At 44.8% G+C, this 57,671-nt stretch carries 42 protein-coding genes, 1 riboswitch and 1 other annotated feature (2 of these 44 cut by a window edge); of the genes, 35 read left to right on the top strand and 7 right to left on the bottom strand.

From position 1 onward, the window contains the following. From PQG66_RS05000 to PQG66_RS05070, 15 genes are all read left to right on the top strand, one after another. Positions 1–192, top strand: partial view of a TerB N-terminal domain-containing protein gene (locus PQG66_RS05000; RefSeq protein ID WP_272035741.1) — the end only. 1,389 nt of this gene lie to the left of the window's left edge; only the last 192 of its 1,581 coding nucleotides appear in the window; the start codon falls outside the window, past its left edge; it ends in the stop codon at positions 190–192. 51 nt (positions 193–243) lie between these two features. Continuing rightward, positions 244–1,590, top strand: coding sequence for an ATP-binding protein (locus tag PQG66_RS05005; protein WP_272036497.1), 1,347 nt, complete (start codon positions 244–246; stop codon positions 1,588–1,590). Beyond that, positions 1,587–3,824 carry a DEAD/DEAH box helicase gene (locus tag PQG66_RS05010; protein ID WP_272035743.1) on the top strand — a complete coding sequence of 746 codons (2,238 nt, stop codon included), beginning with the start codon at positions 1,587–1,589 and terminating at the stop codon, positions 3,822–3,824. The genes PQG66_RS05005 and PQG66_RS05010 overlap by 4 nt, the downstream gene beginning before the upstream one ends. Before the next feature lie 61 nt (positions 3,825–3,885). Further along, a riboswitch (purine riboswitch) is annotated at positions 3,886–3,994 on the top strand. Between the two features lie 107 nt (positions 3,995–4,101). Further along, positions 4,102–5,058, top strand: a complete 957-nt coding sequence (locus tag PQG66_RS05015; protein WP_272035745.1) for an EamA family transporter — start codon at positions 4,102–4,104, stop codon at positions 5,056–5,058. Between the two features lie 255 nt (positions 5,059–5,313). Then, entirely contained in the window at positions 5,314–5,739 is a 426-nt protein-coding gene (locus PQG66_RS05020) for a cupredoxin domain-containing protein (protein ID WP_272035747.1), read from the top strand. Between the two features lie 122 nt (positions 5,740–5,861). Next, positions 5,862–6,884, top strand: coding sequence for an SDR family oxidoreductase (locus PQG66_RS05025; protein ID WP_272035749.1), 1,023 nt, complete (start codon positions 5,862–5,864; stop codon positions 6,882–6,884). 389 nt (positions 6,885–7,273) lie between these two features. After that, the gene (gene treR / locus PQG66_RS05030; protein WP_272035752.1) at positions 7,274–7,984 is read left to right on the top strand and encodes a trehalose operon repressor; all 711 of its coding nucleotides are present in this window, start codon (positions 7,274–7,276) and stop codon (positions 7,982–7,984) included. Between the two features lie 247 nt (positions 7,985–8,231). Beyond that, a complete protein-coding gene (locus tag PQG66_RS05035; RefSeq protein WP_272035754.1) occupies positions 8,232–11,582 on the top strand; it encodes a DUF5107 domain-containing protein in 3,351 nt (1,116 codons plus the stop codon). Positions 11,583–11,651: 69 nt separating this feature from the next. Next, on the top strand, positions 11,652–13,967 hold the full coding sequence (locus PQG66_RS05040) for a beta-galactosidase (protein WP_272035755.1): 2,316 nt from the start codon (positions 11,652–11,654) through the stop codon (positions 13,965–13,967). A 97-nt stretch (positions 13,968–14,064) separates the two neighbouring features. After that, positions 14,065–16,134, top strand: a complete 2,070-nt coding sequence (locus PQG66_RS05045; RefSeq protein ID WP_272035757.1) for a bifunctional aldolase/short-chain dehydrogenase — start codon at positions 14,065–14,067, stop codon at positions 16,132–16,134. A 16-nt stretch (positions 16,135–16,150) separates the two neighbouring features. Beyond that, positions 16,151–17,431 (top strand): L-rhamnose isomerase, encoded by a 1,281-nt coding sequence (gene rhaA / locus PQG66_RS05050; RefSeq protein WP_272035759.1) that lies wholly within the window; start codon positions 16,151–16,153, stop codon positions 17,429–17,431. 164 nt (positions 17,432–17,595) lie between these two features. Then, positions 17,596–19,269: a ribonuclease J gene (locus tag PQG66_RS05055; RefSeq protein ID WP_272035761.1), complete on the top strand. Its 1,674-nt coding sequence runs from the start codon at positions 17,596–17,598 to the stop codon at positions 19,267–19,269. 377 nt (positions 19,270–19,646) lie between these two features. Continuing rightward, complete coding sequence (locus PQG66_RS05060) at positions 19,647–20,630, top strand: LacI family DNA-binding transcriptional regulator (RefSeq protein ID WP_272036499.1); 984 nt, start codon at positions 19,647–19,649, stop codon at positions 20,628–20,630. A gap of 174 nt (positions 20,631–20,804) precedes the next feature. Then, positions 20,805–22,280, top strand: coding sequence for a glycoside hydrolase family 32 protein (locus PQG66_RS05065; protein ID WP_272035764.1), 1,476 nt, complete (start codon positions 20,805–20,807; stop codon positions 22,278–22,280). 23 nt (positions 22,281–22,303) lie between these two features. After that, on the top strand, positions 22,304–24,316 hold the full coding sequence (locus PQG66_RS05070) for a sucrose-specific PTS transporter subunit IIBC (protein WP_272035766.1): 2,013 nt from the start codon (positions 22,304–22,306) through the stop codon (positions 24,314–24,316). A gap of 120 nt (positions 24,317–24,436) precedes the next feature. On the opposite strand, the gene PQG66_RS05075 is transcribed toward PQG66_RS05070, so the two are convergent. Further along, on the bottom strand, positions 24,437–25,336 hold the full coding sequence (locus tag PQG66_RS05075) for a manganese catalase family protein (protein ID WP_272035767.1): 900 nt from the start codon (positions 25,334–25,336) through the stop codon (positions 24,437–24,439). A gap of 211 nt (positions 25,337–25,547) precedes the next feature. Between PQG66_RS05075 and PQG66_RS05080 the strand changes: the two genes are divergently transcribed. From PQG66_RS05080 to PQG66_RS05095, 4 genes are all read left to right on the top strand, one after another. Beyond that, complete coding sequence (locus PQG66_RS05080) at positions 25,548–26,375, top strand: amidohydrolase family protein (RefSeq protein WP_272035769.1); 828 nt, start codon at positions 25,548–25,550, stop codon at positions 26,373–26,375. A 213-nt stretch (positions 26,376–26,588) separates the two neighbouring features. Beyond that, positions 26,589–28,031: a 6-phospho-beta-glucosidase gene (locus PQG66_RS05085; protein WP_272035771.1), complete on the top strand. Its 1,443-nt coding sequence runs from the start codon at positions 26,589–26,591 to the stop codon at positions 28,029–28,031. A 291-nt stretch (positions 28,032–28,322) separates the two neighbouring features. Continuing rightward, complete coding sequence (licT, locus tag PQG66_RS05090; protein WP_272035774.1) at positions 28,323–29,153, top strand: BglG family transcription antiterminator LicT; 831 nt, start codon at positions 28,323–28,325, stop codon at positions 29,151–29,153. Between the two features lie 276 nt (positions 29,154–29,429). Next, the gene (locus PQG66_RS05095; protein WP_272035776.1) at positions 29,430–31,352 is read left to right on the top strand and encodes a beta-glucoside-specific PTS transporter subunit IIABC; all 1,923 of its coding nucleotides are present in this window, start codon (positions 29,430–29,432) and stop codon (positions 31,350–31,352) included. 213 nt (positions 31,353–31,565) lie between these two features. On the opposite strand, the gene PQG66_RS05100 is transcribed toward PQG66_RS05095, so the two are convergent. Continuing rightward, complete coding sequence (locus tag PQG66_RS05100) at positions 31,566–32,507, bottom strand: AraC family transcriptional regulator (protein WP_272035778.1); 942 nt, start codon at positions 32,505–32,507, stop codon at positions 31,566–31,568. Positions 32,508–32,679: 172 nt separating this feature from the next. Here PQG66_RS05100 and PQG66_RS05105 point away from each other — a divergent pair, with 172 nt between their 5' ends. Further along, positions 32,680–33,438, top strand: coding sequence for an SDR family oxidoreductase (locus PQG66_RS05105; protein WP_272035780.1), 759 nt, complete (start codon positions 32,680–32,682; stop codon positions 33,436–33,438). A gap of 185 nt (positions 33,439–33,623) precedes the next feature. Here the strand turns inward: PQG66_RS05105 and PQG66_RS05110 are convergent, their stop codons facing one another. Next, a complete protein-coding gene (locus PQG66_RS05110) occupies positions 33,624–34,211 on the bottom strand; it encodes a biotin transporter BioY (RefSeq protein WP_272035782.1) in 588 nt (195 codons plus the stop codon). A gap of 114 nt (positions 34,212–34,325) precedes the next feature. On the opposite strand from PQG66_RS05110, the gene PQG66_RS05115 reads away from it, so the two are divergent. The 5 genes from PQG66_RS05115 to asd all read left to right on the top strand — a co-directional run bounded on the left by PQG66_RS05115 (position 34,326) and on the right by asd (position 39,735). Beyond that, complete coding sequence (locus PQG66_RS05115; RefSeq protein WP_272035783.1) at positions 34,326–35,201, top strand: energy-coupling factor ABC transporter ATP-binding protein; 876 nt, start codon at positions 34,326–34,328, stop codon at positions 35,199–35,201. Then, entirely contained in the window at positions 35,198–36,985 is a 1,788-nt protein-coding gene (locus PQG66_RS05120) for an ATP-binding cassette domain-containing protein (protein ID WP_272035785.1), read from the top strand. Before PQG66_RS05115 ends, PQG66_RS05120 begins: the two co-directional genes overlap by 4 nt. A 140-nt stretch (positions 36,986–37,125) precedes the next feature. After that, positions 37,126–37,425 carry a hypothetical protein gene (locus PQG66_RS05125; RefSeq protein ID WP_272035787.1) on the top strand — a complete coding sequence of 100 codons (300 nt, stop codon included), beginning with the start codon at positions 37,126–37,128 and terminating at the stop codon, positions 37,423–37,425. 255 nt (positions 37,426–37,680) lie between these two features. After that, the gene (locus PQG66_RS05130) at positions 37,681–38,031 is read left to right on the top strand and encodes a VOC family protein (RefSeq protein WP_272035789.1); all 351 of its coding nucleotides are present in this window, start codon (positions 37,681–37,683) and stop codon (positions 38,029–38,031) included. Positions 38,032–38,181: 150 nt separating this feature from the next. Continuing rightward, positions 38,182–38,487 (top strand) — a binding site (T-box leader). A gap of 162 nt (positions 38,488–38,649) precedes the next feature. Next, positions 38,650–39,735, top strand: a complete 1,086-nt coding sequence (gene asd / locus PQG66_RS05135; RefSeq protein WP_272035791.1) for an aspartate-semialdehyde dehydrogenase — start codon at positions 38,650–38,652, stop codon at positions 39,733–39,735. 145 nt (positions 39,736–39,880) lie between these two features. Here the strand turns inward: asd and PQG66_RS05140 are convergent, their stop codons facing one another. Then, positions 39,881–40,285: a MerR family transcriptional regulator gene (locus PQG66_RS05140; protein ID WP_272035793.1), complete on the bottom strand. Its 405-nt coding sequence runs from the start codon at positions 40,283–40,285 to the stop codon at positions 39,881–39,883. Positions 40,286–40,457: 172 nt separating this feature from the next. Between PQG66_RS05140 and PQG66_RS05145 the strand changes: the two genes are divergently transcribed. Next, positions 40,458–41,309, top strand: a complete 852-nt coding sequence (locus PQG66_RS05145; protein WP_272036501.1) for an aldo/keto reductase — start codon at positions 40,458–40,460, stop codon at positions 41,307–41,309. 153 nt (positions 41,310–41,462) lie between these two features. Here the strand turns inward: PQG66_RS05145 and PQG66_RS05150 are convergent, their stop codons facing one another. Then, the gene (locus tag PQG66_RS05150) at positions 41,463–42,431 is read right to left on the bottom strand and encodes a bile acid:sodium symporter family protein (RefSeq protein WP_272035795.1); all 969 of its coding nucleotides are present in this window, start codon (positions 42,429–42,431) and stop codon (positions 41,463–41,465) included. A gap of 168 nt (positions 42,432–42,599) precedes the next feature. Between PQG66_RS05150 and PQG66_RS05155 the strand changes: the two genes are divergently transcribed. The 3 genes from PQG66_RS05155 (at position 42,600) to PQG66_RS05165 (ending at position 46,889) form a co-directional block, all read left to right on the top strand. After that, entirely contained in the window at positions 42,600–43,043 is a 444-nt protein-coding gene (locus PQG66_RS05155; RefSeq protein WP_272035797.1) for a DUF6376 family protein, read from the top strand. A gap of 532 nt (positions 43,044–43,575) precedes the next feature. Continuing rightward, positions 43,576–44,373 carry a sulfite exporter TauE/SafE family protein gene (locus tag PQG66_RS05160; protein ID WP_272035799.1) on the top strand — a complete coding sequence of 266 codons (798 nt, stop codon included), beginning with the start codon at positions 43,576–43,578 and terminating at the stop codon, positions 44,371–44,373. Positions 44,374–44,492: 119 nt separating this feature from the next. Further along, positions 44,493–46,889 carry a polyprenyl synthetase family protein gene (locus PQG66_RS05165; protein WP_272035801.1) on the top strand — a complete coding sequence of 799 codons (2,397 nt, stop codon included), beginning with the start codon at positions 44,493–44,495 and terminating at the stop codon, positions 46,887–46,889. Positions 46,890–46,977: 88 nt separating this feature from the next. Here PQG66_RS05165 and PQG66_RS05170 read toward each other — a convergent pair whose 3' ends face one another. After that, a complete protein-coding gene (locus tag PQG66_RS05170) occupies positions 46,978–48,747 on the bottom strand; it encodes an ABC transporter substrate-binding protein (protein WP_272035803.1) in 1,770 nt (589 codons plus the stop codon). 157 nt (positions 48,748–48,904) lie between these two features. On the opposite strand from PQG66_RS05170, the gene PQG66_RS05175 reads away from it, so the two are divergent. The 3 genes from PQG66_RS05175 (at position 48,905) to PQG66_RS05185 (ending at position 54,224) form a co-directional block, all read left to right on the top strand. After that, positions 48,905–50,143: an MDR family MFS transporter gene (locus PQG66_RS05175; protein ID WP_272035805.1), complete on the top strand. Its 1,239-nt coding sequence runs from the start codon at positions 48,905–48,907 to the stop codon at positions 50,141–50,143. Positions 50,144–50,706: 563 nt separating this feature from the next. Continuing rightward, entirely contained in the window at positions 50,707–52,452 is a 1,746-nt protein-coding gene (locus PQG66_RS05180) for an ABC transporter ATP-binding protein (protein ID WP_272035806.1), read from the top strand. After that, positions 52,449–54,224 carry an ABC transporter ATP-binding protein gene (locus PQG66_RS05185; protein WP_272035808.1) on the top strand — a complete coding sequence of 592 codons (1,776 nt, stop codon included), beginning with the start codon at positions 52,449–52,451 and terminating at the stop codon, positions 54,222–54,224. The genes PQG66_RS05180 and PQG66_RS05185 overlap by 4 nt, the downstream gene beginning before the upstream one ends. 140 nt (positions 54,225–54,364) lie before the next feature. Here PQG66_RS05185 and cyoE read toward each other — a convergent pair whose 3' ends face one another. Further along, complete coding sequence (gene cyoE / locus PQG66_RS05190; protein ID WP_272035810.1) at positions 54,365–55,294, bottom strand: heme o synthase; 930 nt, start codon at positions 55,292–55,294, stop codon at positions 54,365–54,367. A 450-nt stretch (positions 55,295–55,744) separates the two neighbouring features. Here cyoE and PQG66_RS05195 point away from each other — a divergent pair, with 450 nt between their 5' ends. The 3 genes from PQG66_RS05195 to PQG66_RS05205 form a co-directional block, all read left to right on the top strand. After that, positions 55,745–56,665: an NAD(P)/FAD-dependent oxidoreductase gene (locus PQG66_RS05195; RefSeq protein ID WP_272035812.1), complete on the top strand. Its 921-nt coding sequence runs from the start codon at positions 55,745–55,747 to the stop codon at positions 56,663–56,665. 190 nt (positions 56,666–56,855) lie between these two features. After that, a complete protein-coding gene (locus tag PQG66_RS05200) occupies positions 56,856–57,452 on the top strand; it encodes a TetR/AcrR family transcriptional regulator (RefSeq protein WP_442955036.1) in 597 nt (198 codons plus the stop codon). 139 nt (positions 57,453–57,591) lie between these two features. Continuing rightward, positions 57,592–57,671, top strand: partial view of a DHA2 family efflux MFS transporter permease subunit gene (locus PQG66_RS05205; RefSeq protein ID WP_272036503.1) — the start only. The gene runs 1,333 nt beyond the window's last position; 80 of the gene's 1,413 nt are visible here — the first part of the coding sequence; its start codon is at positions 57,592–57,594; the stop codon falls past the right edge of the window.

Consider the following 57,671-nt stretch of genomic DNA (forward strand, 5'->3'; position numbering starts at 1 on the left):
GCTATTCACGCTCTGCTGGGTGACCAACCAGATGAAGATTTGAACCGAATAGCGAATGAAACAGGAACAATGCCTGCACTTTTGCTGGACGAAATTAATGATGTAGCCATGGAAACTGTTGGAGATCTGTTGATTGATGGTGATCGGATCGTTCCTGAATATATAGACATATTTGAACATGTGAAGAGGTGATGTGTTATGACAGAGCATAAAGTGACTGAAGCACATACAAGAGAAGTTACAATGAATGAACTTAAAATCCCTAAGCGATTGACCACTGCGATTGTGAATTCATTAACAGCAGGGGTCGTTCCGCGAATCGGTCTGGAGCAGATTGCTGTAGGGCGAAAGCCAGAGGTGGAGGCGATTCTCCGGGATTTGGATAACATCGCTGAAGGCGGTGCTGCTTTTAAGTTGATTACAGGTAGATATGGTAGTGGTAAAAGCTTTCTTTTACAAATGATTCGTAACTATGCGATGGATCGTGAATTTGTTGTTGCGGATGCAGACCTTTCCCCAGAGCGCAGACTGGTGGGAACGAAAGGACAAGGCCAAGCCACGTATCGTGAACTGATGACACGATTATCCACAAGAACACGGCCGGATGGCGGGGCACTGGAGCCTATTTTGCAAAAATGGATCGCAGGAATACAGCAAACGATCATCAAGAACTCCAATATGCGTCCGGATGACCCCGCTATATCGCTAGAAGTAGAGAAGGAGATTTACAAAGTGACAGGTGAGATGCAGAATCTGGTACACGGTTTTGATTTTGCTAAAGTGCTCGCGTCTTACTGGAATGGTTACAAACTTGCGGATGATAATCTGAAGCAGTCAGCACTTCGCTGGCTTCGGGGGGAGTATGCAACCAAAACGGAGGCGAAAAAAGAACTGTCCGTCGGCGTCATTATTAATGATGATAACTGGTATGACTATTTCAAATTGTGGTCTGAGTTTACAGCACGCATCGGGTACAAAGGACTTCTGCTCTTTATCGACGAAGCGGTGAATCTGTACAAAATTACAAATAGCGTCTCACGCCAAAGCAACTATGAGAAGTTGCTGACCATGTTTAACGACACCATGCAGGGGAAGGCGGAACATCTGGGTGTTTTTGTCGGAGGAACTCCTCAGTTTGTGGAGGATGAACGTCGGGGACTATACAGCTATGAAGCGCTTCGCTCCAGACTTATTGACGGTCGTTATGCAGCGAGTGGATATGCGAATTATACCGGGCCAATTTTGAAGCTGGCGATGCTGTCGCATGAAGAGATTTTGATTTTGCTGCAAAAACTGCGTCAGATCCATGCGCTTCATTTTGGATATACGCCAAGCTTGAGCGATGAACAATTAGTTGATTTTATGCAAATGGCTGTCAATCGTTTGGGAGCCGATGAGCTTCTGACAACACGAGAAGTGGTGCGTGACTTCATGGATGTGCTGCATACCTTGCATCAAAATACCGAGGTTACTTACGAGCAGCTGCTCGGTGAGCGTGGAGCGCAGGGGGCTGGATCTGCTGATCGTGCAGCTGGTTCCAACCAGGACTCCGATGAGCTGGATGATTTCCTGGCGGAGTTTGAATTATGAGTGACAATCCATTTTATAGGCTGGCCCCATTTGTACAAGAATTTATTTATAAAAAGAGATGGGAATCGCTGAGGCCTGCCCAGATCGAAGCATGTAACATTTGCTTTCACACCCCACACCATATGCTAATTGCAGCGGGGACGGCCTCAGGCAAGACGGAGGCTGCGTTTTTTCCTGCGTTGACCGAACTGTATGATCAGCCAGCCAAGTCGGTAGGTATTCTCTATATTGGACCGCTGAAAGCACTAATTAATGATCAATTTGAACGTCTTAAAGACTTGTTGTCCGAAGGCAATATTCCGGTCTGGCATTGGCATGGCGATGTGCCGCAGGCTGAGAAAACCAAGCTGATGAAACATCCGTCAGGTGTGCTGCAGATTACGCCCGAATCGCTGGAAGGGTTGTTGATGAACAGGCCCAATGCAATCCCTGCACTTTTTCATGATTTACGTTATGTCATTATTGATGAGGTTCATGCGTTTATGGGAGCAGATCGGGGCATTCAAGTTCTGAGCCAGCTTGCACGGATCGAACGTATGGCTGGCTGTGTTCCTCGAAGAGTCGGACTATCGGCGACGCTCAGCGATTATGATGCAGCAACAGCATGGCTTGCAGCGGGAACAAGTCAAGGTGTGGATGTGGTTTCTTCACCGGGCGGGCGCAAGCTGCGACTGCGGGTGGAGCATTTTTCATTCCCGGATGCACAGAACGAGGAACAAGCGGAGCAACTTCATCATGCACGTAAAGCCTATTACGACTTTATTTATGAGAGCACTCATCGTAAAAAAGCACTTATTTTCACGAACAGCCGCACCGATGCCGAAGTTACGATTCTGGAGATGCGCCGAGTTGCGGCGCGCAGACAGGAGCGTGATGTGTTTCATGTGCACCATGGAAGCATTTCGGCCATGCTGAGAGAAGAGACGGAAGCAGCTCTGCGAACGGGTTCAGGTCCTGCCGTCGCTGCGGCAACGGTTACTCTTGAGCTCGGCATTGATCTTGGAGAATTGGAGCGGGTTGTGCAGCTCGGCGCACCTTACAGTGCTTCAAGTTTCGTTCAACGTCTTGGGCGTTCGGGCAGACGTGATGATATGGCATCGGAGATGCTTTTTGTATGCCCTGAGGAAGAGGATGAGGAAGCACAGTTACCTGCCCGTATGCCATGGACGTTAATGCGTGCGATAGCAGTCATCGAGTTGTATGTTAAAACCAAATGGGTAGAGCCGCTGGAGGCCCGCAAAATGCCTATCGGCGTACTCTATCATCAGACCATGAGCATGCTGAAAAGCATGGGTGAAGCGGAGCCAAGAGAACTTGCAGATGCCATTCTTACATTGGCGCCTTTTTCAGAGATTACACCTGACCAGTATCGAGTTTTCCTGAATTATCTGATTGAAACGGACCATCTGCAATGGACGGAAGAACGGACGCTCATTATTGGACTGACGGGTGAGAAGATTGTAAACAACTACCGCTTCTATGCGGTGTTTAAGGATGATGAAGAACATAAAGTGTTGAATGGCTCAGAAGAGATCGGCTCTATAACCACCGTCCCGCCACCAGGTTATTGTTTCTCCCTGGCAGGTAAGTTGTGGAAGGTTGAAGAAGTGGATCACAAGCATAAGGCTGTGTACGTGAAGTCTGCAAAAGGCAAAGTCGATACGCTGTGGCTTGGGGCAGGAGGAGATATTCATACAGCCGTTGTGCAGAAAATGCGTGAAGTGCTTTCCGAATCGGTGATCTACCCGTACCTGTCACCACAAGCTGTTAATCGGTTGGAGCGTGCACGTCGTCTGGCCCGAGAGAGCGGATTGCTCAAGCAGATTGTGATTCCTGCCGGTGGAGATTCCATGTATGTATTACCTTGGGTGGGAAGCAAAGCCTTCCGAACCTTGGAGCGATTGATGAAACATAATTTGTCAGACAAGCTGGCATTACGTTCGGTTGTACCCATGGAGCCTTATTACTTCGTGGTGTCTGGTAAAGCTGACGAACGAACCTTGTTAGCTGAGATGATGAGTGAGTGTCGGATGGCTCAGCATGCATCTGCGCTCCTTGCCGAGGATGAGGCGCCTTATCTTGGTAAATATGACGAGTTTGTGGCACCGACATTGGTTCGGGAAGCTTTTTCGATGGATGGACTGGACTTGGAAGGGTTGAAATCAGGGCTTCAGCAAACATTGGAGTGGGAGACAGGCAAGGATAATACTCTGTATTCGAATGGAAAAGAATAGAGGGTTGACACTATCTCACCCCCCATGTAATATATGAAAAGTCGCCACACATAAACGATATTTAAATTGCATACTTTTAATTCGTATAACCTCGCAAGCCAAAAGTACACAGGGCGAGGGTCTCTACGAGAAGCCTATACTTCTCAACTACGATGCCAAGGAATTCGGTTATTCCTGGTTCGGAGTTGGGATTTTTTGCATTTTAGATACGTGGTTGTGACCTAGAATGGACCCAGATCGGGACATAATTATTAATCATCAGGAGGTTTTTTACATCATGAAGTATTATTTGTCTGTCCTTGCAGGAGCGATGAGTTACGGCATTCTATCGACAATTGTTGTACTAGCTTATGGTCAAGGATACCAACTTGGTGAGGTTGTGGGTACACAGCTCATCATTGGTTTTATTTTATCTTGGATGCTGGCACTATATACTAAATTCAGAGCTAAACGGAGATCAGGGAATCATAATCATGGCAAATCTGAATCCGTTTCCAAAATGTTTACACGTTTGACCTGGAAGCAACGTTTGATACTGATGGCGGCTGGAACGCCAACCGTTATTACAGGTCTGGTTTATTATCAATCCTTACGTTACATTCCGGCATCACTTGCGATTATTCTGCTCTTTCAATTCACATGGATTAGCGTATTGATTCAGGCAATAGGTAAAAGGCAGCGTCCGAATAAGATTATGTTCCTGACCTTGATTATTTTGTTTGGCGGAACATTGCTCGCAGCCGGTTTCTTAGAACAGGGACTTAATGAATTCAGCGGATTAGGTATCGCTCTAGGTTTAATGGCTGCGGTTAGTTATTCTTTGTTTGTACTATTTAGCGGTAAAGCCGTACCTAATGCACATCCAGCTTTTCGAAGTGCCTGGATGGTAACGGGCGGATTGATCCTTCTATGTATTTTGTTCCCGCCAACATTCTTGTTTACCGGTCTACTATGGAGTCAGCTTCTTGTCTTTGGTGCCTTGCTTGGATTCTTCGGCGCATTTATCCCACCAGTTCTATTTGCCATCGGCGTGCCTCATATCGGTGGAGATATGGCAGGTATTTTAGGTGCGATCGAGCTTCCGATCGCCGTGTTGTTATCCTCTATTGTGCTGCATGAGCATGTCAGCGGTTTACAATGGATGGGGGTAGTGATCGTATTGATTGGTGTTGCTCTGCCTGAGCTATACAAATTGCGGCAAAGACGAAGTCAGAGCACACCCTCATATTCCTGATCGCATGACGCGAGGATGGATGAATGCGTTCCATGTTTTTTCGACAGTTAGACTTATGTAGTTTTCTATAGCTATAACTTATATGTTATGAAGCCTGAGAGATCAGGCTTTTCTCATTGTGTTCACAGTTTAGTCAGGAATAGCTAAGGAATAGCCCAGAGGGGTCATTTTCATTAAGCTGAGAATCAGGTATGCTTGTATTATAGAGCCATCCATTCAAAGACGAAGATGGACATCGGAATGAGGAGTGTTTATATGAACAGCTGGTTTAAAAAAATGTGGCCTTTCTTAACTTTGGGCGTGGCTGTAGTTGCTCTGCTTGGAGGATTTTTTGTTTATTTTATGGGTAAAGATGTATCCCCGGGATCAGGCAACGCAGTAACTGCACAAGTTGAAACACCGGAGGATTTGCAAGGATATGAGGTCATTAATGTTAATGTGAGCAACGATGGGTTCGAGCCTAATGTCATTGAGGTGAAATCTGGAGTGCCTACGAAAATTAATTTCAATTTGACCCGAAGCGTGACACACGTCAAATCAGTCGCTGCAGAGAAGATGGGCATGGATCTGTATATGCAAAAGGGAGATAACTACTACACCGTTGATCCGAACATTGCACCAGGTGAATACGAAATTCACTGCGGAATGTACATGATCTACGGTACCATTAAAGTTGTCTAGGATTGTCTATAGATAAGAATACAATATCCTGAAGGAGCTGAGTTCAATCTTTCGAACTTTGCTCCTTTTTCTATGGCATGATATCATGAACGGGGAAGCAAAAATGATCTGGAGGTGCAAACATGAAAGCGCTTTTTATTGGAGGGACAGGCACCATAAGCACGGCGATTACGGAGATGCTCGCGAAGCAGGATTGTGAACTTTATTTGATTAATCGTGGTAACCATAACGAAGAGTTGCCTGCACAAGTCAGGGTCCTTCAAGCAGACATTAATGACGAGAACCGGGTATCCGAGCTGATCGCCGATCTGGAATTTGATGTTGTTGCAGACTTTATTGCTTTTGTACCGTCACAGTTGGAGAGAGATTATCGTTTGTTCAAAGGTAAGACGAAACAGTTCATTTTTATAAGCTCGGCATCCGCATATCAGACACCGCTGTCCGATTACAGAATCACGGAAGGAACTCCATTATCTAATCCATATTGGGAATACTCTCGTAACAAAATTGCATGTGAAGATTATTTAATGAAACTATATAGGGAAGAGGGATTCCCCGTAACCATTGTTCGTCCAAGCCATACCTATGGTAATCGTTCCGTACCGCTTGGGGTACATGGCGAGAAAGGAAGCTGGCAGGTACTTAAGCGCATGCTTGAAAATAAACCGGTCATCATTCACGGTGACGGTACCTCGTTATGGACAATCACACACAATACCGATTTTGCCAAGGGCTTTATCGGGCTCATGGGCAACCTTCATGCCATCGGTGAAGCTGTACATATCACATCGGATGAATCTGTTACATGGAATCAGATTCATGAGATTATTGCAGATGTGCTTGGGGTCAAGTTGCAAGCGGTACATGTACCGTCAGAATTTTTGGCAGCCAGCAGTAGTCTGGATTTCAGAGGTGGCCTGCTTGGAGACAAAGCCAATACAGTTGTTTTTGACAACAGCAAACTGAAACGGTTGGTTCCTGACTTTGTTGCAACGACTAGGGCAGATCAAGGAATTCGAAGTACGATTCATCATATTTTGGAGCATCCCGAACTACAGATTGAAGATCCAGAGTTTGATGAATGGTGCGATAGAGTTATAAACACCTTGGACGAGGCATTAATTAAAATCAGGGATGGAAAGTAGATTGGAAAAATTACCCATTGTAAGTAGTGGCATACCATCTAGTTACATTCTTCCTTTAAATCATTATATTCTATAAAAAATGAAACAGTAGGGGAGGTCTCCCAACTCAGGACATTGTTCCTTAGTTGTGAAGCCTCCTTTTTGTGTCCACAGAAAGGAGAGCAGATATTGAAAACGCAACACGTGCTGGGTTCATCGTTCTTAATTGTTTGTTTAAGCATAGATTCACTATGAATTGGTTTAATGATACTATATATGAATTGGACTAGTTGTATGCACCGAATCGGATAGGACAGGAACACTTCAAAGTATTCTTGTAATATGTATAGTTCAATCTATTATAGGAAGCCAATATGATGAAAAAGGGTAATGAGCTATGGTGATGAAAAATGAATAATAAATTTATCCGAATATATGAAGATATTGCTGGACGTATTCGGAGTGGAGACATTGAGGCAGGTTCACTGTTACAATCTGAACTGGATCTTTCAGAGCGGTATCAAACCTCCAGAGAAACGATCCGGAAAGCACTGAAAATGCTGTATGAAGAAGGTTATATTCAGAAGATTCAAGGCAAGGGTTCGATTGTATTGGACATACGTAAAATTGACTTTCCCGTGTCCGGTCTAATCAGTTTCAAAGAATTGGCACAGAAAATGGGACACCGCGCACAAACGGTTGTGAAGCTGTTTGAAGAACAAGTCGTAGATCAGACGTTGAGCCAAAAAACAAGCTTTGGTCTGAATGAACAGCTATGGCAGATTAACCGAGTCCGCAAAGTGGATGGTGAACATGTTATTCTGGATAAGGACTATATCAGTCAGCGATTAATTCCAGGCCTGAACAGAGAAATCTGTCAAGATTCCATCTATGAGTATGTTGAACAGAAGCTTGGACTCTCCATATCATACGCCAAGAAGGAAATTTTGGTGGAGGAGCCTACAGACGAGGATCGACACTTGTTAGATCTTGAAGGATTTCATAATGTAGTTGTCGTGAGAAGCCAGGTCTATCTGGAAGATACTAGCCAGTTTCAGTACACGGAATCACGGCATCGACCAGACAAGTTTATCTTTGTGGATTTTGCAAGACGGAAATAAGTGAATGAAATGAGTAAGGTGAGTTAGAATCAGGAACCACTAATCAACAAACAAAATCCAACACTCAACAACCAGCAACTAAATGACAAGAGTACTCGGTCACGCATACCTATTGTGACTGGAGTGCTCTTTTTGTCATGCAGCAAAGCATACGTAATCCGAAGATCGTCCATCAAGAACCTTTTAATGTCAATGTTACTCTGCTTCACCTCCGCGTATGATCATCATATTACGAGGCAAGGAGTGAGTGCATTTGAAGGAAGTTAGCCGGGACGCGAAAGTTCGCATATGGGAAGAGAATAGAGAGATTCCAACATACGGCACAGGTCAACCCGATAAGAATCCAATGTTTTTGGAAAAACGAATCTATCAGGGCAGCTCTGGCAAGGTGTATCCTTATCCTGTCATTGACCGTATTGAAAATGAAGCGAAGCTGCAAACGTATCGTTTGATTATTCTAGAAAACGAATATGTTCGGATTGAGATGATGCCAGAACTTGGAGGTCGAATCTACCGTGCGCTGGATCTAACGAATCAATATGATTTCGTCTATTACAACCGTGTCATCAAACCCTCCCTAGTTGGACTTGCAGGTCCATGGATCGCTGGGGGAATCGAATTCAACTGGCCGCAGCACCATCGGCCCAACACATATGGTCCCGTGGATTGCACGTACTCAAACAATGAAGATGGAAGCGCGACGGTATGGGTAGGCGAAATTGATCGGATGTATGGCACCAAGATGACAGCCGGGTTTACTTTGCATCCGGGCAAAGCCTATTTGGAAATCAAAGCACAAGTCTTCAATCGTACCAATGAACCTCAGACGTTTCTATGGTGGGCGAATCCAGCGTTGGCCGTTAACGAAGATAGTCAATCGGTGTTTCCACCAGATGTAACGGCAGTGCTGGATCATGGAAAAAGGGATGTTTCCGGTTTTCCAATGGCGACGGGTACATATTATAAAACGGATTATTCCAGAGGCGTAGACATTTCGAGGTACAACAATATTCCTGTCCCTACATCCTATATGGCGTATAAATCGGAATACAATTTCGTAGGCGGATACGATCACCGGGCACAGGCGGGAATGTTGCATGTTGCTAATCATCACATCTCTCCAGGCAAGAAGCAATGGACATGGGGCAATGGGGATTTCGGGAAAGCCTGGGAGAGGCAGTTGACGGACGAAGATGGACCTTATATTGAACTGATGACGGGCGTCTTTACCGATAACCAGCCTGATTTCACTTGGCTTCAGCCCTATGAAACGAAGTGTTTTACGCAGTATTTCATGCCCTATAAAGACGTAGGTATGGTGAAAAATGCGTCCATAGATGCAGCAATTAATCTTGAACTTGATGATCTAACAGGCATGATTAACATCCGAATCTATACAACATCCAACTATGAGGATTTGTCCATCGATGTTAAGGGTGCTGTGGCGACTTATTTTGAAGACATAAGTGATGTCTCACCAGCACGTTCTTACACAGTCTCATTCCCTTGGGAGGGACAGGAGCCGTGGCATGATATCAAACTCAGTGTTCGGACGAGAGAAGGAAGGGTGCTTGTGGAGTATCAGCCGGAACCGCCCAGTAATCAAGACATTCCTGATCCTGCGGAGCCCCTGCCTCTACCCTCCCAGATCAGCAGCATCGAACAACTTTACTTGGCAGGACTTCACCTGGAGCAGTACCGGCACGCTACCTATGAACCTGAATCGTATTACTTGGAAGGAATGCGACGCGAACCTGCCGATATTCGCCTAAATATAGCATACGGGACATTACTACTTCGCAGGGGACAATATCAGGAGGCGGAACCCCATTTCAATCAGGCAGTTCAGTCACTTACGTGGAAAAATACGAATCCCTATGATAGTGAAGCTTACTATCAGCTTGGTCTATGTCTGAAACTGCAAGGGAGGCTGAAAGAGGCCTATGATGCATTATATAAAGCCGTCTGGTCTGCGCAATATCAGGATGTCGGATATTATACTCTCGCTCAGATTGATACTGGCCGGCATATGTATGCAGAAGCTCTTGAACATGTTGAATCTGCACTGATTCGGAATAGTAGAAATTATAAAGCACGTCACTTGAAAACAGCGCTGCTCCGTAAATTGAAGCGTTACTCCCTGGCGAGTTCATGTGCACGTGAAACGTTGGATTTGGACCCGGTGGAATACGGTTCAGCTTATGAATGGATGTTATTATCTCATAATGATCTTACTGATTCGCAGCAGTCCACACAGGCAAGGGACTATTTTATGCGGATTATGCGGGGAGACGTCCACAATTACTTGCACTTGGCAGCAGATTATACGGAGAGCGGCATGTGGGAGGAAGCATTGAATGTGCTTGCTATTATAGATGCACAGCTGGCTGAACCGTACCCTATGCTTAGATATGCTCAGGCATACCTGCATCGGCAGTTGAGTCAGCAGGAACAGGCCATCACGCGTCAGAAGCAGGCGAACGTTGCTGGGACCCCGTATTGTTTTCCGAACACTCCATTCGAACTGATGATTCTTCTGGATGCCCTTGATGCTGACCCGGACGATGCACGCGCTCATTATTATGTGGGCAACTGGTTCTACGATCACAAACGATACGAGGATGCGATATATCATTGGGAGAGATCAAGTAAACTAGACCCGTTCTTTCCTACAGTTCATCGCAATTTAGGTCTGGCTTATTACAACAAGTTACGGCGGCCTGTTCAGGCTTTGGAATCAATGAAGGAAGCCTTCCGATTAGATCCGCAGGATGCGCGTGTATTTTATGAGCTGGATCAACTGGAGAAGAAGATGGGGTGCTCTCCAGAAGAACGTTTGCGCCGACTGGAAGCTCAGATGCAACTCGTAGAACAGCGGGATGATCTATATATCGAATGGATAACGTTATTGAACATGCTAAGTTATCATCAGGAGGCATACACCGCACTTCAATCGAGACAATTTCACCCTTGGGAGGGTGGGGAAGGCAAAGTTACTGGGCAGTACGTTACGGCTCTGTTGGAGCCTGCAAAGGAAAAACTTAGAGAGGGTCAGACAGAGGACGCTGTTAAACTGTTGCTTCAGGCGCTGAGGTTTCCAGAGAATCTCGGAGAAGGTAAGCTGGAAGGCAGTGCTGACAATGCCATATATTATGCGCTTGGTTGTGCATATGAACAGTTGCAACAGACTGCTGCTGCTGAGGAGAGTTTCCGTAAGGCATCAATCGGTCTGGATGAACCTGCTAGTGCGATGTTTTATAACGACCAGCCCCCAGAAGGAATTTACTTTCAAGGACTTGCCTGGCAGAAGCTTAACCATACGGAAGAAGCGAACAAGCGGTTTAACAAACTGATTGATTATGCTGATCAACATTTTCATGACCACATACAGATCGATTATTTTGCTGTATCCTTGCCGGATTTTCTCGTATTTGACGATGATCTGGATCAGCGAAATCGAGAGCATTGTCATTACATGCGGGCATTAGGACTTCTCGGACTAGGTAAGACACAAGAAGCTTCCCAAGAGTTGCAACGAGTGCTGGAAAATAATAAAAATCATCAGCAGGCTTTCCTGCTTCAAGCAAAAGGGTTCTGAATTCAAGTGCGTCGATCGAAACATCGTTCAATCTTTTCATTCTACCAAAGAAAGAGTTGATCAAGTTCTATGAAAGATAACACAAAGATTCACTTTACACTGGACGCCATTGATAAACGGATTCGTCCGGGACGCATGAAGGGCTATGGAGGCTCCAATACTCGGGGAGAATCGTACGATTTCACCAGTTTTTATATGACGCATAACGATAAACCACATATTCCTGTCGTTGGGGAATTTCACTTCTCCAGATTTGCCTATCTTCAGTGGGAGGAAGAATTGTTGAAGATGAAAGCAGGGGGTGTGAACATTGTGGCATCCTATGTATTTTGGAACTTCCATGAGGAAAAAGAGGGAGTGTTTAATTGGTCAGGGCAATTGAACTTGCGGCATTTTGTGGATCTATGTGGTAAACATCAGCTGGCGTTAATTGTTCGGATCGGTCCGTTCTGTCACGGTGAAGTACGTAATGGCGGGTTACCTGATTGGCTATTTAACTACGCTTTCGAGGTCCGATCCAATGATGAAGGTTATTTGTACTACGCGGAGCGGCTATACCGGGAGATTGCACGTCAGATTCAAGGTTGTTTCTATCAAGAGGGGGGGCCGATCATCGCTATACAGCTTGAGAATGAATATATGCATGCAGGTGCACCTCTGGACGTATGGGGTTATTCCCAGGATAAATACATCTCTTCGGGACGTGATGGTAAAGAACATATGGATCGACTTCGTCATATTGCGATAAAAGCAGGTATGAATCCGATGTTTTATACAGCCACCGCATGGGGCAGAGCAGCAGTCCCTGAACAGGGTACGCTGCCAATGCTCGCCGGATATGCATATACTCCATGGATTCCGAACCAACCTCCAAGCAGGGAGTATCTGTTCCGAGACTTACACAAAAATCCTATGGAAGAATTGGATTATGACAGCCTGGAATACCCAGCAGCCTATTGTGAACTTGCTGGTGGTATGCAAGTCAGCTACCAAGCTCGTCCTGTGGTCGATGCAGATAGTGTGGAGGCAATGACCGTGGTTAAGCTAGCTAATGGCAGCAATCTGGTGGGGTACTACATGTATCATGGAGGTTCCAATCCAATAGGCCAACATACGTATTTTAACGAACGTGGGCTACCCCGAATTACGTATGATTACCAAGCGCCTCTTGGGGAGTTTGGTCGTATCGGGGAATCGTATGATCGAATCCGTAGTTTGGCAATGTTCCTGGATGCATATGGTGAGCTATTAGCTCCGATGGGAACTGTTATTGGCGAGGAACAGTTGTCCATTACACCGGAAAATATATCGGATGTCCGCTGGGCTGTCCGGCAGAGAGCAGGGTCAGGATTTGTCTTTATCAATAATTATCAGGATCACGTAGATATGCCAGCGCGTGATGTACAACTTGAACTTGTAACACCTCAAGGTGATGTGAAACTTCCCCAATGTGGAACGATTCAAGTGAAACCTGGTAAGGCAATGATCTTGCCTTTTCATCTAAGTGTAGGTGAGATGAAACTCATAAGTGCCACGGTTCAGCCGCTAACCAGATTTACGGTCGATGAAGAACTTACAGCCGTATTTTATGCCCATGAAGGGATGGTGCCGGAATATGTAATTGATGCGGCAGGTATTAGCGAAGTGTACCAGAACGAAGACAAAATCCAGGAGCAGGACGGGATGTATGTGCTTCATCCGAAGGCTGGAAAACAACATAATCTCCGTGTGACCATGATGGATGGAACCGTGATTTGCTTGTTGACGCTGACACGAGAGGAAGCGTTACAATCGTACCTTTTTGAATTAGATGGAGAAAAAAGATTAGTGATCAGCCCGAGTCATCTATATGTTCACAATGAGCAGTTGGTATGTACTTCCGTTCAGCACAATGAGTTCGAGGTATCGTTCTATCCTCCACCTAAGAGTGTTAGAGCTCCCGAATTTGCAACGTTAAACAAGTCAGGGCATCCGCTGTTCGTTACCTATACTCTACAACTACCGCTCTATGAGCCGCTTATGCAAGTGGAATATCCCAAAGAGAATGCAGCTACTTTAAAAATAGGTATGTGTTGGCCTGAACAGGTGAATGACCTGTTTGTCGAGATCGACTACGATGGGGATGTTGCAGCGGCTTATATTCATCAGCAGTTATTAACCGATCATATCCAGTACGGGGAACCGTGGAAAATCGGATTAAAGCAATCTCGACATCTGTTGGTTGATCATGATCTGCGGCTATTAATAACACCTCTTCGTAAAGGGACGACAGAACATTTTGTGAATCAGGCATATGTGGAGCGATTCCAGGGAATAGAAGTGGGCAGGTTCCAACAGATCTCCATTATCCCACACTACCGAGTTGCCTTAATGGTTTTCTTTTGAATTTATTTGTTTGTTTTTAAAATCTTTTGTTTTCAAAACAAAACAAAGATGATAAACTCAAATCAGGAAGAAAACAAACATTATCGGAGGGGAACCCATGGTACAGAGTTTATGGAATGCAGAGCAGGCATCACAAAAGACAACAGGGCTTGAGCAGCTCGTTTACCGCTCCAATCTGATCGGCACGGATCGCAGAGTATGCAATATTTATGGTGGTAACACGTCTGCCAAAACAATCGTGAAGGATTTCCGTGGCCGTGATGTCGAAGTGATGTATGTGAAGGGAAGCGGTTCAGATCTCGGTTCTATGGAAGCGAAGCATTTTACAGGACTGGCACTTGAAGATATTATCCCACTGCTGGAACGTGACTCGATGTCAGATGAAGAGATGGTGGAGTACCTCGGGCACTGCATGATTGATGCGAAACATCCACGAGCTTCGATTGAAACGCTGCTACACGCGTTCCTTCCATTCAAACATGTTGATCATACGCACCCGGATGCGATTATCAGCCTCTGCTGTGCGGATAACGGGAAAGAGCTGGCGAAGGAAATATACGGTGATCGTTTTGTGTGGGTTCCTTATGTGCGCCCGGGTTTTACACTGTCCAAAATGATTGCTGAAAGCGTATTCGCCAATCCGAAAGCCGAGCTTGTACTAATGGAGAAGCATGGGTTGGTAACTTGGGGAGAAACTTCCGAGGCATGTTACGCACAGACGATCAAAATCATTAATGAAGCGGAAGCCTATATTGAAGCACGTGTGAATGAAGCTAATCTGTTTGGCGGCGTAAAACATCCTGCACTTCCTGCGGAAGTACGTCGCCAGATTGCTGCGCGTGTGATGCCTGTTATTCGCGGAGCGGTGTCTGACAGCAAAAAAATGATTTTGTCTTTTGATGATCAGGAGGATGTACTCACATTTGTAGGTGGCGCTGATTCTCCGCAGCTGTCTCAGGTTGGCGCGGCATGCCCGGATCATCTGGTACATACCAAAGTGGTGCCGCTCTTCATTGATTGGACGCCGAATGCGGATGATATTGACGGACTGAAAGCGAAGCTGGCGGAGTCTATTGCCACTTACAAAGATCAATATCAGCAATATTTTGAGGATAACAAAAACGAAGGCGATGTTATGTTCGAAGCGGCTCCTCGCGTTATTCTCATCCCGGGCGTAGGCATGATTAATACCGGGAAAAGCTGGGCGCTGTCTCAGGTAAGCGGTGCACTGTATCACCGGGCGATAGCGGTTATGCGCGGAGCAACTAGTCTCGGTACATTCGTTTCACTCAGTGCAAATGAATCTTACAATGTGGAGTATTGGCCGCTGGAACTATATAAACTGTCGCTTGCCCCTGCGGAAACAGAGTTTTCTCGCAAAGTGGCGTTTATTACAGGTGGCGCAGGCGGTATTGGCAGTGAAACAGCACGCAGATTGGTTTCGGAAGGCGCACATGTTGTGCTTGCGGACCTTAATCTGGAAGGTGCTCAGAAGGTTGCACAGGAAATCAACGATCAGTATGGGGCGAACCGTGCATATGCACTCAAGATGGATGTGACAGACGAGGAAGCGGTGCAAGCAGCATATACCGAAACAGCTCTGCAATACGGTGGGGTGGATATCATCGTTAACAACGCTGGACTCGCAACATCTAGCCCATTTGACGAAACATCATTGAAAGAATGGAATTTGAATATCAGTGTGCTGGGCACTGGGTATTTCCTGGTCGCACGTGAGGCATTCAAATTGATGAAAGAGCAGGGCATCGGTGGAAGCATGGTCTTCATCGGTTCCAAAAACTCGGTGTATGCAGGTAAGAGCGCATCCGCTTACAGCTCGGCAAAGGCACTCGAAGCACATCTTGCTCGCTGTATTGCAGCAGAAGGTGGCGAATACGGCATTCGTGTTAACACGATTTTACCCGATGCTATTCTGCAAGGCTCAGCGATCTGGAACGGTTCTTGGAGAAATGAGCGTGCTGCGGCATACGGCATTGAACCGGATCAGTTGGAGGAATATTATCGCAAACGCACAACACTGCTCGTGAATATCTATCCGAAGGATATTGCGGAAGGTATCGCCTTCTTTGCCTCATCCAAATCGGAGAAAACGACAGGTTGCATGTTGACTATTGATGGCGGTGTCCCGGCAGCGTTCACACGTTAATAAGGAGGTTAGACGGATGGATAACCAAGTGAAACAAGCTTATGAAGCGGCAAAGGCACTTTATGTACAGCACGGAATCGACACCGATGAAATGCTAAGCAAGATGGCAGAGATCAAAGTATCCGTGCACTGTTGGCAAGGAGACGATGTCAAAGGTTTTCTGAATCAGGATGGTGAACTGACAGGCGGCATATCGGTAACGGGTCAATATCCTGGAGCAGCAACAAACCCTGCCGAACTTCGTGCTGATCTGGAACAGGCTTTTGCACTCATTCCAGGTAAACATAAGGTGAATCTGCATGCAATCTATGCCGATACTGACGAACAGGTGGAGCTGGATCAGATCGAACCGAGGCACTATGAGAATTGGGTAAAGTGGGCGAAAGAGCATGGCCTGGGACTGGATTTTAACCCTACTTGCTTCTCGCACGAAAAATCAAGTGACGGCTTCACACTCAGTCATCCTGACCCTGAGATCCGACAGTTCTGGATCGATCATTGCAAAGCTTCACGGCGAATCGGCGCTTATTTCGGTGAACAACTGGGTCAGACTTGTGTAACGAATGTGTGGATACCTGATGGATTCAAAGATAACCCTGTGGATCGGATGTCCCCGCGTAAACGTCTAAAAGAATCACTGGACGAAGTGTTTGCCGAGCCGCTGAATAAGGAGCACAATTTGGATGCGGTTGAGAGCAAGCTGTTTGGTCTGGGTTCAGAGGCCTACGTCGTCGGTTCGCATGAATTTTATATGGGATATGGTTTGCAAAATGATACGCTGATTTGTCTGGACGCAGGACATTTCCATCCCACAGAAGTGATATCGGGCAAGTTGTCCTCACTAGCCTTGTTCACAAGCGGTATTCTTCTACATGTCAGCCGTCCCATGCGCTGGGATAGCGACCATGTCGTAATTATGGATGATGAATTGCTTGAAATAGCCCGTGAATTGGTACGTCATGAGCTGCTCGGCACAACACACATCGGGCTGGACTTCTTTGACGCCAGCATTAATCGTGTGGCTGCTTGGGTAGTTGGTACACGCAATACGATCAAAGCACTTCTTCGAGCTATGCTTGAGCCGGTAGACGCGCTGAAACAGGCGGAGCTGGAAGGAGATTATACGACACGCCTCGCACTGACAGAGGAGTTCAAGTCTTATCCGTTTGGCGCGGTGTGGGATTACTACTGTGCCCAGCAGGGCGTGCCTGTTCGGGAACAGTGGATTAAGGAAGTTAAATCCTATGAGCAGGATGTCTTGCTGCAAAGAACAGAATCTTTATATAAATTGGCCTGAAATACATTGAGCAAAATTATAGTTGATCTCATAAACCACGGCGGAATGAAAGTTCCGTACGTGGTTTTTTAGTGTATATCGGCTGTTATGCATAACCAAGGCGATTCTTTCCATACTAGGAATACGCAAGGAATTGAGGATCGTTATGCAGAGGAGGAAGGATTTTGAAGTTCGCTCATAATAAACTGTATATTGCTGCACTGGGTGGCGTGAACGAAATCGGGAAAAACATGTACTTAATCCAGTACGATCAAGACATTATCGTGATCGATTGCGGTTCCAAGTTCCCAGATGAAACGTTGCCGGGTATTGATCTCATCGTGCCGGATGTAACGTATCTGCTCGAGAATCAGGATCGAGTGAAGGCACTTGTTGTCACGCATGGGCATGAAGATCATATTGGCGGGATACCTTATTTCCTGAAACAGATGAATATCCCCGTGTACGCGTCCAGGCTGACACGGGGTCTGATTGAGCTGAAACTAAGAGAGCATAATTTGCTACGTCAGACAGATCTTCACACGGTAGATGCGGACTCCCGCTTGACGCTGGGCAGCATCGACGTCTCTTTTTTTGCAACGAGTCATAGCATCCCGGACTGCCTGGGGATTTTCTTTCAAACGCCTGCCGGTAATGTTGTACATACGGGGGATTTTAAATTCGACATGTCTCCTGTGAATGGTCCCTTCCCTGACTTACACCGTATGGCTGAGATTGGTAAACAGGGCGTACATCTGCTACTCTCCGAGAGTACAAACGCTGAAAGACCGGGATTTACGCCTTCGGAGCGTGTTGTCGGGGATCACATTCTCGATGCGTTTATTCGCGCCAAACAAAAAGTGTTTATCTCTACCTTTGCATCCAATATCAGCCGAGTGCAGCAGATCGTGAATGCCTCATTTCAGACTGGACGCAAGCTCGCACTTCTGGGACGAAGCATGATAAACGTAGTCAAAGTGGCATCTGAACTCGGATATCTCGATGTACCGGAGGGATTGTTGATTGAGGCCGCTGATTCAGGTCAGTTCCCGCGTGAACAAGTGGTGGTGTTGTGTACGGGAAGTCAGGGAGAGGCTATGGCTGCTCTGTCCAGATTAGCTTCCGGCAAACATCCTCAGGTGAGTATTGATTCAGGTGATACGGTCATTATTGCAGCAGGAGCGATCCCTGGCAATGAAAGAAACCTTGCTCATGTAATCGACAATCTGTATGTTTTAGGAGCGCGGGTTATTTATGGCTCTAGTGGGGCTGCGGGTATGCATGTATCGGGACACGGAAGCCAGGAGGAGCTGAAACTCATGCTTACGTTGATGAAACCGGATTATTTAATACCCATTCATGGCGAATTCCGTATGTTGTATCAGCACAGGTTGCTTGCTGAATCTGTTGGAATTGAGCAGAGTCATGTGTTTATTGTTAATAATGGAGACATGGTGGAATATAAAGATGGCGTTGCTTCCATGGGACCAACAATTGCTTCGGGCAACAGTCTGGTTGATGGACTGATTGTCGGTGATGTGGGTAATATTGTGCTTCGGGATCGCAGACAGCTATCGTCTGACGGTATGCTGGTCATTGTAACAACACTGAGTAAAACAGAGAAACAGATGGTGTCTTCCCCGGAGATTATTTCTAGAGGTTTTGTGTTTGTGAAGGATTCGGAGCAATTCATGAAAAATCTTCATGAACAGGTAGTAGGCCGGATGGAAGAGTTAACAGCATCTGGGGTGAATCAATGGAATGTCATCAAACGAAAATTGAAGGATGAGATCAGTCATTACATATATGCCGAGACCAAGCGCAGACCGATGATCTTGCCGATTATTATTGAGGTTTAATCGAAATGCTGTTATTATGCCCTCTGAGCGATCAGTGGGCTTTTCTCTTTTCCTATACCACCAAACAATGTATTCACATGTGATTTGTCTCTTAAAAACGCTATAATAGATTCTAAGATGAGACAGTAAGCTACAAAACGATTGGGTGGTCAAGACTACCTTTTCACATGAAGTGATGATCAGAACGAGCAACATATGTATATTTTTCTGTGAAGTATATTGATAAAGGTTAGATGCAATCAAATTGACACATCGAATACCCGTAAGTATAAGGGGAAGGAAGGATCGGTAATATTAGGGTGAATCGTAGTCGTTGAGATCTACGTTTCGCGTTATAATATACGGATGATCATTGGAAAGACAAGAGGAGTTACATGATGAATAAAACAATTACAGATATCGCTCAAATGGCTGGTGTAGCGAAGAGCACCGTATCTCGTTTCCTCAACGGCGGCTCTGTCAGCGAGGAAACACGTCAGAAGATTGAGCGTATTATTAAAGAACATAACTATGTTCCCAATACCTTTGCACAGAGTCTCAAAGCGAAGAAGACCAGTATAATTGGTACTGTTGTTCCTCGGCTTGATTCCTATGCGACTTCACAGACCTTAATCGGCATTGATGAGGAATTAAGAGGACTTCATTATCAGATGCTTATTGCCAATACGAGTCAGGATATGCAGCGTGAGATCGATGCTATTTATGATTTTGCTAGACAGAAGGTGTCAGGAATCATTTTGCTTGCTGCTGAAGTAACGGATGCTCACTTAAAAGCCATCGAAGATATTAGAATACCTGTATTACTTGTAGGACAGCAACATGAGCTGCTAAATAGTTTGATTCATAACGATGATCAGGCGGGATATCTCTTGGGGAAATATGTCGTTGAACAAGGACATCGAGACATCGTCTATTTGGGTGTTAGTGAGAGAGACCAGGCTGTGGGTGTTCATCGTAAACAGGGATTTAAACGTGCGGTTGATGAATGCAGTGAGTGTAACGTCAAATATTACGAAACGAGCTTCAAAATGTCAGAAGCAGTGATCACGGCGGAGGCGATTTTGGATAAAAGCAGACCATCCCTGATCGTTGCAGCCACGGATAATATAGCGATGGGCGTGATGAAGACTGCCTTCTTCCGAAAAATCCGGATTCCGCAGGAATTGTCGGTAACAGGGTTTGGTGGGTACGATATTACCGAGATGATTCATCCGACGCTGACCACGGTCAAATATCATTATTTACAGGCAGGCAAACTCGCGGCGAAGCATATTAGCCGATTGGTAGAAGGAGAGAGTGTGAGACAGCAAACGATTGTAGATGTCGAACTTATTCCGCGAGAAAGCGTTGACAAAATATAAATAGATCCTTTATTATAATTCCATAGAACCGGTTCCATTGGTGCTAAAACAGCAACAATCAGGAACGTGGGGAGACAGCAATTGCTGCATGGAATTATTTTTTTGTTCAGATTGGAACCGGTTCCTCAGTAGGTTTCTTTTGAATATGCAGTATGAATGGAGATTGATATACGTATGAAAATGACAAGAGAGCAGCTCTACCGGCGGATTGAGCAAGCTGAACCCGGAGAGATCGCCAAGCTGGAAGCCCAGGTTAATGCATGTTCTTGGAGGCAACATTATCACATTCAGCCCGTAACCGGTCTACTTAACGATCCGAACGGCTTTTCCTTTTATCAAGGCTATTACCATCTGTTCTATCAATGGTTTCCTCTTGGAACAGAGCACGGCATGAAGTATTGGTATCACACCCGTTCCAGCGATCTGGTACATTGGGAGAATGTTGGTATTGGTATTGAACCAGGAAGCCCTTACGATTCGCATGGCGCTTATTCAGGAAGTGCGATCGAGAAAGATGGAGTATTAAATCTGCTCTATACAGGGAATACGCGGGATGAAAACTGGATCAGACATCCGTATCAGTGTTTAGCTATGATGGATGAAAATAATGTCGTTACGAAATATGAACAACCCGTCGTATCCAATGTTCCTTCTGGATACACTGAACATTTCCGTGATCCCAAGGTGTGGCAACACGATAATGAATATTATTTTATCATTGGAGCACAGCGTACGGATGAGACAGGATGTGCAGTACTCTATCGCTCAGCAGATCTGAAGCAATGGGAATTTCTTGGTGAGATCGGTACAGCGTTGTCTTCGTTTGGATACATGTGGGAATGTCCAGACTATCTGGAGTTGGATGGTAAAGGCGTGCTGATCTTCTCGCCACAAGGCATTCAAGCTGAAGAAGATCGTTACGAGAACATTTATCAATCCGGTTATCTAATAGGTGAACGCCTGGATCTGGAATCACGAGCGTTTGAACACGGACCGTTTCATGAGCTGGACCGCGGTTTTGATTTTTATGCTCCGCAAACCATGGAGTCACCGGACGGGAGAAGAATTATGGTTGCTTGGATGGGATTGCCTGAACAGGGATATCCCACAGATAACAACGGGTGGGCTCATTGTTTAACGATTCCGAGGCAACTATCCATCCATGGCGACAAACTCATACAACAGCCTGTGCAGGAGATGGTTAAGCTCCGTAAGCAAGAACAACATGCAGAAGCTCGAGCCACGCTCAACAACGAAAGCAGAGCGTTTGAAGGATTTAATGGTATCGCCTACGAACTCGAATGTGAGATTAGTGCGAGCGATGCAGATATCGTAGGTATTGAGTTCCGAGCGAGTGATACGGAGAAAACGGTTATTCAGTATGATCGTCTGCAGCGTAAAGTTGTACTGGATAGAAGCCATTCTGGTACAGAATTATCACAAGTGAATGGAACGACTCGCAAGTGCACATTGGATTCAGATGTAATCAAGCTGCGTATGTTCGTTGATTCATCTTCGGTTGAGATTTTTGTCAACGATGGGCAAGAAGTCTTTACCAGTCGGATTTTCCCGAGCCAGGATAGTCAAGGTATTCGTTTTTTTGCGCATGGTGGTAAGGCAGATTTCAAAGCGGACATATGGAACTATTAGATTAGTGAGAGGAATGAGACAACATGTCAGACAATCAACGCATTGCTGAACAGGTGATTCAAGCTATAGGGGGAAAAGAAAATATTTCCTCCTTTGCACACTGTGCAACGCGACTTCGCATTATGGTGAAGGATAAGGAGCAAATTGATCAGAAACAGGTCGAGAATATTGACAAAGTCAAAGGTGCTTTTTTTAATTCAGGCCAGTATCAGATCATCTTCGGTACAGGTACGGTTAATCGAATCTTTGAAGAGGTTGAGAAGCTCGGTATTGAAGGAACATCGAAGGAAGATGTGAAGAGTCAAGGGAAAAAGGAAGGCAATGCATTCCAGCGGGCAATTCGCACGTTTGGTGACGTATTTGTTCCGATCATCCCCGTATTGGTTGCTACAGGTCTGTTCATGGGTCTGCGTGGCCTGCTTACACAAAATGAGATTTTGGCATGGTTTGGTGCGACAGCTGACGATATCTCTCCGAACTTCCTGTTGTTCACGCAGATTCTGACGGATACAGCATTTGCTTTCCTTCCTGCACTCGTAGCTTGGTCAGCATTCCGGGTGTTTGGTGGAAGTCCGATATTGGGAATTGTGCTCGGTCTGATGCTGGTGAACCCGGCTCTGCCGAATGCTTATGCCGTAGCTGATGGATCGGCACAGCCTCTGCAAATGTTCGGATTCATCCCTGTCGTGGGATATCAGGGGTCGGTATTACCGGCGTTTTTCGTAGGTTTAATTGGTGCCAAATTCGAAAAAGTATTACGCAGACGTGTGCCTGAAGCACTCGATCTCATTCTGACTCCATTCATTACGCTTACGGTGATGATTACTTTAGGACTATTTGTCATCGGTCCCGTATTTCATTCCCTCGAAGAATGGGTATTGTATGGAACAACAGTTGTTCTGGATCTGCCATTTGGTATCGCAGGTATCATTATTGGGTTCTTCAATCAGATCATCGTTGTTACCGGTGTGCATCATATCTTCAACTTTTTGGAAATTCAATTACTGGAAAAAACGGGATTCAATCCGTTTAACGCTATTGTCACAAGCGCTATGGCTGCACAAGGAGCGGCATGTCTTGCTGTAGGTATGAAAACAAAAAATCTGAAGCTTAAAGCACTTGCATTGCCTTCATCGTTGTCCGCATTCTTGGGGATTACAGAACCAGCCATTTTCGGTGTGAATCTGCGTTACATGAAACCGTTTGTAATGGGTCTCATCGGTGGTGCAGTTGGTGGATTTATTGCATCCGTGTTCGAGCTTCAGGCTACAGGTATGGCAATCACCGTCATCCCAGGAACACTCTTGTATCTAAACAGTCAGTTGCCACTATATATTTTGTCCAACGTAGTTGCAATGGCGATTGCGTTTGCACTCACTTGGTTTTTCGGGTACAAAGATCAGCCTGCAGTAGCAGACACGTCCGGTAATTCGTATAGCGGAAACGAGAACAACGCTTCTGACGTGGAAGCGGTGAGCACAGTTTCCAATAACCAATCATCTATTGCAACAACAACTTCAACATCTACACCAGTCAGCTCACCGGCTCGCTCTAAGGTGACACTGCTAGAGATTGCATCGCCAATTCATGGTACAGTTGTAGATCTGGAACAGGTACCTGATCCCGCTTTCTCCGAAAAACATATGGGGGAAGGGATTGCTATTGAGCCATCCGAAGGCAAAGTATATGCTCCGTTCGATGGAGTAGTCGCCCACGTGATGGATAAGAGTAAGCATGCTGTTATTTTGGAACATGCTACAGGTGTTCAGTTGCTTGTACATGTCGGCATTAATACCGTTGGGCTGAAGGGCAATGGCTTTGTCACCCATGTGAAAAGTGGAGAACCTGTGGTTGCCGGACAGTTACTCATTGAATTCGATATGGATACGATTCGGGAAGCGGGTCTGCCGCTGATTACACCTGTCTTGATTCCAAGTGGTATCGAAACCATTGCTTCAGTTACAGCACTATCAAGTGGACCTGTACAAGCGAATGGGGAAAAGGTACTGAAGGTGGAATTCACAGAGCCGCAATAAACGAATCATACGCTTTAATTACAGCGATAAATTCACATAGTCGGTCAGCATCATAACGCAAATAAGAAAGGGAAACCGCTGGAGATGGAACTCCACTGGTTTCCCTTTTTTTTGATGTTACTAGAGTCCAGCACTACGTTTGAGCCGTTCTGCAATCTGCAAGAAGTCTTCTGGGGATATTCCAGGGGCGAACTCTTCCGGCAGGTCAGGAAGTTCAGGGATCGGCCCTCCATACCCAGGTAAACCTGCAAAGGCTTCCAGCTTGCCGCCATCAGTCGGGTGAACACCTTTCCATATCTGAGCAATCTGTTGATAATCCTTGTCGCTGAACGTGTACAGTCTTCGTTGCTCGCCCATGGCCTCCCATTTACGTGTGGTTTCGAATGCCTTGTTATCCAGGGAGGGGATGGGAATTAACTTCGTTATATCTACGCCAGTTGCGATCTCCAACGCTTTGGCATAGGCCAGAATGTGTACACCGCCCCGTACAAGCAGATAACCTGTCATCTCGCGAGCAGTATTGTTATCCGTCATTTCATACACTCTCATCTTATGTGTTCTTGCCCCACATTCCAGAAAGAAATTATGCAGTAGATCTAAAATAAGATTGCCACTGCTAAAGACGTTTGAGCCGTCCCACGGTCTTCCCATGGAGTCGTAGGGCAATGCCGTTTGTGCAGATTCAATAAAATGAGAGGTCATGCGTGCATCCTTACCAATGTGGAGCGGAGTTGTGTCAGGTGCCCCGGGAGAGGTTGATCCGACAAGCATCAGGTTAATCGTATTCGCGACAAGCTCGACGTGGCCGAACTCTTCTGCGGTAATGCTGGCAACGATGTCATAAAAGGGGCGGAGCTTGGATTTTCCTCTAAAGTTAAATGATTGATACATATAATTGTTCAGCGTTGACATCTCGCCGAATTTTCCGCCCAGCAATTCCTGTACTGCACTGGCTCCGTTCGGATCTGGATTTTTGGATATAGGAAGTTCAATGGCAAGACGATCTACACGTTTAAACATGTCAATTCCTCCTCGATCTTCATTACAGTAAAGGTATGAAGGTTGACTTGTACGTTATTCTATTTTTAATCGTATAGTTGGAAGGAAGGGAATGCCAGTGTAATTGGAATAAAATTCATTCAATAATGAGTGCTTAACGTCTCAATTTGAATTATATTTAAATGAATCGTAGTACATTGAACTAATGTGACAACATAGGAGGGCACATACCATGAAACTCGATGCACATCAACATTTCTGGCAATATAATACCCGTGATTATGGCTGGATCAGTGAAGAGATGAATGTGATTCAGCGTTCGTTCCTGCCGGAAGATCTTCACCCGATCCTCACAGCTTCAGGAATATCAGGTTGTATAGTTGTACAGGCCCGTCAAAGTCTTGAAGAAACCGAGTGGCTGCTGGAACTTGCAGACAAGCACGAATTTATTAAAGGCGTTGTGGGCTGGGTGGATCTATGTTCTGAGAATGCAGCCTTACAACTGGAAAAATACGCGGCGAGTCCATGGCTGAAAGGAGTACGGCATGTTATACAGGATGAACCGGATGTGAAATTTGTGCTGCGTAAGGACTTTCAACGAGGAATTGCTCTATTGAAACAGTACAATCTGGCCTATGACTTACTCGTATCTAAGGAGCAGCTACCTTATGCCGTAGAATTGGTTCAAGCGTTTCCACAGCAACGTTTCGTCATTGATCATTTAGCCAAACCAGACATTAAGGCCGGTATCTTATCACCATGGAAAGAGGCAATCATCGCGATATCCGCTTATCCTAATGTCCATTGCAAATTGTCTGGAATGGTCACCGAAGCAGATTGGAATAACTGGACACAGGAAGACTTCACACCTTATCTGGATACTGTACTTCAGGCATTTGGCCCAGAGCGAGTGATGTACGGTTCCGATTGGCCTGTAAGCAATGTAGCTGGTACATATCGTCAGGTGTTTAACTTGCTGCAAACGCATGTTCATAGCCTGTCACAAGCAGAGCAGCAGATGATTTTCGGTGATAACTGTAGGATATTTTATAACCTGTGAAGTTGACATATTTCCTGTTTCTTGGTAAGGTCTTACTTAATCCGCATAATGATTTTGGGAATGTTACCGAATACGGGCATAACCTGAGCTGGCTTGTGATACACGATAATGTGTATACAGGCTGGTTCGGGTTTTTTCTATTTGCCTGGTGGCAATGTCTGGACGGCTGGAGTAGGGCGGATCACTGAACTACATTTTGAAAGGAGAATATGAATGACAACTTTTAAATTTCCTGAGAACTTTTTGTGGGGTGGAGCTATTGCGGCTAATCAGGCAGAGGGAGCATACCTTGAAGATGGTAAAGGTCTGAGCATTGTGGATCTGCTCCCAACAGGAGAAAATCGGAGAAGTATTATGAAAGGAAATGTCCCTGCATTTACACCGCTTTCCAGCGAGTTTTACCCATCACATGAAGCGATTGATTTCTACCATAGATATCCTCAAGACATCGCTCTTTTTGCTGAAATGGGTTTTAAAGCGTTACGTGTATCGATTGCCTGGGCACGCATATTCCCGACAGGAGAGGATGCACAGCCGAACGAAGCGGGCTTGCAATTTTACGATGATCTGTTCGATGAACTCTTGAAATATGGTATTCAACCAGTAGTTACGCTGGCTCACTTCGATGTGCCTGTACATCTGATCGAGCAGTATGGTAGCTGGAGAAGCCGCAAGCTCGTGAACTTGTTTGAAACCTATGCCAAAACTGTATTTACACGTTACAAAGATAAGGTGAAGTACTGGATGACATTTAACGAGATTAATATGTTGCTCCATCTTCCTTTCCTTGGAGCCGGACTTGCTTTCAACGAAGGCGATAACGTCAAAGAGATCCAATATCAAGCAGCACATCACCAACTCGTGGCAAGTGCGCTTGCCGTTAAAGCTTGCCATGAGATCATCCCTGACGCCATGATCGGTTGTATGCTCGCCGCAGGTAGTTTCTACCCTTACACATGTAATCCGGAAGATGTGTTCCAAGGTATGGAGAAGGATAGAGAATCCTACTTCTTCATCGATGTACAGTCACGTGGAGAGTATCCAGGATACGCTAAACGATTCTTCAAGGATCATAATCTGAACATTGTGATGGAGCCGCAGGATGCAGATATTTTGCGAAACCATACGGTAGATTACATCGGCTTCAGCTATTATTCCAGCCGGACAACAAGTACAGACCCAGAAGTCATCAAAAATATGACCAGTGGTAATGTATTTGGCTCGGTAGCCAATCCATATCTGGCAAAATCCGAATGGGGATGGACGATTGATCCTAAAGGTTTCCGCATTACGGCCAACCAACTTCATGACCGTTACCAGAAGCCGTTGTTTGTGGTGGAGAACGGATTTGGTGCACACGATGAGGTTACTCCTGAAGGTGTGATCGATGACTCGTACCGGATTGATTATCTGAAACGCCATGTGGCTGAAATGGCCGAAGCGATCCAGGATGGCTGTAACATCATCGGTTATACGAGCTGGGGACCTATTGACATTGTTAGCGCCTCTTCCGGCGAAATGAGAAAGCGTTACGGCTACATTTATGTGGATCGTGACAATGAAGGCAAGGGTGAACTGACCCGAATCAAAAAGAAAAGCTTTGAATGGTACAAAAATGTGATCGCATCAGGCGGCACAGATCTGGGAGACAAGTAATTTCAGGTTTTTCAAAAAAAGGGATTACCAACATCAGGAGGTTGCATGATTTCATGTGACTCCTGATGACCGTTCACTGAAAGCGTTGACATGCAGCGCAGTTCAAGCTATACTTGACGCAAATATATCATTATTGGGATTGTTACTACATCATATGTAGGCAAAACCTGAGCACCAGAAAAGCAGACCGCGATGTCTTGTTTATTTTGTGTTGCTCTAGGTTTTTTTTGTATGCCCATATTTGGATATATCAATTGCGACTAGAGAGTGGAACGTGACGGGGGGATTGAAGTGAAAATAGCAAAGGTTATCAACAATAACGTCATTAGCATTTACCAGGCCGATGGGGCAGAGCTTGTGGTAATGGGACGTGGGATTGCCTTTAAGAAAAAACCGGGAGATAAAGTAGATGAGACCCGCATCCAGAAAGTATTTGCCTTGAAAAACAAACAGACGTCTGACAACTTCAAAACATTACTTCGGGAGGTCCCGATGGAATTGGTTGAAATTGTAGAGGAGCTGATCGCCCATGCGCGAGACAACTTGGGGCGCAACCTGAACGAGAACATCTATGTTTCTCTTACAGATCATATTTATTTTGCTATTGAGCGTTATCATGAGGGAATCGAGATTAAAAACGCCTTGATGTGGGAGATTAAGCAATTGTACAAGGTTGAATTCGGACTGGGATTGCGAATGCTGGATCAGATCAACAGCCGGATGAACATTGAGCTTCCGACAGATGAAGCCGCGTTTATTGCACTTCACATCGTCAATGCCGAAATGAATGAAGAAGTCATTACAACGATGAATATTACGAAGTTTATCCAGCAGATTATTAATATTGCGAAGTATCACTTTAAAATGGAGTTTGACGAGGACTCTCTCAGTTATTTCCGATTTATTACCCATTTGAAGTTTTTCTCTCAGCGTGTGTTCAGTGGGACGCATTATGATAACAACTATGATCATTTGTACGACATGATTCAGGAGAAACATCCCGAGGCGTCGGCGTGTGTAGAGAAAATCGCGTTGTTTGTCCAAAAGGAGTATGATCATGCTCTGACCAATGAGGAAAAGTTATATCTGACGGTACACATTGAACGTGTTGTGAATCGCTAACATTTATTTATTGACATTAATGGTTATATTATATTATTATGTTGATAACAGGAATTGAATACGATTTAACTGGGATTGTTACTGGTTATGCAGGCAAAACCTAAGTCATGAGAAGTGGAACCCGTGCGTTCACTTGCTCAAGGCTTAGGTTTTTTGTGTGCAAAAAAATCGGTAGAGAGCCTGTGATATCAATTGAACGATCATATACACCTTATTCTGTCTCAGAGTGTTTGTGTTAATGATCTTCAGTTCAGACAAACGTAGGGAGGGTATATCATGAGTCAAGAGAAACTGGCCAGAGAGATTGTGGAACGCGTTGGCGGTGAGAAAAACGTACAATCACTGGTTCACTGTGCAACACGATTACGATTTGTATTGAAGGATGATTCCAAGGCCGACAAAGCAGGTTTAGAGAAAACGGAAGGTGTCATTGCCGTTAAGGAAAACGGTGGCCAATTCCAGGTCGTTGTAGGGAACAAGGTTCCCGAAGTGTACCAGGCAATTGGTCAAATCAGCAATATTCTGGACGATTCATCGAGTAAAGAAAAGGGCGGTAAAAAAGTCAAAGGGCTGGGCGGCATTATTGACGTGATCTCCAGCATTTTTGCACCACTACTCGGTGTTATGGCAGGAGCGGGTATTTTAAAAGGTTTATTGCTAATTGCAAACAATTTAGAGTGGCTGGATAAGGCAGATACAACTTATATCATTCTGTATGCTGCAGCAGATAGTTTGTTCTACTTCCTGCCACTACTGTTAGCGGTTACAACGGCACGTAAGTTCCAAGGGAATGTGTTTGTCGCATTGACCATAGCTGGAGCACTCATCTATCCAACCATCATTCAGTTGAAAACGGATGGTACAGCAACAGACTTTTTCGGTATCCCCGTAGTATTGATGAGTTATTCTTCGACTGTCATTCCGATTATTCTAGCAGTCATTGTGATGAGCAAACTGGAGAAGTTCTTTAATAAGCTACTTCATGACAGTATTAAGAATTTCGTTACACCTTTATTTTTGCTAGTTATAATGGTGCCGCTTACCTTAATTGTCTTTGGACCATTTGGCGTATATGTTGGTGATGGAATTGCGTCCGCGATGGTCGCTGCCTTTGGATTCAGCCCGTTACTTGCAGGAGCTGTGTTGGGAGCAAGCTGGCAGTTGCTCGTTATCTTCGGTGTACACTGGGGTCTGGTGCCTGTATTCATTAATAACATTGCCGTACACGGTCAGGATGGTGTGAAACCGGCAGCGACAGCTTCTGTCTTTGCTCAAACAGGTGCAGCGTTCGGTGTCATGCTCAAAACCAAGAACAAAAAATTAAAAACTCTCGCAGGATCATCTACTCTTACAGCGCTATTCGGAATTACTGAACCAGCCATCTACGGTGTAACACTGCCGCTGAAACGTCCGTTTATTGCGGGAGTTATCGGTGGAGCTGTCGGTGGTGCCATTATTGGTCAGGCAGGTACACAAGCTTTTGCTTCCGGTGCACCCGGATTGCTCACTTTACCGATCTTCTACGGACCAGGTGGTCAAGGATTCCCAGGTTTGATTATGGGGATCACGGCATCTTTCGTTGTATCCGCTGTATTAACGTATATCATGGGTTTCAAAGATCCTGTTGAGGATGAAGAAACGAAGACAGCATCTACGTCTTCCGTTGACGTTGAAGCTGGCCAAAGTAAAAATGCTTCTCAGCCATCTACACGTGTCCATGCTACTTCAGATCAAACAGTATGGAGCCCGATTGAAGGTGAAATTGTTGAATTGGCGGAAGTTCCAGATCCAGCGTTTGCTTCAGGAGCGATGGGTAAAGGCATTGCGATTGAGCCATCGAAAGGCCGTGTTGTTGCTCCTTTTGATGGTACGGTAACCGTTGCTTTCAAAAAGAAACATGCTCTTGCTGTTGTTTCGGATACAGGTGCAGAGATTTTGGTGCATGTGGGCGTGGATACGGTTAAACTTGATGGCCAACATTTTAAATCGTACATTGAAGAAGGCGACCGGGTGAAGGCAGGGGATCTGTTATTAGAATTCGATATTGAGCAGATCAAAGCTGCCGGCTACCACACTGTAACGCCGATTATTGTAACGAATTCAGCAGATTACGCGGAAGTTATTCCGCAAGCTACAGGTCAGGTTAGTAACAAGGATATGCTTTTGAAAATCGTAGGAACTGAAGGAGAGAAGGCATAGCCTATCAAAATGAGGGGTATGCGGGAAGAAGGACAGATGTAGGAACGAACAGTTTAGTCTGTACATCAGCTATATAAAATATAATCAAACAACACCCCATTCGTTAACCACACTAACGATTGGGGTGTTGTGCATAGGAACGGGAAAAGTAGTGAGGATTGGAATGAAAGCAGGTGTTGTTCGGGATATTTTGTGATCGTTGGTTTAAGATTTTTAGCTTTTACCTGTTGTGCCACTTAAAGAATGTGTCTTCAGTTGACGAATATCTCCAATCGGTGGTTTACCGAACATTCGCGCGTATTCGCGATTGAACTGTGAAGGACTTTCATAACCAACACGAAAAGCTACTTCTGCAGCTTGAACTGGTTCGTTCAGCAGCATCTGGCGTGCCTCTTGTAGCCGAATTTGTTTCTGGAATTGAAGTGGGCTCATGGCCGTTACATCGCGGAATCGTCGATGTAATGAAGATGAGCTCATCCCGACTTCTCTTGCAAGATCGTCGATGCGTAGCGGTTGATTGTAGCTCTCACGAATCCGGCGAATCACTTCAGCGATGAGAGCGGCATATCCAGCACCCGGTGCCATTTGCCGAAGTGCATTCCCTTGACGATCTTGGAGTGCACGATACAAGATTTCTCGCGAAATCAAAGGAGCGAGCACAGCCAGATCATTCGGTGTTTCTAAGAGACGCACAAGCCGCAAAAACGCATCCAGCATATCTGTAGTAGCACAGCTTACATACAGCCCTCGTGAGCTTTTGTCTTGAGCGGTACCTTCATAATCGGTTACCTCAATGAATTCGAGTACCTGCTGCGGATTGATTTGTAGCCGAATGGCAAGGTATGGATGTTCTGACGAAGCGTCAGTCACCTGGCCAGAAATAGGTAGATCAACCGACACGGCAAAATATTGCGAAGGTCCATAACGATAAGTTTCATTAGCAAGTAGTACAAGCTTGCTTCCTTGAGCAACGAGACATATAGAAGGTTCATAGACCGTATAGACTGGAACAGCATTTTCAGAGTTGCGAATCAGTGATAATGCTGGAAACGGAGTTTGATAAGTGCCATCGCTTGTAGAGAATCGGGTAATCCACTTCGCAAGCTCGGCGAGCTTCTCATTCATGAGTCCTTCTGATAAAGGCTTCGAAATCATAGGATTCCTCCTTAATCTCTATATGTGAATGATTACCCTCATTATACAATGCTGATCATTGTACACCAATATTCATGGGCCGATTAGGCAATTTTTTGGGCCGATTGTTCTACCTCTCCCTGCTTCACATGTCTCATACTGAAGAAGAACCAGAACGAGAGGAGGACGAATCATGAATACAAACAAGCAACACACGAAAGGTATTGAAGGAAAAGTTGTTCTGATCACAGGAGCCAGCAGTGGAATTGGTGAAGGAGCAGCGCGTTTGCTCGCTGAACGTGGAGCTAAAGTAATGCTTGGCGCAAGACGTACTGAACGTTTGCAGACTCTGGCTAATGAGATTCGTGATACAGGAGGTGTGGCTGAGTACCGCAAGCTTGACGTGACCAGTTGTGAAGAGATGGATGCTTTTGTAAACGAAGCTGTTGATAAATTCGGCCGTGTCGATGTAATCGTCAATAATGCTGGTGTTATGCCTCTATCCAATCTGGAAGAACGAAAAATCGATGAATGGAATCGCATGATCGATGTCAATATACGTGGAGTATTGCATGGTATCGCTGCAGGTCTTCCAGTTATGCGAAGCCAGGGAGGTGGGCATTTCGTCAATGTCGCCTCCATTGGCGCCTACGAAGTGACACCAACTGCGTCTGTCTATTGTGCGACCAAATATGCTGTTCGAGCGATTTCAGAAGGACTGCGTATGGAAACAGAACGCGAAATCCGTGTGACTCTTGTTTCGCCAGGCGTGACCGAATCCGAGCTCGCGGATAGTATCTCTGATGAGCATGCCCGAGCCGCAATGAAAGAATACCGACGAATCGCGCTATCATCTAAGGCGATTGCTGAAGCCATTGGTTACGCGATTGCCCAGCCAGAGGGCGTCGATGTGAACGAGTTGACTGTGCGCCCAGCCAAGGGTATAAACTGAGGGATGCATACAACGGATACCTAAATAGAGTAGCAGAGGTGACAACATAGAAAAAGCACGGACGAGATTAATTCGTTCGTGCTTTTTAAATGCAATATGATCCAGTATCTGTAGAATGGTTAAGCCGTCGCGAGAGCCATCTTATAGTGAGGTGTTTTTTCAGTGACTCGGCTTGCAGTACTTCATTAGCTTGCTTTGATCACATTAGAGTGCACAAGACCCGTCAACCGCGAAGGTGGATAAACCATACGAACCGGAGCTATGATGATTGCAGCAAATACCGCCTTGATCAGGTCACCAATAATATATGGATAGAATCCTTGAATCATCGCATTAGTCAAGGTCATGCTGTATCGATAAGCGAGCCAAGGAACCCCTGATACATAAATCAACAGAGATCCAAATACCTCAAGGACGATAAAAGCGAGAACATAGCCCCTGAATCCCCGGAATTGCACTTTAGATAACAGCAATCCAATCAGCAGTGCGGCAAATGGCCACATCATCACATACCCTCCAGTTGGACCCACCAGATGGCCAATACCGCCTGTGCCATGCAGTAGAGGAAAACCAAGGGCAGTCAGCAGAACGACAAGAAAGATACTAAGAAAACCGTAGAGTGGACCAAGTAATCCTCCGGCTAACATTACAGCTAACGTCTGCAAGGTAATTGGCACAGGTGAGAAGCCAATAGGGATGCTTATGTATCCGAAAAGAACGAGAATGGCCGCCATAAGCGCGCTGAATACGATACCTCGTAAAGTTAATTTCATGTTTGTACAATCCTTTCAATTTTGATAGAATTATTGTCAACCTAATTATTATAGTAGGTTAACGATTAGCATAATATCATATAAAAGCAGATTGTGAAAGGACAAATTATAAATATGCAAGACACGTTTTCTATCATTTCATTACAAGATATCCGTGTGTACTATGGAGCCGAAGATAATGTTGTAAAAAAAGCGCTCGATGGTGTTTCATTTACCCTTAAGCGAGGTGAGTGGTTAAGCATCGTAGGTGCTAATGGTAGTGGGAAAAGCACCTTGGCCGGGGTGATATTAGGATATATCCCTTTATCCGGCGGAGAGAGAGAGGGTTCAGACGATCTGACTATTCGGGGTGTACTACAGCAACCAGAAACTCAGGTGCTGGGTGATACAATCGAAGAGGAGTTTCATTTTGCCTTGTCTCAATTACATATATCCGAAGTCGAAAAAAAGATACGTATGCAGGAGGCTTTGCAGACGGTGGGGCTTAATCAGCTAAAGGAGAGGACTATCGCTCCATTGTCTGGTGGCCAAAAACAGTTACTTAACATCGCGACAGCTCTCGCAGCCAAGCCAGATGTACTCATCATGGACGAACCTACAGCAATGCTTGATCCTGATGCAAGAGACCGAATAGAAGAAATCGTCCAACATATCACAAGCCAAGGTACAGCAGTGATCTGGATTACTCATCATCTGGAAGAAGCGACGTTATCCGACCGTATACTGGCAATGCATAACGGGAAGTGCGTCTATGACGGCACTCCACAGTCTTTCTTTTATTCAACGGCAATTGTAACCGAAGACAGAGCGGAAGAGACAAATCAGGAAATCTCCCCATCTCTGTTACATTCTCTATCTCCCTGTGAGCAGCTGGGACTGGAACCCCCTTTTACGGTCCAAACGGCACAGATTTTGAAAAGAAAAGGGATGTTGCCTAATGCTATGCCGCTTAGACCTGAACAGCTTGCCGAGGAGGTGGCGTGCAGGTGATTCAACTAAAAGATGTTTGTGTTCGAGCTCCTGATGTGGGCAAACGGATTTTGATCGATCAGCTGAATGTGACGTTGAGGCGTGGTGAGATTACGATGTTACTAGGCTGTACAGGTTCCGGTAAAACAACGCTATTGCAGACCATAGCCGGCCTGAGAAAGCCGAAATCAGGGGATATACAACTATCAGGAGAGTCGATGTGGGTTGATGGCAAAGTCCCTACGTCCATACTGCTCCAAGCAAGTCTTGTGTTCCAGTTTCCAGAACAGCAGTTGTTCGCACGACATATCAAGCGAGAGTTCCAGTACTCCCTTCGCCCTTATCGTTTGAATGAAACCGATCAGGAAAGGTACATCGAAGAAACGCTAGCGCATTGGGACCCCCCTCGTGGCGCGGATCTGGAGCGAGGTTTTCAGCTGGACCGATCTCCCTTTGCTCTTAGTGGTGGTGAGAAACGCAGGCTAGGACTTGCGCTTGGTCAGGTGACTAAGCCGGAGTGGTTTTTGCTCGATGAGCCGAGCGCGGGTCTTGAAGCCCAAAGTGTCACATTGCTTCTGGAATCCCTTCATAAGCACCGTGTGGGGGGTGGTGGAGTGGTGATTGCGACTCACGATCTGGATACGTTTTTACCGCACGCAGATCGTGTACTTCTGTTAAAGGAAGGTCGACTGGTTGCGGATATTACTCCGCCCGAATTGCACAACCAACCCGAGTTACTGGTGAAGGCCGGGATCGGTCTACCACCATCCATGCGGCTAGCCGAGCAGCTGCGGGCGGCAGGCGTGCAGATGAGTTCTCCAGCGATGACGCCGGAAGAGATGGCCGAATCTATCATAAAATCTAGAGAAGATAGGTTATCTGTTTCTTTCAGTAAGGACAGGGAGAATGGAAGAATTGTACAAGCGAATGGGGAACCAACTTGGAGTTCAGATTCAGTTACACCGACATCCGGTGAGACTCTAGGTCCGATGTTACCAAACTTCGGTTCGAAGAATAGAGGCAGCGAAACTACTTCCAGAAACTCTTCGAGCGGCCTGTACAAGATGATGGATCCTAGATTGAAATGGGTATTGTATATGTTGCTTGTTACAGCTACAATGCTTCAGCAGCGATGGGGTGGATTATCGTTAACCTTGGTTCCTGTTATAGGTGCACTGGCTGTGCTGCCTCGTCAGATGCTGATCGGATGTATCAAATTGTTGAAGCCGTTATTGATCTTTTTCCTTTTATCAACGGCGTTATCTGGCAGTACCCTTACCACAGTTGAAGGTGGATTTCGGGTGGGATTTTCACTGACTCAGGCTGAGGGAACTTTACTGAATCTGTACCGCTTGTTCATCGTGACTCTTGCGAGTATATGGTTCTCATTGACGACACCGTACGGCCGTATGGTCGAAGGACTGAACTGGGTACTGGCTTACGGTCAGAAAATCAGGCTGCCTGTGGCTTCATTCGCACTTGCTGTATCGCTGGTTTTCCGGTTTATTCCGATGTTATGGGCAGAATGGCAGCGTTTTTCTCTGATCGTGCGTGCACGGGGAAAAGCTGCTCTAAAACCGAACTCAGTGCGTATTCGTGACCTTGGGCCGATGGTGATCCCGTTACTGATGGCTCTGTTTCAGCGTGCAGAAGATATGACCATTGCGATGGAGATGCGAAAAATAAGAGAGAATAATGTGCTGGGCACTCGTTCTTCGCTTCTGGTCTGGAGCAGGCGGGATACCCGGATTGGCATGGCCGGACTGCTCCTGTTCGCAGTGTTAGTATCGATGCGCCATTGGTGATGGCGGAATTAAGGTGCTGAAGCCGTATTGGCATCAGCACTTGAAACGCAGTGTTTTCCAATGATAATGCATAAAATCATCACGTTCCGTTTACTATAAATGTGCGTTGATCATCTCAAGAGGATCAGGAGGGACGAGTGATGGAGGAGAAGTTTTTGCAGGAAGACAGACGGGAGTATACGGACGTGTCCACCGTTGAGTCGCAGCGGAATGACATTACCCTTGAAGAATTCCCGGAGGGGCCTTATGGTTCATCCTTGCTGTCTGAGTCGCTTGGGAAAAGCTCCCCTTGGCGAGCAGATCAAAGGACTGCACACCGTTTTGATTATGAGAATCATGAGCTGCATGAGGGTGAGGAACGGGACTATCCTGGTCAGGATGTGTTTGATGAAACCGTGCCGGATGATGTTCATGAACCTCAGTATCCTGGCAAAATGTAATGATGTTTCTGCATATTTAAATCAAGCATTATCGATACACAGCCTTCGGTATGGAAATATTCCGTGCGGAGGCTATTTTGATTTTGTTTTTTTGGTTATAATTGGATGAGGTATTCAATTGTTGTTAAGTTACGTTGAACGTTATGCATCAGAATGGGGGATGGGGCGTCAGGTTGTGTTTATGGATGGAAAATATCATGATCTCATTTTATTTGGTTTAACAAAATAAAAGTTTTTGATTAAGGAGGGACTGGCTTGAATCCGATCTTAAATCAAATCGGCACGGTGTTTATTCCGGTTCGTGATATCGAGAAGGCTATGAAGTGGTACCGTGACATATTAAATCTGCCTGAGGATCAGGAGATTTTATTTGGACATCTGCACATCCTGCCAATGAATGGAACTGGAATTGTGTTGGATAGCAAAATCTATGCTGAAGAGAACACGTTTAAAACCCCTGCATTTCATTTCAATACAAGCAATATTCAAGAAGCGTATACTTATATGTTGTCCAAAAATGTTAAGATTACCTCTACAATTGAACACGAAAAATGGTTTAATTTTGAAGATCCGGACGGTAATATGTTAATGGTGTGCCAGTGTTAAGAGCTTGACTCTATCCATCGTGGAAGGTAAAGATTTAGGTGAACAAGCCCAATAAGTGGTGACTGAGATGGAATGAACGTGTTTATTTGAAATGTGTTATAAAAAAGATGTTTACTTTCGTACTGGAACTTTGATATTATAATCGCAATATCAAATGCGTTGACGAGACGAGTAGATAAAAAACATTCTTTCATCAGAGAGCTCCGGTAGCTGAAAAGGAGCAAAGAACTTTTTATTGAAGAAAGACTCTGAGCAGCACATCGGAATCCGCTTACGTTGGAGGATGGTGTGACAGGTGCTCCTGTTATAGAGCTAAAGTATAAATGAATGAAGTTAGCACCACCTTATGCTATCATTAGGTGAACAGGTCTCATTCTGCGTATACTTGAAGAGGTGAATATGGCGACATATTTACGAATCTGGGTGGTACCACGAGTGTTCAATCTCGTCCCTGAGACATTTGTCTTGGGGATGGGATTTTTTGGTTTTCCAGAGCAGTGATTACACGCTTTGGATTGGCCTGAATAGTGTGAATGATAGGGAATTAAGCTTCCAGTATCCCATGTATGATGATAACAACAGATGAGCTAATTAAAACCGAAAGGAAATGATGATTCCATGTCAGCAAAATTAAAAGTCGGTATTGTCGGAGGAACAGGAATGGTAGGTCAGCGCTTTGTAGACCTGCTGGATCAACATCCATGGTTTGAAGTAACAGCGATTTCAGCAAGTGCCAACTCGGCTGGTAAAACGTACGAAGAGTCCGTACGAGGGAGATGGAAGCTTGAGGTTCCGATTCCTGAGCCAGTGAAAAACATTATGGTGCAGGATGCATCCCAAGTGGAGGCTTTCGCGAGCCAGGTTGATTTTATTTTCTGTGCAGTGGACATGAAAAAGGATGAAATCCAGGCACTGGAAGAGGCTTATGCCAAAACAGGCACCCCGGTCGTGTCCAATAACTCGGCTCATCGCTGGACTGCTGACGTGCCGATGGTCATTCCTGAGATTAACCCAGGTCATCTGGCGGTCATTGAAGCACAAAGAAAACGTCTGGGTACGACAACAGGTTTTATTGCTGTAAAACCGAACTGCTCCATCCAGAGTTATGTGCCGGCATTACATGCGCTGCGTGAGTTTAATCCGACCCAAGTGGTTGCTTCAACGTACCAAGCGATTTCTGGAGCGGGAAAAAACTTCACGGACTGGCCTGAAATGCTCGATAACGTGATTCCTTACATCGGTGGCGAGGAAGAGAAAAGTGAGCAGGAACCGCTGCGCATCTGGGGTAGTGTAGAGAACAACCAGATTGTTAAAGCATCTGCACCGCTGATTACGACTCAATGTATTCGTGTACCGGTAACAGACGGACACTTGGCTACTGTTTTTGTAAACTTTGAGAAAAAACCAAGTAAAGATGAAATACTGGAGCGCTGGTCTCAGTTCAAAGGGCGTCCGCAAGAGCTGGCCCTGCCAAGTGCACCAAAACAGTTCATTACGTATTTTGAGGAAGAGAACAGACCACAGACCAAGCTGGATCGTGATATTGAGCGTGGTATGGGTGTATCTACTGGACGTTTGCGTGAAGACTCTTTGTATGATTATAAATTCGTGGGACTGTCTCACAACACACTTCGCGGAGCAGCTGGCGGTGCGGTTCTGATTGCTGAATTGCTCAAAGCAGAAGGATATATTCAGCCGAAATAATAAGTATTACTGGAAAATAAGCACGAAAAACGTCGACATGAGATGTCGGCGTTTTTTTGTGTTTAGTTGACTATTTTATGATATGTGTCCTAGTTAACGGTGATGGTGCATCTATTGAACTCCAACTGGGGGACACCCGTTATTATTAACGAGAAGTTGCCCACTGAGCAGGATTCGTGATGTCGGGGATGCCTTTTTCTAAAATCTCCTGGTAATGGAGTGTTTTTTCTTCCAGATGTGCGACACGTTGTTTTGCTTCTTCCAGTTGAGCGAGTGCAGCTTCCTTGAATCGCATCATGAGAGCTAAGCGCTGTGGGACGGTTGAATCACCTTCAAGGCAGAGATCTACGTAAGTTTTGATATCTTCAATTGGCAACCCCGTTTGCTTAAGGCATCGGACGCCACGTAACCAGTTGATCGCTTCGTCGTTAAACAATCTTACATTGTTTTTGTTGCGCTGCACGCTTGGAATCAGGCCTTTATCGGTATAAAAACGAACTGCATGCTCTGAAAGTCCTGTAATCAAGGCAGCTTCATGAACCGTAAACATAGATTTTCATCTCCTTAAAAAAATGATATAAACCGCTTGACTTCGTGTTACACGAAGGTACTAGGGTTATTGTAACGCAAGCTGATTCAAAGCGAAATAACAGAGTGTTGTTAGAAACAAATCCGCTTGATTGCTTGAGTTAAACCATAAAACCTTAGGAGGAAATCAAATGATGCAAAGTGTAACATTAAACAATGGTGTGAAGATGCCGATAATCGGATTTGGTGTATATCAAGTCCCAGATCCGCAACAATGTGAGAATACCGTCTATGAGGCGCTTCGTGCGGGTTATCGTCTAATTGATACGGCAGCGGGTTATATGAATGAGGAAGCGGTAGGGCGCGCAATCCAACGCAGCGGTGTCTCGCGTGAAGAACTATTCATTACCACTAAATTATGGATACAAGATGCCGGATATGAAAGCACCAAAAAGGCATTCGCTAAATCATTAAAGAAGATGCAGCTTGAACAGTTGGATATGTATCTTATCCATATGCCTTTTGGTGATTATTATGGCGCTTGGCGAGCGATGGAGGAACTGTATCGAGACGGTTATATTCGTGCCATTGGTGTCAGTAACTTTTTACCTGATCGGCTAATGGATCTCATCGTTCATAACGAAATCGTGCCGGCGATCAATCAGATCGAGACACATCCTTTTCAGCAGCAGATCATTAGCCGAGCCTTTCTAAAAGAACAGGGGATACAGCATCAATCGTGGTCACCGTTCGCAGAAGGCCGTAATCATTTATTTACGAATGCAACACTTTCTGCTATTGCAGAAAAGTATAATAAGTCCGTGGCACAGATTGTACTTCGCTGGCTTACGCAGCAAAATATTGTAGTTATTCCCAAATCGGTACGAAAAGAGAGGCTTGTGGAGAACTTTGACATCTTTGATGTCACGCTAAGTTCGGAGGATATGAAAGCCATAGCGACATTGGATACAGGAGAGAGCCTATTTATGAAAATCGATGATCCCGAAGTAGCCAAAATGCTGGGTCAGCTGAAGGTGGACATATAATCGTTCATCTCTCATAGTCTCATCATCTATTCTCTTGAAGCGGATGGACCTGTGTGGCTTCTAGTTCAATCATGATTTAAGATGTGAATAGGCTCCTGAACTGCTCTGTGTGAAGAGAGTTAGGAGCCTTTTGCATTTTGTCATTCGAGCAATTTAAGCTGCGGAGGTTTTATCCGAGTTACGCAAGAACTGGGAACGTCGGCCCAGCAAGTACCCCGATAGGGATGCCAGCATTTGTTGGAATACCATGCCAAGAACTACAGGAACCGCAACAGGCGGCGGAAAATAAGTAACCGCAAGGACTGCGCCAGCACTAATGTTTCGCATTCCACCATTGAAGACGAGCGCCACTTGATCAGCTTCATTCCATCCCAGCCATCTCGCAATGAAATAACTGAGTGCATACCCGAAGGAGGCTAGAAAAACAATAATGACTGCAAGCCCGGCCAAACGCCAGTTGAAGTCGGCTAGATAGGGTGCGACAACCGAGCCATTAATGGCAACGACTGAAGCCATAAATAACTTGGATAATGGATTGAGCCTAGGGCCCCATACAGGAACGATCCGCCCTTTAGTCCATTCATTGAGGAGCATGCCCAGCAGAGAAGGAAACACGATCATCCAGAACAAGCTGCTCATCATAGCCGCCGTATCCAGACTGACACTTGTGCCTACCAACAGAGATAACACTCCAGGCACAACGAACGGAGCCAGCAACGTATCAATGAGAATAATAGAAAGCGTAAGCGCGATATTCCCCCGGTAGATGCTGACCCATATAAAGCTGCTAATGCCTGTCGGAATGACCGCAGCAAGAACAAGTCCTGTAATGGTATAAGCATCGGTGGGAAACACGAGATGACCTGTTCCTAGTGCAACAAGAGGCATTGCCAAGTGCAAGATCAGCAAACAGACAAACAGTGGGAAAGGTTTCTTTAATACATTCACAAAGTCTCGCACGCTTAAACTGATACTGCCTGCAAACGTCATAAAGGCAAAAAGCCAAGGTGACAAATACGTGTAAGAAGACAAAAACTGGCCACATAATACACCGATAATTATACTGCTGGGGGTAATCAGTGGCATGATGCGGTTCAAGCGTTCATTCAAGGCCTGAAGCATAATGATGACATCCCTTTATTGTATGATTCTCCCATTATACAACGTAATGCTGTTGCATGCAGGCTCATTTGCAATATAGCATCGCGAACAAGTATCATTAAATACAAACTAACATGGTGAGATGAAGAAAGGGAGATGATCATGACGAGGCGAAAAAGAACATATAAAATGATGTTAACCTCAATTATCGGTTCCAGTATGCTGATATTATCGGCCTGTTCTATTGTAGAGCAAGCGAATCAAAGTCTAAATTATGTAAGCGGTGCAACGGATTATATAGAACAAATATCGAGAGCTGGAACAGAGCTCCAGCAACTTGCAGCAGATGCTGTTAACAACCCTGATGTTACGGGGCAGGTTCAAGAAAAAATTGATTTGATTCAAGCGGAAGCTGCAGAATTCGCCGAGATGAATGCGCCTGCAATTGGCGAAAGTATTCACGAGAATCTCGTTAGTTATAATAATCAACTGACAGAGGTCATCAATCAATTCGAGACATCGATTGCCGAGCAAGGGATCACTGCTGAGAATTGGGAGCAAACAGGTATTCCTGAATTGATCAACAATATCAATAGTCTGAAGGATCCGCTGAGCGGATTGCAAAATGAATAATACGTTGAATTACGTTAATATTTTAATGTTCACTCATGATGGATTCTAGCGAATCCAAGCAGAATAATGATTCATATACATGAAAGGCACAGGACGAAGTAATCGCCCTGCGCCTTTTTTTATATTCAACTTTTGCAGTGAAATCATATAATAATGTCGAATCTCCCCGAAGTTTGGGCGTTCGTGATACAATAAAATCGCTGACTCTTTTTATCCATTTGTGGTGTCGTACACGATACGGACGCCAAGTGAACCATAACTTTCTTCTTTATAATGACAATGAGTGCAGGTTTTGACTGAGCATAATGGTTCATGATGTGTTTGTAATTTTTCGTTACAGCGAGGACATGTATTCACAAAAAGTGTCTTCAACACACTAAACATGCTTAATCACTCATTTCTGATTAATTTACTTGGTTTTAATGTATTATAACCGAAATCAATTGGTGTGTATACGTTTTTTGTTGATTGTTTTAGCTCATATTCTAATTTTGTATTGTCGTATTATCCTTTGAAAGGAAGCGTATAATCGATGGATCTGTTGTTATTTTTCATCATGTTTATACTGGGTCTCATCGGTTCGTTTTTTTCCGGATTGTTGGGCATTGGCGGTGCCATTATTAATTTCCCGCTATTGCTGTACGTACCTGAAATGGCAGGTCTCTCTCCGTTCAGCGCTCATCAGGTGTCTGCTATTAGTATGTTTCAGGTTTTCTTTGCTTCACTTGCCGGAGTTGTTGCATTTCGCAGAAGGACAAAAGCAGGGAATACAAACAACGCTGTCATTAATTCCAAACTGGTACTGTATATGGGCTCCAGTATTCTCATTGGTAGTTTGATTGGCGCTTTTATCTCAGGTTTGCTTGATGAACGCATGATTCATCTCGTTTACGGAGTTCTTGCTGTGATTGCCATTGTTTTAATGCTGGTTCCGAGCAAGGGACGATTAGATACAGATGAACCGTTAACATTCAATAAAATGATCGCTTCGAGCACAGCGTTGATCGTTGGCATCGTTTCAGGCATCGTTGGAGCTGGTGGTGCTTTTGTGCTAATCCCTGTTATGCTGACCATCCTGAAGATTCCAGTGCGGACTACTATTGCCTCATCTCTTGCGATTGTGTTTATTTCTGCAACAGGAGGTGTCATTGGGAAGCTGATCGCTGGAGATATTCCGGTGGAGCCGATTATATACACCGTAGTTGGTAGCTTGATTGGCGCTTCGATTGGCTCCCGAGTAAGTTCGATGATCAATGTGCGGCTGCTTCGATATGGGCTACTTGTTCTCATTGCGATTACGGCGTTCAAAGTCTGGTCTTCCATATTTTGAACTATACCGTTCCGCCCAACACATTTTCGATTTCGTAACCAAACGGCTGAACTGCCGTATATAGGGTATGAACATGAACGGACCATGTTTAACTTTAACCGAAGTTGAGGGATCAACCGATGAACAACTTACTTATAAACCAAACTAAGGATGAAGCGAATGTTGGTGAAGCGTACCGTCTCGCGGAGCAGAAAGCATCTCAGTATTTTTCCAAGCTCACTCAGCAGCTCTTAAATCATTCACACGTAGATGAACTTAAAGAAGATTTCAGGATTTGGCAAAAAAAACACATTCATCGATTTAGCTGGTTATCATGGTTCGCTGGCAAGAGAAAACCTGATACCCGAAATATTCAGAAATATATACACTGGCTCAATGCGACGAGCAAGCTGGATGATTATCTGGATCGTAGCATCTCCTATATTTACATGCGAGATCTGGGGCAAGCGCTGGATAACCCGAAAACCCAAAATCACATTCGCCGTATTGCTGAAGATACCAAAACATATTTTATGCGTACTGCGAGTAAACAACAGGGGCAGGCTGACTACATTAGCCCAGCGGCTTTATACCGGTGGGGGCAGCGGGAACAGATCGAAGAAGCTGTCATCTGGGTGTTGGACAAATTAAAACATGTTGCAGCAAACATTCCTAAAGAACTGGATGCAGCGCAGGCGCAGCGAAAATTGATCAAAATTATTCTGGGTGTTGTTCTTCATGTGCATGATGAATTCACGGAGGAAACGCCACAGAAGGAACGAAGTGAACGACTGGACGCAGCGATACGGCTCGGTTACTCTTACGGTCTGACGTACCCTTTCGTTGATGATCTTCTTGATTCTCAGGCACTGACCATACAGGAAAAAGAACAATATTCAGCGATGATACAACAAGCGCTACTTACAGGCATCGTGCCTGAACTTGGTGAGTGGAAGGGGCCAAAGCTTGAAGTCATCCGGTATGTACATTCCGAACTTCGAGAGGCCTTTGATTATATTCGAAATTATCAGCGTGAAGAGATGCGGCGCACTTTTTTTGAACAGTCCTATGTGTTCTTTCAATCTCAGGAGACGGATCGCAGTAAGAATTTGTCGAATGCGCATTATACCAATGAGGAGCTCTACATTCCGATTATTATCAAATCAGCATCTTCCAGGTTAATTGTACGTTCCGTTCTCAGTGCGCCTGAAGATGAGGGGTTTGATCTGCGTACGTTCCATTATGGAATATATAATCAGCTCGCCGATGATTTTGCAGATATGTTCGACGATTTGCAAGACGAGGCCGTGACACCGTATACGTATTATTTGAAATATCGTGACCTTCGTCCGGATCTGATTAATCCGTATGAGTTATATTGGGCAGTCATCTCCTATCTGATCCATGATGTCTACTATTCGAACGAGAAGGCACGGGAGGTTATACTGGATCGTGCAATTAACGGTTTGAAGCGATGCAGAGAACGGCTGGGACAGGTGAAATATGATGAAGTCATGAGTATCTTCGCATCCGGGCAGCCAGAACTTAATGATGTGGTGCAGCAGATGGTACGTAAAGCAGATGATGTTGATTTTCTGGACAAATTGTTACGAGATCAGGTCGTGCTGCAGCTGAGCAATGATAAAGAGGAGAAGGATTCGTTTAGACAGACGCTTCAAACGGTGCGTGAACGGATCAATGTAGAGCTGCAAATCAACAAGTCCGCAGAAGAGCTCGATATGAAGACAAGACTGATGGATGCGGCAAACTATAGCCTTCAAGGGGACGGCAAACGTCTACGCCCCATCCTGACATGGGTCATGGGTGTACAGGAATATGGACTCACTGAGTCGGCCATAATGCCTTTGTTACGATCCATGGAATATATGCATACCGCTTCACTCATCTTTGATGACCTTCCTACACAGGATAATGCTTCAACAAGGCGAGGTCGTTCCACACTTCATCAGGTTCATAATAGTGCAACCGCAGAACTTACGGGCTTGTTCCTCATCCAGCGGGCCATTCGTGAGCAGTCTACACTGCATCAGTTCGATGCACAAACGGTGTTGAAGCTGATACAATATTCTGCTGTAAAGGCAGAAGATATGTGCATGGGTCAGGCGATGGATCTGGGTTCAAAAGGAAAAACGCTGTCGCTAGAGGAGCTAAATACGATCTGTTTCTACAAAACAGGTATTGCTTTTGAAGCGGCGCTGGTCATGCCAGCTATTCTGGCACAAGTGAAAGAAGAAGAGATCGACGCGTTAAAATCATTTGCCTATCATGCAGGCATTGCCTTTCAGATCCGGGACGATCTGCTGGACTATGGTGGAGATCACCGGGTTCTTGGGAAGCCAGCCGGGCAGGATGAACGAAATAACAATTCCACTTTTGTATCCATTCTAGGGGAGAACGGTGCCCAAAAGGCAATGTGGGAGCATTATTGTTTCGCCACTGATGCACTAGGTCAAATGCCGAAACCCATTCCTTTTTTGAAACATCTACTGGATTACCTGATTGCTCGTGAACGTTGATGATATACAAAAACCCTCATTCTGTATTCATTCAGAGTGGAGGGTTTTTGCTTTTTTTCATTATGTAAGATGTTCTGGAGGTTGGAGATCATGGATTTTTGATCCACAGCTTGGAGAGATCCAAAAAGCCAAACTCTGAAGTTTGCATACCGTATATACTCTGATGGAGTTCAGATTTTCTGTTCATATGACATCCGTGTAACAGCCAACCATTCTCACGCAACAGACCTTCGGCCTGTTCCAAAAGTTCCATTCGTCCAGAGTCTGGAAGCTGTGGAAAGACGTCCAGCAAATCGTCAAACGCAGACTGAATCTCGGGGGTCATATACTCATGGAAAGAGTTCGCTTGGTTTTTGAAAAAATGAATCATGCCATACTGCCAATCATCCTCCAGAATTTCTTCCCTCAAAATCAAGGGGGCAGTAGACTTCTTCACAACATCTACATAATCATCAAAAGGCTCCAATTCAATCTTAAGACCGATATGGCTTGCGCGCTGTTGCAACCATTCGGCCACATCCGAATCTTTGTTCTTCTTATAAGATAACAGGAGGGGCTCGCCTTGATAATCGGACTGTTCTAGCAAACTCTTGGCATCCTCTAATGATACGGAACTCCAGTTCTCAGCAGCACTTCGCCAAGGCAGGAAACTACAGGCAGGTGTAATTCGATTTTTGCCCAAGTCGTTCACGAGTGTCAATGGATCATAGATGATGCGCATTGCTTGACGAAAAGGAAGTTGATGATGACAGCCTTCCATATGAAAATTAAACAACATATACTGACAACCAAGTGAGGGATAGTCAATGAAATTCAGCTTCTCTTGGCTATTTCCAGGCATACTAAGCTGATAAGTTCCTGGCAACTCATAATACCTGTCATTTAAAGTTGGTTCGGGAAGGAACCAGATATGAACCTGATCAAGGTGAGGGCGAATGCCGTAATAGCCGTCAAAAGCGCTTAATTTGATCACATCTTCATTCTTCTCGGTGATCTGAAAAGGACCTGTACCAATCAATGTCTGATTCTGATCGTGATCGGCTGGCAGTACAATCATTCGTATACAGCTAAACAGATGTAAGAGAAACCTGTTCGAACGACGCAGAATAAACCGGATACAATAATCGCCTATGATATCCGTATGTTCGATGTCCCGATAGAACCATAGTGAGGAGGAATTCATCTCAAACAACCGATTCAAGGATGCTTGAACATCTTGGGCGGTCATCCATCGTCCGTCATGAAAGCGAACGCCTTTTCGCAAATAAAATATCCATTCCCGGTGATCATTGCTAGACTCCCATGTGTGTGCAAGGGCAGGCAGGAAGCTATCGGTGTGAGCATCGTATGAGATCAATGTGTTGCATATTTGACCCAGTAAATACGTTTCGAAGGCGGTATACACAGAGGCAGGGTCCAGATCACCAAGCTGACGGGATCTTAGCATGCGAAGTGTATCTTGTCCCGATGCTGTTTCAGTATGACTGCGGAATCCCATCTGCTGGTGGAGGGTATGCATAAGCTTATCCCTTAGCACATCATCCATTCTAACGCTACCAATCAGTTCAATGGCCTCTTTGAGTTTCCCTTTGCATAGAAGTTCGGAGAAGTGCATCTCCAAAACATCGTTGAATCCTCGCAACAGTGTCAGTGTGGAATAGTTACCTCGACCACGCCCAGGTTTCCAATGAACAAAACGTTGCTCTTCCAGCTTCCGCACAATAAATTTGACATTACGAGGGGTGCAACAAAGGATAGAAGAGAGGTGTTCGATCGTTACTTGTACAGGCTCTTTCATTTTCAATGAGAGCTGCTCATCGGCAGCCAGTCTTAGAAAGTGAGTATATATCGTATCCATCTGACTTCTCCTTCATAAAGGTGAAAAGTGCCAACGAATAATTACACTTTTACTTCCCCCTTTTATCTATACAATTATACATATCAGGATGACAGAATGCATCCACTTTGATAACTATAGAATACATAGAGAAGAGTAGCAGGATAGGAGAACCAAGATGAATCAATTTGTAAAGCAAATTCACCCTCTGGCTTGGACCATTATTATCGGAACGATGTTTGGGCGCCTTGTAACATCCATGAGTATACCGTTCCTGTCCATCTATTTGACACGTGTGCTTGAAGCCACACCGACTCAAACGGGAATCACAGTTGCGGTGAGCTCGCTGGCAGGAGTCATGGTCAGCTTTTACGGAGGGTATATCTCTGACCGGATTGGACGCAAAATCGTGATGATGGTCTCGGTATTTAGTTGGGCCGCTGTATTTTTCATTTTTTCAGCAGCAGAGCATCTATGGGTATTTTTCGTAGCGAATACGTTAAATGGGTTATGCCGGGCAGTGTTTGAACCCACGTCAAGAGCCCTTTTATCTGACATTACTTCACCGCAGAACAAGCTGCTGGTTTTTAATCTGAGATATGCAGCAATTAATCTGGGTGTGGTGTTCGGACCGATTATAGGATTTCAATTGGGATCATCTGAATCGACATTTCCTTTTGTGATATCTGGACTGGTGTATATTGTTTATGGTCTGATTTTGTATATGCAATTCAGATTGCAACATGCGAATCTTCCTGGACGGATCGAGGTTAGTGCACCTCGTCTGCGAGAAGCTTTTCTGACAACCAGTCGAGATCGAGTGTTTTTGCCGGTACTGATTGGTACCACATTCTGTGTATTGGGTTACGGCCATTTTAGTTCTACATTAGCGCAGTATTTGGCAAGGAGTCCTATTTTCGAGAATGGAAGTGAGATGTTCTCTTATATGCTCTCATTGAATGCGATCACCGTACTGGTTATTCAATATCCGCTCGTTCGCACCTTCCGAAATGCACCGCCGCTTGTACCGCTTATTCTTGGTAATCTGCTTGTTGCAGCGAGTTTGTTGTTATTTGGTATAGCTGAAGGGATCGTCTTGATGATGGTCAGCGTCATTCTGTTTACCGTAGGAGAGGTGCTCCTGTTTACAATGATGGATATGCTGATTGATCGAATTGCTAAGCCCGAGTGGAAAGGAACGTATTTCGGAACGATTGGTTTTAACAATCTTGGAAATGTATTAGCTCCGGTTATGGGAGGACTGCTGCTAAGCCAGTTTGGTCCCGCAAACGGACCGTTAGTATTCATCCCGATTGCATTGACAACGGCACTAGGAATTCCTTTTCTCTTCATCGCACACCAACGTCTTGTTGTAAGGGAAAAGAAACAAGTGGAAACGCTGCACGTTGGAGTATAGCGGATGAATTAAATTACAATTCAGTATAATTATGTTGACGTATAAAGAATGAGCGAATACAATAAACAACAAATATGTGAAACTGGTGGGATAAACGATGATGGACCAGACAGCGCAGCTACTTCAACCAATAATTGAATATGCAGAGTTCTGTGACATTATCCAGGTAGAGTATTGAGTATGTTTTGGAGAGTCCAGCTAACTGCAATCTTGTCTGGACGCTCATGTATACTGCGAAATTAGAGAAGAAGCTGAAATCTTATCATTATTTTCTGGCTGACTTTTCCATCGAATTAAGCTGTAGATGAACTTCATTCATCTATGGCTTTTTTTATTTCGCCCCTCTCACATGGAAAGGAGTCAAGCGTCATCAACACATTAAAAAAAAAAAAGGAGAATGGATCTTGATGAACTATCGTAAACCGAGTAAACAACGTAAACAGCTTATTTCTTCGGGAGGCATTGCTGATTACACTAAGCTTCTGCATGATTCTTCATAGCGAAGTGGAGAACAAGATAATAATCCAAACGAAGGTTCAATTGAAAATTAAAGGGGTGGGCAGGTGTCTACAACAGAGAAACAATCCATGTCGTGGTTGCTGAAATATTTAAAGCCTGTCAAAGGCAAATTGGTTGTACTACTGGTTATGTTGTTAACGTCAACAGGGCTTCAGCTTCTCAACCCACAGATCATTCAACGGTTTATTGATACGGCGGCAAGTGGGGGGATCCTGGCCGATTTGTTGAAACTTGCGGGACTATTTCTGCTGATCGCCGTCATGAATCAACTTATTACGATTGGCGTCAGTTACTTGGGGAATGACGTAGCTTGGCGGGCAACGAACCGGATGCGGGGAGATTTACTCAAACATTGTCTACGTCTGGATATGCGTTTTCATAACGTCAAAACACCTGGCGAGATGATTGAACGGGTGGATGGAGATGTGACGAGCATCTCGAATTTTTTTGCGATGTTTATCGTGCAGGTTATCGGAAGTTTCGTTCTGCTTGCAGGGATTCTGGGATTTATGTTTACGATTAATGTGCCGATTGCATTGGTCATGACAGTATTCACATTGATATCCATTCTATTCATGGTCGTTATTCGTAATCTAGGAGTAGAGTCTTCTAAAAATGAGCGAGCTGCCAGTGCTTCCTTGTTCAGCTTAATTGAGGAGAGAATTGCCGGCATTGAGGATGTGCAAGCGAATGGACACGTTCCTTATGTGATGAACCGCTTCTATCGCACCATGCGAACGGTCTTCCTTAGAGGTCGAAAGGCATGGATGCTGAGGGTGATCCCTTGGAACACCACAGTAATGATGTTTATTATATCGGTTACGGTTGTTCTGCTGCTTGGTGTGCATTACTATATCGAGGGCATGATCAGTATTGGTACTTTGTTTTTGATTTATCAATACAGTCAGATGTTAAATGAACCCATTGAGTTGCTTGGTGACCAGGTTCAGGAATTTCAAAAGGCAAAATCGGGTATGCTCCGTTCGCGCGAATTATTATCTTTACGAAGTGAGATTCAGGACGGAATTGAAGAGAAGCTGCCGGATGGTCCGCTCGGACTAGAGTTTCATCAAGTGTACTTCAGTTATAATGAGGATAAACCGGTCCTTCAGAATATTACGTTTGAAGTGAAACCTGGAGAACGTCTGGGGATTATAGGCCGAACGGGGAGCGGAAAATCAAGTCTTAGCCGTGTGCTCCTGCGTCTATATAATCTGGATCAGGGAACGATTCGCATCGGTGGAACGGACATTACGAAGTTGTCTTTGCAGGCACTCTATCGCAGAGTCGGTATGGTAACACAGGACGTACAGTTGTTTGATGGTACACTTCGTGACAATCTGACCCTGTTTAATTCCGATGTGTCAGATGACATCATCAGGCAGACTACGGAACGGTTAGGACTGAGTCAATGGATAGATACGCAGTCTGAAGGGCTGGATACACACTTGACCGCTGGCGGTGCTTCACTGTCAGCAGGAGAAGCTCAACTTTTCGCATTAACTCGTGTATTTTTGACAGAGCCTAGTCTGGTGATATTGGATGAGCCCTCATCAAGGCTTGATGCAGCAACGGAGAGTGTACTACAGTCTGCCATTGATGAATTAATGAAGCGATCGACTGGGATTATTATTGCCCACCGCCTAGCTACGCTGGAGAAAGTAGATAAAATTATGGTTTTGGGCGGAGGAAGGTTGCTGGAATTCGGATTCAGAGAAGAGCTGGCAAGTGATCCGTCCTCGCACTATGCACGACTTCTAGTTACAGGGCGAGAGGAGGAATTGGCATGAATATCACCGGATTTATTGGGCGCTTATTTCGCTTTAAGCCGTACCTGTTTCTGATGAACGGTGTGTTATGGTGTATATTTCATTCTCTTCCGCTGGCTATGGGTCTTGGCATGCAGTGGTTCTTTGACCGGACAGCGACGGGAAGTGCTGACTACATGTGGCTTGCCGTACCACTGATTGTAATTGCACTGTTTCGCTTGACACGAATTGGCACGTTCTTTGTCGCATTCCATGCTTGGGTCACATATATGTATCATATTCAAGCCATTCTACGAACGAACATGCTGGCAGGTATTATGCGGTGGCCGGGACGTAATCTTCCTGCTTCACCAGGAGAGGCGATGAGCCGTTTTCGAGATGATGTTGATGAAGTGGTTGAATATATTGAATCTTGGGTAGATTTCTGGGGCCGGCTGGTTTTCGCCGTGGTATCGATTCTCATTATGGCTAACATTAACTGGCAGATTACACTTGTTGCGGTTTTACCGCTGTTGGTCGTAACACTGCTGAATAATCTGTCAGGGAATCGTGCAAGAAAGTATGCTCAGGTTAACCGGGAAGCGACAGGTCGTATCACCAGTTTTATCGCAGAGACATTTGGGGCTGTTCAAGCCCTGAAGCTTGGTCAGGCAGAAGATCATGTCTCCACACGTTTTAATCAGTTAAATGAAGAACGTCGTCAGGCGGCTCTGCGAGATAATCTGTTCAAGCAATGGATGAAATCGCTGAACCAGCATGTACTGAGTATATGCACTGGACTTATTCTGTTAATGTGTGCTGCCGAGATGAAGGCAGGTAACTTTACCGTGGGTGATTTCGCTCTATTCACCAGTTATCTGATCAATATCGGATTTAGCATATCCCTGTTTGGATACATGGTATTTCAGCATAAAAGACTCCAAGTTTCCTATGATCGAATGCGTACACTCTTTCGCCCTGGTGAAGAGGATCAGATTATGGAGAAACGGGAAATTTATCTGTATGAAGATCCGCCAGAAGTAATGGATGAACCAAGAAATGTGAATGATAAGCTGCGTGAGCTTGAAGTGAACCATCTTAGCTATCAGTACGGTCAATCATCCAGCGGCATACACGATATACATTTCAAGTTAAAACAGGGACAGTTTCTTGTGATCACAGGCCGGATCGGATCGGGGAAATCGACACTTGTTCGTACACTTCTTGGGCTGTTGCCTAAGCAACAGGGGGAGATACTCTGGAATGGAAAGAAGGTAGACCCGGCAACATTCCTTATGCCACCTAGGGCTGCATATACTCCGCAAGTCCCGAGGTTATTTAGTGACACACTTCGAGAGAACATCATTCAAGGTAAGCAGGGAAATACGGATCAGGCCATGGAAAAAGCCATTCGACTGGCTGTCTTGCATAAAGACATCCAGCAGTTAAATCAAGGTTTAGAAACACCTGTCGGCCCTCGAGGTGTCATGTTATCGGGTGGTCAGATCCAGCGGTCAGCGACTGCACGAATGCTGATGACTGAGGCTGATCTGTTTATTTTTGATGATCTGTCCAGTGCACTGGATGTGGAGACAGAGCAGCAGGTGTGGGAGGGGCTCTTTCAGGAGAAACAAGTGACCTGTATTGCGGTATCTCACCGCAAAGCAGCACTCACCAAAGCAGATCACATTATTGTTATGAAAGATGGACGGATTGAAGCCGAAGGGAAACTTGCAGATCTGCTTGAAACAAGTGAAGAAATGCAGTTGTTATGGCAAGGGGAGCAGATTCCTGTTAAGAGTGGAGCTGGATAAGCAAAGCAAAGAGCTTCATTTCCTACTACCATTTTGTTTAAAGATTAGAGGCGAAAAAAAACCGTACAGATACCATGCCTGCACTTCAGGGCATAGTATCTGTACGGTTTGTTCGTTATCACTCATCTAATAAGGATAGATTATCTCATCAATTGAGCAATCAAAGAATAAGCAATGATAACCAAGAAGATAATGGTAATATGGTTAATCGAATAAATAAACATACGTTGTGACCATTTTTTTGTTTCTTTTGCGTCAAAAGTAGTCACACTAAGAATGAGCCAAGCCAGACTTACTACAAAAGCTACAATGGCAATGAATGGACTCATCGGCCAGAACAAGAAGCTAGAAAGTAGCAGTAATACCAGGTACACGTTCGTTTGTACATAAGTACGTCCAATGCCCTTCACAACAGGCAACATCGGTACACCTGCTGCTTTATACTCGTCGAAGCGACGAATAGCAATGCCGTAGAAGTGAGGCATCTGCCATAACAGCATGGTTACAACCAGTGCCCAGATTTCGAAGTGTCCGAGTTCTGGAGAAATCGCAGCCCATCCAATGAGCGGTGGAACTGCACCTGACAGACTACCTACCTCAGTGTTATAAACCGTTGTACGTTTGGTCCACATGGTATAAGGAAACACATAAAGCAGTAAGCCTAAAATACCAAAAACAGCGGCTGATGGGGAAGCGATATACAACATTACAGCACCGATCAATGTAATCGTAATTCCGAGAATCAGACCCGCTTTGGTATCTACCCGTCCTGTGACCGTAGGGCGTGTCTTCGTACGCTCCATGATCGCATCGATGTCCCGGTCATATAAATTGTTAAATACGCCCGCTGCACCAATAATAAAAGAAGAACCTAAAAAAGAGAGAATGATTGGAATAATATTAGCCGTTACAGATGCATCAAAAACATATAGAGCAAGACTTAAACCTGCAAACATGGCGATCAAGTTGGACTTGATGATTCCAATTTTGATCGTATCGAAAAATACTTTTGGAATTGAGCTGTACTCTAGGCTGATATTGGTTTGTGACTCATTATTGATCGTTTTCAAATACTCACTTCCTATATTTATACTTATAATATGCGCCTATTATACCATCCAACTCACAATGTGATTGAAATAACATTTTAGGTTTTATAATAATGTCATTTGATTGTGAACAATTTAAAAACAAGAACTTTTTTAATTGTTAAAACAACAGTTCTGTGCTACGGGAGTGTTTTCATTAGATTGTCATACGTTAGATCGATGAAAGGAAATAAAAACATTGCATTTTTTAAAAGATAAATGTATTGTGTTATATTGTAGATATAAAATGTCTCTAATAGATTCGATTGACGGAATTAAGTAAGATGTTTATCTATTGATTAGTTGCGTTTGCTATAAGAAAACTCACATGTTTTCCCGCTTTTCCAACTCGATGCAGCTTTTCTCATTATAAGAGTTGAGGAGAATTTGTGAAAAATTAAGGATATTAAATATCTGGAAAGGGTGTTTAGAGTGAGGAAAAATGATCTTCAATTCGATGTCGTTATTATTGGGGGAGGACCTGCTGGTCTAAATGCATCGCTGGTACTTGGCAGAGCCCGGAAACGTGTGCTCATTATCGATAACCAAAAGCCGCGCAACAGGGTTACTCAAGCAACACACGGTTTCTTAACTCGAGATGGAGTGAGCCCTTCTGAATTTCGCCAATTGGCAAAAGAAGAGATTGCTGCGTATCCTTCGGTTCAATTTGCGGCAGAAACCGTTACGGACATAACCGGACGTGAGGGCGAGTTTGTTATTACTACAGAGAATAGCGGACAATATGATGCGAAAAAGATCTTGTTTGCTGTAGGCAAGAAAGACAAGCACTTAGAGATTGACGGTTTAGCAGAAGTGTATGGAAAGAGTGCTTTTGTATGTCCTTATTGTGATGGATGGGAACTCAAGGATCAGGAACTGGTCATTATTGTAAGAGCGGAACATGCACTACGTATGGCAAAATTGATATCTGGCTGGACAGCACATTATACCCTTTGCATTCATGGTGATGATTCTCTACAGCAAGATCATATGCAAGAACTGACACGTCATCATGTTAAAGTGTATGACACTCCCATTCACCGCATTGTGTCTGAGGAGGGGATGGTCAGTACAGTAGAGCTTACGGATGGAACCTGTATTTCTTGTACGGGGATTTTCTTCCAACCCACCCTACAGACGGGTTCAGATCTGCCAAGAATGTTGGGATGTGAGGTGATGGAGACGGGTACCATTGTCGTTGATGCACAAGGTAAAACGACAGTACCTGGAGTTTTTAGTGCCGGTGATGCAGCATCTGAAATGTATCAAGCCATCACAGCTGCTTCACAAGGAGCGTTAACCGCCGTAAGCATTAACTATGAGTTGAACTTTGAATCGTGGAACATGAAATAGAAAATTGAGTTATATATTGAAGTAACCAGCAGCTCATTCAAAGAAAGTCTTGAAAAAGCTGCTGGTTTTTCTTTGTATCGCACAGGTTTAAGAGTGTAATTTTTCTGTAAAATTTTAAATAATAGGATTGACATGAAGCCTGCGAGCGATTTTAATTATATAGACCGATTGTTATAATTTATTGAAGGAAGTGGCTTTTTTGAGTGAAAAGTCGAATGCCAAAGATCTTATTGTTGGCACAGCAGCGAGACTTTTTTTTTCACAAGGGTATCATGCGACCGGTCTGAGTCAGATCATTAAGGAGAGTAACACACCAAAAGGCTCATTATACCATTATTTTCCACAGGGGAAGGAAGAGCTGGCTCTCGAATGTATTCAAACCGTTGATGCATTTATTATGCAAAAGTTTGAAGAGATTTTTGCTGCCCATAAAACGACCGCAGAAGCGATTCGGGCATTTATTTATGAGACGGCCGATGAAGCTGAAAAGTCTGGTTTCACGGGATTTTATCCATTCAGCTTCTGGGCAGCTGTGGAGACTTCATGTATCAGTCAGCAGTTACGAACCGCTTCTCAGAATGTTTTTGCCGGCTGGCAGGATATCATAGCAAGACATCTCATGATGGATGGTGTTCAAGAGACGAAAGCTCGAGAGACAGCCTTGCTGGTTATTTCCCTGATGGAAGGCGCCATGATTATCAGTCTGACCAACCAGGATAAACAGCCGCTGGTAACGGCTGCTGATTATTTGTCAGTTGCAACGAAGAATGCCAAACATAATCAATAGGTTGTACCAAGAGTAGAAAGAAAAGAAAACGTTGGATAAGTTTGAGGGGGATGGAATTTTGGAAGCTTCCATAAAGGCTGATACAGCCAAGAATCAACAAGAAACACAACAATATAAGGTGTTCCCAATTTTGTTCGCCATGCTGCTGAGCGGGTTTATCGGTTTATTTGGCGAAACCGCTCTGAATGTTGCACTGACACCATTAATGGATCTGTTAGA

The organism is Paenibacillus sp. JJ-100, from assembly GCF_948329825.1.
GTDB lineage: Bacteria > Bacillota > Bacilli > Paenibacillales > Paenibacillaceae > Paenibacillus.

Bases quoted from the DNA above. Each gene is read 5' to 3' on its own strand.
- PQG66_RS05185 (WP_272035808.1), top strand. From the start codon at position 52,449: ATGAATATCACCGGATTTATTGGGCGCTTATTTCGCTTTAAGCCGTAC.
- PQG66_RS05010 (WP_272035743.1), top strand. From the start codon at position 1,587: ATGAGTGACAATCCATTTTATAGGCTGGCCCCATTTGTACAAGAATTT.
- PQG66_RS05040 (WP_272035755.1), top strand. From the start codon at position 11,652: ATGAAAGATAACACAAAGATTCACTTTACACTGGACGCCATTGATAAA.
- PQG66_RS05160 (WP_272035799.1), top strand. From the start codon at position 43,576: ATGGATCTGTTGTTATTTTTCATCATGTTTATACTGGGTCTCATCGGT.
- treR (WP_272035752.1), top strand. From the start codon at position 7,274: ATGAATAATAAATTTATCCGAATATATGAAGATATTGCTGGACGTATT.
- PQG66_RS05140 (WP_272035793.1), bottom strand. From the start codon at position 40,285: ATGTTTACGGTTCATGAAGCTGCCTTGATTACAGGACTTTCAGAGCAT.
- PQG66_RS05115 (WP_272035783.1), top strand. From the start codon at position 34,326: ATGCAAGACACGTTTTCTATCATTTCATTACAAGATATCCGTGTGTAC.
- PQG66_RS05145 (WP_272036501.1), top strand. From the start codon at position 40,458: ATGCAAAGTGTAACATTAAACAATGGTGTGAAGATGCCGATAATCGGA.
- PQG66_RS05105 (WP_272035780.1), top strand. From the start codon at position 32,680: ATGAATACAAACAAGCAACACACGAAAGGTATTGAAGGAAAAGTTGTT.
- PQG66_RS05110 (WP_272035782.1), bottom strand. From the start codon at position 34,211: ATGAAATTAACTTTACGAGGTATCGTATTCAGCGCGCTTATGGCGGCC.
- PQG66_RS05150 (WP_272035795.1), bottom strand. From the start codon at position 42,431: ATGCTTCAGGCCTTGAATGAACGCTTGAACCGCATCATGCCACTGATT.
- PQG66_RS05080 (WP_272035769.1), top strand. From the start codon at position 25,548: ATGAAACTCGATGCACATCAACATTTCTGGCAATATAATACCCGTGAT.
- PQG66_RS05020 (WP_272035747.1), top strand. From the start codon at position 5,314: ATGAACAGCTGGTTTAAAAAAATGTGGCCTTTCTTAACTTTGGGCGTG.
- PQG66_RS05155 (WP_272035797.1), top strand. From the start codon at position 42,600: ATGATGTTAACCTCAATTATCGGTTCCAGTATGCTGATATTATCGGCC.
- PQG66_RS05065 (WP_272035764.1), top strand. From the start codon at position 20,805: ATGAAAATGACAAGAGAGCAGCTCTACCGGCGGATTGAGCAAGCTGAA.
- PQG66_RS05095 (WP_272035776.1), top strand. From the start codon at position 29,430: ATGAGTCAAGAGAAACTGGCCAGAGAGATTGTGGAACGCGTTGGCGGT.
- PQG66_RS05060 (WP_272036499.1), top strand. From the start codon at position 19,647: ATGAATAAAACAATTACAGATATCGCTCAAATGGCTGGTGTAGCGAAG.
- PQG66_RS05165 (WP_272035801.1), top strand. From the start codon at position 44,493: ATGAACAACTTACTTATAAACCAAACTAAGGATGAAGCGAATGTTGGT.
- PQG66_RS05175 (WP_272035805.1), top strand. From the start codon at position 48,905: ATGAATCAATTTGTAAAGCAAATTCACCCTCTGGCTTGGACCATTATT.
- PQG66_RS05025 (WP_272035749.1), top strand. From the start codon at position 5,862: ATGAAAGCGCTTTTTATTGGAGGGACAGGCACCATAAGCACGGCGATT.
- asd (WP_272035791.1), top strand. From the start codon at position 38,650: ATGTCAGCAAAATTAAAAGTCGGTATTGTCGGAGGAACAGGAATGGTA.
- PQG66_RS05100 (WP_272035778.1), bottom strand. From the start codon at position 32,507: ATGATTTCGAAGCCTTTATCAGAAGGACTCATGAATGAGAAGCTCGCC.
- PQG66_RS05075 (WP_272035767.1), bottom strand. From the start codon at position 25,336: ATGTTTAAACGTGTAGATCGTCTTGCCATTGAACTTCCTATATCCAAA.
- PQG66_RS05070 (WP_272035766.1), top strand. From the start codon at position 22,304: ATGTCAGACAATCAACGCATTGCTGAACAGGTGATTCAAGCTATAGGG.
- PQG66_RS05005 (WP_272036497.1), top strand. From the start codon at position 244: ATGAATGAACTTAAAATCCCTAAGCGATTGACCACTGCGATTGTGAAT.
- rhaA (WP_272035759.1), top strand. From the start codon at position 16,151: ATGGATAACCAAGTGAAACAAGCTTATGAAGCGGCAAAGGCACTTTAT.
- PQG66_RS05085 (WP_272035771.1), top strand. From the start codon at position 26,589: ATGACAACTTTTAAATTTCCTGAGAACTTTTTGTGGGGTGGAGCTATT.
- PQG66_RS05125 (WP_272035787.1), top strand. From the start codon at position 37,126: ATGGAGGAGAAGTTTTTGCAGGAAGACAGACGGGAGTATACGGACGTG.
- PQG66_RS05045 (WP_272035757.1), top strand. From the start codon at position 14,065: ATGGTACAGAGTTTATGGAATGCAGAGCAGGCATCACAAAAGACAACA.
- PQG66_RS05170 (WP_272035803.1), bottom strand. From the start codon at position 48,747: ATGGATACGATATATACTCACTTTCTAAGACTGGCTGCCGATGAGCAG.
- PQG66_RS05015 (WP_272035745.1), top strand. From the start codon at position 4,102: ATGAAGTATTATTTGTCTGTCCTTGCAGGAGCGATGAGTTACGGCATT.